This is a genomic window from Streptomyces olivaceus, assembly GCF_000721235.1.
Taxonomy (GTDB): Bacteria; Actinomycetota; Actinomycetes; order Streptomycetales; family Streptomycetaceae; genus Streptomyces; species Streptomyces olivaceus.
The window spans coordinates 56,177-113,080 of sequence record NZ_JOFH01000003.1 but is presented as its reverse complement, the minus strand read 5'-3'; the positions used below and the strand labels follow the sequence as shown (position 1 = coordinate 113,080).

The 56,904-nt window shown below is 72.5% G+C and carries 52 protein-coding genes and 1 riboswitch (2 of these 53 only partly in view); of the genes, 25 read left to right on the top strand and 27 right to left on the bottom strand.

The genetic code is table 11. From position 1 onward, the window contains the following. The 6 genes from IG94_RS0105020 to IG94_RS0104995 all read left to right on the top strand — a co-directional run. Positions 1-380, top strand: the 3' portion of a protein-coding gene (locus tag IG94_RS0105020; protein ID WP_031031620.1) for a BlaI/MecI/CopY family transcriptional regulator. Its footprint begins 7 nt before the window's first position; only the last 380 of its 387 coding nucleotides appear in the window; the start codon falls outside the window, past its left edge; its stop codon occupies positions 378-380. A gap of 6 nt (positions 381-386) precedes the next feature. Further along, complete coding sequence (locus IG94_RS0105015) at positions 387-1,319, top strand: M56 family metallopeptidase (RefSeq protein ID WP_031031619.1); 933 nt, start codon at positions 387-389, stop codon at positions 1,317-1,319. Between the two features lie 339 nt (positions 1,320-1,658). After that, positions 1,659-2,324: a fasciclin domain-containing protein gene (locus IG94_RS0105010; RefSeq protein ID WP_031031616.1), complete on the top strand. Its 666-nt coding sequence runs from the start codon at positions 1,659-1,661 to the stop codon at positions 2,322-2,324. Between the two features lie 72 nt (positions 2,325-2,396). Next, positions 2,397-2,581, top strand: a riboswitch (cobalamin riboswitch). Positions 2,582-2,704: 123 nt separating this feature from the next. Beyond that, complete coding sequence (locus IG94_RS0105005) at positions 2,705-3,742, top strand: ABC transporter substrate-binding protein (protein ID WP_031031614.1); 1,038 nt, start codon at positions 2,705-2,707, stop codon at positions 3,740-3,742. Then, a complete protein-coding gene (locus tag IG94_RS0105000) occupies positions 3,739-4,821 on the top strand; it encodes a FecCD family ABC transporter permease (protein ID WP_031031612.1) in 1,083 nt (360 codons plus the stop codon). The genes IG94_RS0105005 and IG94_RS0105000 overlap by 4 nt, the downstream gene beginning before the upstream one ends. Beyond that, the gene (locus tag IG94_RS0104995; RefSeq protein WP_031031609.1) at positions 4,818-5,591 is read left to right on the top strand and encodes an ABC transporter ATP-binding protein; all 774 of its coding nucleotides are present in this window, start codon (positions 4,818-4,820) and stop codon (positions 5,589-5,591) included. The genes IG94_RS0105000 and IG94_RS0104995 overlap by 4 nt, the downstream gene beginning before the upstream one ends. Before the next feature lie 32 nt (positions 5,592-5,623). Here IG94_RS0104995 and IG94_RS0104990 read toward each other — a convergent pair whose 3' ends face one another. The 3 genes from IG94_RS0104990 to IG94_RS0104980 form a co-directional block, all read right to left on the bottom strand. Further along, entirely contained in the window at positions 5,624-6,076 is a 453-nt protein-coding gene (locus IG94_RS0104990; protein WP_031031605.1) for a flavodoxin family protein, read from the bottom strand. A 160-nt stretch (positions 6,077-6,236) separates the two neighbouring features. Then, positions 6,237-7,871 carry an ABC-F family ATP-binding cassette domain-containing protein gene (locus IG94_RS0104985; protein WP_031031602.1) on the bottom strand — a complete coding sequence of 545 codons (1,635 nt, stop codon included), beginning with the start codon at positions 7,869-7,871 and terminating at the stop codon, positions 6,237-6,239. Between the two features lie 197 nt (positions 7,872-8,068). After that, entirely contained in the window at positions 8,069-8,830 is a 762-nt protein-coding gene (locus IG94_RS0104980) for an alpha/beta fold hydrolase (RefSeq protein WP_031031598.1), read from the bottom strand. 201 nt (positions 8,831-9,031) lie between these two features. Between IG94_RS0104980 and IG94_RS0104975 the strand changes: the two genes are divergently transcribed. From IG94_RS0104975 to IG94_RS0104955, 5 genes are read left to right on the top strand one after another with little or no spacing between them, the layout of a single operon-like run. Continuing rightward, on the top strand, positions 9,032-10,312 hold the full coding sequence (locus tag IG94_RS0104975; protein ID WP_031031596.1) for an NAD(P)/FAD-dependent oxidoreductase: 1,281 nt from the start codon (positions 9,032-9,034) through the stop codon (positions 10,310-10,312). After that, a complete protein-coding gene (locus tag IG94_RS0104970) occupies positions 10,309-11,052 on the top strand; it encodes a DUF1365 domain-containing protein (RefSeq protein ID WP_031031594.1) in 744 nt (247 codons plus the stop codon). Before IG94_RS0104975 ends, IG94_RS0104970 begins: the two co-directional genes overlap by 4 nt. Continuing rightward, positions 11,049-12,335, top strand: coding sequence for an SAM-dependent methyltransferase (locus tag IG94_RS0104965; RefSeq protein ID WP_031031590.1), 1,287 nt, complete (start codon positions 11,049-11,051; stop codon positions 12,333-12,335). Before IG94_RS0104970 ends, IG94_RS0104965 begins: the two co-directional genes overlap by 4 nt. Then, a complete protein-coding gene (locus tag IG94_RS0104960) occupies positions 12,332-13,642 on the top strand; it encodes an SAM-dependent methyltransferase (protein ID WP_031031587.1) in 1,311 nt (436 codons plus the stop codon). The genes IG94_RS0104965 and IG94_RS0104960 overlap by 4 nt, the downstream gene beginning before the upstream one ends. Further along, positions 13,639-14,454, top strand: coding sequence for a DUF1295 domain-containing protein (locus IG94_RS0104955; protein WP_031031584.1), 816 nt, complete (start codon positions 13,639-13,641; stop codon positions 14,452-14,454). Before IG94_RS0104960 ends, IG94_RS0104955 begins: the two co-directional genes overlap by 4 nt. 119 nt (positions 14,455-14,573) lie before the next feature. Here the strand turns inward: IG94_RS0104955 and IG94_RS0104950 are convergent, their stop codons facing one another. Both IG94_RS0104950 and IG94_RS0104945 read right to left on the bottom strand, forming a co-directional pair. Further along, positions 14,574-15,326 (bottom strand): anti-sigma factor, encoded by a 753-nt coding sequence (locus tag IG94_RS0104950; RefSeq protein WP_031031581.1) that lies wholly within the window; start codon positions 15,324-15,326, stop codon positions 14,574-14,576. Then, a complete protein-coding gene (locus IG94_RS0104945; protein WP_031031578.1) occupies positions 15,326-15,910 on the bottom strand; it encodes a sigma-70 family RNA polymerase sigma factor in 585 nt (194 codons plus the stop codon). The genes IG94_RS0104950 and IG94_RS0104945 overlap by 1 nt, the downstream gene beginning before the upstream one ends. Positions 15,911-16,214: 304 nt before the next feature. On the opposite strand from IG94_RS0104945, the gene IG94_RS0104940 reads away from it, so the two are divergent. The 7 genes from IG94_RS0104940 to IG94_RS0104910 all read left to right on the top strand — a co-directional run bounded on the left by IG94_RS0104940 (position 16,215) and on the right by IG94_RS0104910 (position 24,938). Next, the gene (locus tag IG94_RS0104940) at positions 16,215-16,727 is read left to right on the top strand and encodes a GNAT family N-acetyltransferase (RefSeq protein ID WP_031031575.1); all 513 of its coding nucleotides are present in this window, start codon (positions 16,215-16,217) and stop codon (positions 16,725-16,727) included. A gap of 209 nt (positions 16,728-16,936) precedes the next feature. After that, a complete protein-coding gene (locus tag IG94_RS0104935) occupies positions 16,937-18,043 on the top strand; it encodes a LacI family DNA-binding transcriptional regulator (RefSeq protein ID WP_031031573.1) in 1,107 nt (368 codons plus the stop codon). A gap of 91 nt (positions 18,044-18,134) precedes the next feature. Further along, the gene (locus tag IG94_RS0104930; RefSeq protein WP_031031570.1) at positions 18,135-19,733 is read left to right on the top strand and encodes an FAD-dependent oxidoreductase; all 1,599 of its coding nucleotides are present in this window, start codon (positions 18,135-18,137) and stop codon (positions 19,731-19,733) included. Positions 19,734-19,834: 101 nt separating this feature from the next. Beyond that, the gene (locus IG94_RS0104925; protein ID WP_031031567.1) at positions 19,835-21,964 is read left to right on the top strand and encodes a hydantoinase/oxoprolinase family protein; all 2,130 of its coding nucleotides are present in this window, start codon (positions 19,835-19,837) and stop codon (positions 21,962-21,964) included. Then, a complete protein-coding gene (locus tag IG94_RS0104920) occupies positions 21,961-22,581 on the top strand; it encodes a hypothetical protein (RefSeq protein ID WP_031031565.1) in 621 nt (206 codons plus the stop codon). Before IG94_RS0104925 ends, IG94_RS0104920 begins: the two co-directional genes overlap by 4 nt. A gap of 3 nt (positions 22,582-22,584) precedes the next feature. Further along, positions 22,585-23,865, top strand: a complete 1,281-nt coding sequence (locus IG94_RS0104915) for a TRAP transporter large permease subunit (RefSeq protein ID WP_031031563.1) — start codon at positions 22,585-22,587, stop codon at positions 23,863-23,865. A gap of 50 nt (positions 23,866-23,915) precedes the next feature. Continuing rightward, a complete protein-coding gene (locus tag IG94_RS0104910) occupies positions 23,916-24,938 on the top strand; it encodes a twin-arginine translocation signal domain-containing protein (RefSeq protein WP_031031560.1) in 1,023 nt (340 codons plus the stop codon). A gap of 90 nt (positions 24,939-25,028) precedes the next feature. Here the strand turns inward: IG94_RS0104910 and IG94_RS0104905 are convergent, their stop codons facing one another. Beyond that, entirely contained in the window at positions 25,029-26,600 is a 1,572-nt protein-coding gene (locus IG94_RS0104905) for an MDR family MFS transporter (RefSeq protein ID WP_211269655.1), read from the bottom strand. 93 nt (positions 26,601-26,693) lie between these two features. Further along, positions 26,694-27,368, bottom strand: coding sequence for a TetR/AcrR family transcriptional regulator (locus tag IG94_RS0104900; protein WP_031031556.1), 675 nt, complete (start codon positions 27,366-27,368; stop codon positions 26,694-26,696). A gap of 334 nt (positions 27,369-27,702) precedes the next feature. Here IG94_RS0104900 and IG94_RS0104895 point away from each other — a divergent pair, with 334 nt between their 5' ends. Together IG94_RS0104895 and IG94_RS0104890 are read left to right on the top strand one after the other, a co-directional pair. After that, entirely contained in the window at positions 27,703-30,093 is a 2,391-nt protein-coding gene (locus IG94_RS0104895) for a phosphoketolase family protein (RefSeq protein ID WP_031031554.1), read from the top strand. Beyond that, a complete protein-coding gene (locus tag IG94_RS0104890) occupies positions 30,090-32,501 on the top strand; it encodes a glycoside hydrolase family 65 protein (RefSeq protein WP_031031550.1) in 2,412 nt (803 codons plus the stop codon). The genes IG94_RS0104895 and IG94_RS0104890 overlap by 4 nt, the downstream gene beginning before the upstream one ends. On the opposite strand, the gene IG94_RS0104885 is transcribed toward IG94_RS0104890, so the two are convergent. From IG94_RS0104885 to IG94_RS0104850, 8 genes are all read right to left on the bottom strand, one after another. Beyond that, on the bottom strand, positions 32,483-32,941 hold the full coding sequence (locus IG94_RS0104885) for a hypothetical protein (protein ID WP_031031549.1): 459 nt from the start codon (positions 32,939-32,941) through the stop codon (positions 32,483-32,485). The genes IG94_RS0104890 and IG94_RS0104885 overlap by 19 nt on opposite strands. 136 nt (positions 32,942-33,077) lie before the next feature. Further along, a complete protein-coding gene (locus tag IG94_RS0104880; protein WP_031031546.1) occupies positions 33,078-33,842 on the bottom strand; it encodes a sulfite exporter TauE/SafE family protein in 765 nt (254 codons plus the stop codon). Positions 33,843-33,891: 49 nt separating this feature from the next. Further along, a complete protein-coding gene (locus IG94_RS0104875; protein WP_224326425.1) occupies positions 33,892-34,641 on the bottom strand; it encodes a GntR family transcriptional regulator in 750 nt (249 codons plus the stop codon). A gap of 182 nt (positions 34,642-34,823) precedes the next feature. After that, the gene (locus tag IG94_RS0104870) at positions 34,824-35,687 is read right to left on the bottom strand and encodes a DMT family transporter (RefSeq protein WP_031031540.1); all 864 of its coding nucleotides are present in this window, start codon (positions 35,685-35,687) and stop codon (positions 34,824-34,826) included. 64 nt (positions 35,688-35,751) lie between these two features. Further along, complete coding sequence (locus tag IG94_RS0104865; protein ID WP_031031537.1) at positions 35,752-36,645, bottom strand: hypothetical protein; 894 nt, start codon at positions 36,643-36,645, stop codon at positions 35,752-35,754. 258 nt (positions 36,646-36,903) lie between these two features. Further along, entirely contained in the window at positions 36,904-37,905 is a 1,002-nt protein-coding gene (locus tag IG94_RS0104860; protein ID WP_078892162.1) for a hypothetical protein, read from the bottom strand. Positions 37,906-37,987: 82 nt separating this feature from the next. After that, entirely contained in the window at positions 37,988-38,578 is a 591-nt protein-coding gene (locus IG94_RS0104855) for a DUF488 domain-containing protein (RefSeq protein ID WP_052410555.1), read from the bottom strand. A gap of 46 nt (positions 38,579-38,624) precedes the next feature. Continuing rightward, positions 38,625-39,563 (bottom strand): GlxA family transcriptional regulator, encoded by a 939-nt coding sequence (locus IG94_RS0104850; RefSeq protein WP_031031531.1) that lies wholly within the window; start codon positions 39,561-39,563, stop codon positions 38,625-38,627. 235 nt (positions 39,564-39,798) lie between these two features. On the opposite strand from IG94_RS0104850, the gene IG94_RS0104845 reads away from it, so the two are divergent. Continuing rightward, on the top strand, positions 39,799-41,013 hold the full coding sequence (locus tag IG94_RS0104845; protein ID WP_031031530.1) for a GDSL-type esterase/lipase family protein: 1,215 nt from the start codon (positions 39,799-39,801) through the stop codon (positions 41,011-41,013). 201 nt (positions 41,014-41,214) lie between these two features. On the opposite strand, the gene IG94_RS0104840 is transcribed toward IG94_RS0104845, so the two are convergent. From IG94_RS0104840 to IG94_RS0104815, 6 genes are all read right to left on the bottom strand, one after another. After that, positions 41,215-41,913, bottom strand: coding sequence for a type 1 glutamine amidotransferase (locus IG94_RS0104840; protein ID WP_031031528.1), 699 nt, complete (start codon positions 41,911-41,913; stop codon positions 41,215-41,217). A 16-nt stretch (positions 41,914-41,929) separates the two neighbouring features. Beyond that, the gene (locus IG94_RS0104835; RefSeq protein WP_031031526.1) at positions 41,930-43,060 is read right to left on the bottom strand and encodes a lipid II:glycine glycyltransferase FemX; all 1,131 of its coding nucleotides are present in this window, start codon (positions 43,058-43,060) and stop codon (positions 41,930-41,932) included. A 698-nt stretch (positions 43,061-43,758) separates the two neighbouring features. After that, positions 43,759-44,280 (bottom strand): cupin domain-containing protein, encoded by a 522-nt coding sequence (locus IG94_RS0104830; RefSeq protein WP_031031524.1) that lies wholly within the window; start codon positions 44,278-44,280, stop codon positions 43,759-43,761. A gap of 35 nt (positions 44,281-44,315) precedes the next feature. Next, entirely contained in the window at positions 44,316-45,365 is a 1,050-nt protein-coding gene (locus IG94_RS0104825; protein ID WP_031031522.1) for an NAD(P)-dependent alcohol dehydrogenase, read from the bottom strand. A 102-nt stretch (positions 45,366-45,467) separates the two neighbouring features. Continuing rightward, positions 45,468-46,565, bottom strand: coding sequence for an NAD(P)-dependent alcohol dehydrogenase (locus tag IG94_RS0104820; protein WP_031031520.1), 1,098 nt, complete (start codon positions 46,563-46,565; stop codon positions 45,468-45,470). 18 nt (positions 46,566-46,583) lie between these two features. After that, complete coding sequence (locus IG94_RS0104815; protein WP_308017091.1) at positions 46,584-47,324, bottom strand: SDR family NAD(P)-dependent oxidoreductase; 741 nt, start codon at positions 47,322-47,324, stop codon at positions 46,584-46,586. 209 nt (positions 47,325-47,533) lie between these two features. On the opposite strand from IG94_RS0104815, the gene IG94_RS0104810 reads away from it, so the two are divergent. Beyond that, complete coding sequence (locus IG94_RS0104810) at positions 47,534-48,163, top strand: TetR/AcrR family transcriptional regulator (RefSeq protein ID WP_043482944.1); 630 nt, start codon at positions 47,534-47,536, stop codon at positions 48,161-48,163. A gap of 195 nt (positions 48,164-48,358) precedes the next feature. Here IG94_RS0104810 and IG94_RS0104805 read toward each other — a convergent pair whose 3' ends face one another. The 3 genes from IG94_RS0104805 to IG94_RS43320 form a co-directional block, all read right to left on the bottom strand. Then, positions 48,359-48,928 carry a DUF6262 family protein gene (locus tag IG94_RS0104805; RefSeq protein ID WP_224221866.1) on the bottom strand — a complete coding sequence of 190 codons (570 nt, stop codon included), beginning with the start codon at positions 48,926-48,928 and terminating at the stop codon, positions 48,359-48,361. A gap of 1 nt (position 48,929) precedes the next feature. Further along, entirely contained in the window at positions 48,930-50,249 is a 1,320-nt protein-coding gene (locus IG94_RS43325) for a tyrosine-type recombinase/integrase (protein WP_224221865.1), read from the bottom strand. Between the two features lie 1,177 nt (positions 50,250-51,426). Then, positions 51,427-52,563: a tyrosine-type recombinase/integrase gene (locus tag IG94_RS43320; protein ID WP_157852213.1), complete on the bottom strand. Its 1,137-nt coding sequence runs from the start codon at positions 52,561-52,563 to the stop codon at positions 51,427-51,429. Positions 52,564-52,670: 107 nt separating this feature from the next. On the opposite strand from IG94_RS43320, the gene ku reads away from it, so the two are divergent. Further along, a complete protein-coding gene (ku, locus tag IG94_RS0104790; RefSeq protein ID WP_052410554.1) occupies positions 52,671-53,696 on the top strand; it encodes a non-homologous end joining protein Ku in 1,026 nt (341 codons plus the stop codon). A gap of 90 nt (positions 53,697-53,786) precedes the next feature. On the opposite strand, the gene IG94_RS0104785 is transcribed toward ku, so the two are convergent. Beyond that, positions 53,787-54,632 carry an RNA polymerase sigma factor SigF gene (locus IG94_RS0104785; RefSeq protein ID WP_031031502.1) on the bottom strand — a complete coding sequence of 282 codons (846 nt, stop codon included), beginning with the start codon at positions 54,630-54,632 and terminating at the stop codon, positions 53,787-53,789. Positions 54,633-54,869: 237 nt separating this feature from the next. Here IG94_RS0104785 and IG94_RS0104780 point away from each other — a divergent pair, with 237 nt between their 5' ends. Next, positions 54,870-55,226 carry a PRC-barrel domain-containing protein gene (locus IG94_RS0104780; protein WP_031031499.1) on the top strand — a complete coding sequence of 119 codons (357 nt, stop codon included), beginning with the start codon at positions 54,870-54,872 and terminating at the stop codon, positions 55,224-55,226. Positions 55,227-55,256: 30 nt separating this feature from the next. Here IG94_RS0104780 and IG94_RS0104775 read toward each other — a convergent pair whose 3' ends face one another. Both IG94_RS0104775 and IG94_RS0104770 read right to left on the bottom strand, forming a co-directional pair. Beyond that, the gene (locus IG94_RS0104775; protein WP_031031498.1) at positions 55,257-55,820 is read right to left on the bottom strand and encodes a Dps family protein; all 564 of its coding nucleotides are present in this window, start codon (positions 55,818-55,820) and stop codon (positions 55,257-55,259) included. Positions 55,821-55,955: 135 nt separating this feature from the next. Then, positions 55,956-56,561: a flavodoxin family protein gene (locus tag IG94_RS0104770; RefSeq protein WP_031031496.1), complete on the bottom strand. Its 606-nt coding sequence runs from the start codon at positions 56,559-56,561 to the stop codon at positions 55,956-55,958. 109 nt (positions 56,562-56,670) lie between these two features. On the opposite strand from IG94_RS0104770, the gene IG94_RS0104765 reads away from it, so the two are divergent. Continuing rightward, positions 56,671-56,904, top strand: partial view of a class I SAM-dependent methyltransferase gene (locus IG94_RS0104765; protein ID WP_031031493.1) — the 5' end (the start) only. 504 nt of this gene lie beyond the right edge of the window; the window shows 234 of its 738 coding nt (coding positions 1-234); it begins with the start codon at positions 56,671-56,673; its stop codon lies off the right edge, out of view.

The window sequence follows — 56,904 nt, the reverse complement described above, 5'->3', positions numbered from 1 at the left end:
ATCACCGGCGTCCGCGGCGGCGGGGTCAGGGTGAGCTGGAGGCCCTGGTGCTGTCGGCGTTGAGCGAGGCGGACGGCCCCGTGACGGCCGGCTGGGTGCAGGAGCACCTCGGCGGCGACCTCGCCTACACCACGGTGATCACGATCCTGACCCGGCTCCTGGAGAAGGGCGCGGTCGGCCGGAAGCGGGCGGGCCGGTCCTTCGCCTGGACCCCCGCCTCGGACCACGCGGGTCTCGCCGCGCGGAAGATGCGCAAGGTCCTGGACGCCGAGAGCGACCGCGAGGCGGTGCTGGCCAGCTTCGTCACCGGCCTCGACCCGGACGACGAGCGGCTGCTGCGCGCGCTCCTCGGGCACGCCCGCGCCGCGGAGGACGGCTGACGCCGCATGGGGGTCTTCGTCTTCCTGCCGCTGGTCCTGCCGCTCACGGCGTGGCCCATCGCCCGGCTGGCCGAGCAGCACCTGCACCCGCGGACGGCGACCCGACTGCTCACCGCCGTCGCCGCAGTGATGGCCGTGTGCAGCACGCTCTGCCTGGCCCTGCTCATGGTGGTCGGCACCGCGCAGCTCCCGGGCAACCCCCTGCCCGACGGCTGGTCGGACCCGGAGGTACGGGCGGCGGTGCCCTACGACGAGGTCGCCGGCAAGGCCGCCATCCCCGCCCTGTGCGCGGTGGTCGCGGCCTCGGCGCGGGCCCTGTGGCACCACGGCCGGGTACGCCGCCGGGCCCACCAGGCCCTGGCCGGGCTGCCGGGATCCGCGGTCGCCGTGCTGCCGGACGACGTGCCGTACGCGTACGCGCTGCCCGGCGGGCGCCGCGACCGGGTGGTGGTGACCACGGCGCTGCTCGACTGCCTGGAACCGGCCGAACGGCGCGCGCTGTTCGCCCATGAGCGTGCCCACCTCGCCGACCGGCACCACCGCTTCCTGCTGGCCGTCCGGCTCGCCGCGCTGGCCAATCCGTTCCTGCGCCCGCTGCGGACCGCCGTCGCCTACACGGCGGAGCGGTGGGCGGACGAGACGGCGGCGCGGGCGATCGGCGACCGGCGCACGGTGGCCACCGCGATCGGCAAGGCAGCCCTCGTCTCCCGGGGCACTCCGGTCGCCACCCTCGCCGGTCTGGCGGCCCCCGGCCCGGTGCCGCGGCGGGTGGCGGCCCTGCTCGGACCCGCTCCCGCGGTCCGCACCTGGCCGCCGGTCTTCACCTCGGTGGGCCTCGCCGCGTGGGGCGCGGCCGCCGGTACGGCCATGTCGGCGATGTCGTCCGCGAACGCCGCGGTCACGATGTTCCTCATCCTCCGGACCGCGACGCCCCTCTGAGTCCCCTTCCGGGCCTCCTCGACTCCGTTTCCCCTTCCGGTTTCCCTCGATCTCTCGGAAACCGCGTTGGAAAAGCGCAGGTCAAAGGGTTTCTGGAGAAATTTCATCACTGGATCGGGTGATCGGCCAATCCGGAACCCGGCCTGCTCCGGATTCCCGATGTGAGCAGAGAACCGAGACCGCGCCGCCGGCGAACGGGCGGCTGACCCCGATCCGGGTCGGCCGGCCGCCGCACCACGGCACCGCGTACTCGGCGGACCGCCGCACACCAGCCAAGCCTTGCACCACAACTCCGCACCCACGCAGCCTTCGTGCTGCCCGTTATCAGGGAGATTCTCCATGAACGCCCGCATTCGTCGTTCCGCCGTAGCCGTCGTCGCAGCCGCCGTCCTGCCCCTGTCGCTGGCCGCCTGTTCCGACGACGGCGACAGCGGCTCCTCGGACTCCGCCCAGGCCGAGACGTCGGCCCCCGCGGCCGGCGACGACCAGTCGGAGGACACCGCCGGCGGCATGTCCGGCAGCGACAGCGACGAGCCGTTCGGTCCGGCCTGCTCCACGGTGCCGAAGGAGGGCGCCGGTTCGTTCGACGGCATGGCCAAGGACCCGGTCGCCACCGCCGCCTCGAACAACCCGGCCCTGTCCACGCTGGTGTCCGCGGTGAAGAAGGCCGGCCTGGTCGACACGCTCAACAACGCCGAGAACATCACGGTGTTCGCGCCGACCAACGACGCCTTCGCGAAGATCCCGAAGGCCGACCTGGACAAGGTCCTGAACGACAAGGCGATGCTCACCGACATCCTGACCTACCACGTCGTGGGCCAGAAGCTCGCGCCCAAGGACCTGGAGAAGGGCTCCTTCGACACGCTGCAGAAGTCCAAGCTGACCACCTCGGGCTCGGCAGAGTCCTACAAGGTGAACGACTCGGCCAACGTCGTCTGCGGCAACGTCAAGACCGCCAACGCCAACGTCTACATCATCGACAGCGTCCTCATGCCGAAGAGCTGACGCGCGGGCGGGCGCGTCGGCGCCGGGGGACGGGCAGGGCGGTCGCCCGCCCCCGGCGGCCCGGGGCCCCTGTGGTAGCTTGCGGAAGCCAGTCGAACCCACCTGGTGGGTCAGGGAATCCGGTGCGAATCCGGAGCTGACGCGCAGCGGTGAGGGTGACGGGCGGAACACGGCCACTGGACGGCGCACGCCGTCCGGGAAGGCGTTCCGTCCGGTCGAACCCGAGTCCGAAGACCTGCTGGCACCCGTGCCGCGTGCGGCGCGGGCCGCATCGTACGAACGGGCTTCGCGCATGAGCCCTCGACGCCAGAGGACCGCTCTTGCCCGCAGCGCCCCCCGTCGGCCTCCGCCGGCCCCCGTCCTTCCGCCGTGCCTTCCCCCTGTCCCACCGTGTCCCGCGCGGTCCCGTGTTGCTCCTCGCCTGCGCCCTGCTGGCCGCCGGCTGCGGCTCGGGGCCGCCTGCCGACGACTCCGCCCCGGCGGGCGGGGCGGCCGGCTACCCGCGCACCGTCCGCGACTGCGGACGGGAGGTCGAGGTCACCGCCCCTCCCGAGCGGGCGGTCTCCCTCAACCAGGGGACCACCGAGATCCTGCTCTCGCTGGGCCTGGCCGACCGCATGGCGGGCACCGCCACCTGGACCGACCCGGTCATGAAGGGACTGGAGAAGGCCAACGCGGGTGTGCCCCGGCTCGCCGACGACATGCCGTCCTTCGAGGCGGTCCTGGACGCCGAACCCGACTTCGTCGCAGCCTCCTTCGCCTCCACGCTGGGCACCGGCGGCGTGGCCACCCCCGAGCGTTTCGCCGAACTCGGCGTACCGGCCTACCTGTCCCCGTCCGACTGCGCCGGCAAGGACAACAGCGGCGACGGCGACGGCGTCCGGGACAAGGCCCTCACCATGGACACCGTCTACCGCGAAGTCCGCGACCTGGCCCGCGTGTTCGACGTCGAGGAGCGCGGCGAGAAACTCGTCGCCGACCTGGAGTCCAGGGTGGAGGAGGCGACGGCCGGCATCGACGCCTCCGGCGTGAGCCTCATGTACTGGTTCGCCAACTCCACCTCGCCCTACCTGGCGGGCTGCTGCGGCGCCCCCGGCGTCATGACCCGCGCCGTCGGCGCGCGCAACGCCATGGACGACACCCATGAGGAATGGCCCCAGGTCGGCTGGGAGACCGTCGCCGACCGCGACCCCGACGTCCTGGTCCTCGGCGACCTCACCCGCAGGTCGCAGACGGCCGAGACGGCGGCCAAGAAGATCGAGTTCCTGGAGTCGGACCCCGTCACCAGGAACATGACCGCCGTCCGCGAGCACCGGTACGTGCTGCTCAGCGGCCAGGCCATGAACCCCACCATTCGTACCGTCGAGGGCATCGAGCAGGTGGCGTCCGCGCTGCGCGCGTCCGGGCTCACCAAGTGACCCCCGCCGGGGCGGCGAAGACGGCGGACCGGGCCCCCGCCGGCATACCCGCGGCCCGGCGCGCCCGCCCCCTGTGGCTCTGGGCGCCGGCCGGGACCGTCGCCCTGTGCGTCTCGGTGGCCGTCGCCGTCACCATCGGCCCGGCGGACATCGACGTCGCCGACGTGTGGTCCGTGATCGCCGCCCACCTCGGCGTCGGCACCACCGCCGGGGACGTCTCCCCGCTCCGCGACGGCATCGTCTGGGACCTGCGGCTGCCCCGCACCCTCCTCGCCGCGGCGTGCGGCGCGGGGCTCGCCGTGTGCGGTGCCGTCCTGCAGTCGCTGCTGCGCAATCCGCTCGCCGACCCCTTCGTCCTGGGCGTCTCCTCGGGCGCCTCGACCGGTGCGGTGCTGGTCGTCGTCCTCGGCGTGGGCGGCGGCGCGCTGTCCGTGTCCGGCGGCGCGTTCCTCGGGGCGGTCTGCTCCTTCGCGCTGGTGATGCTGCTCAGCCACAGCCTCGGCGGCACCACCGACCGGGTCGTGCTCGCGGGCGTGGCGGCGATGCAGCTGTTCTCCTCGCTCACCTCCTTCGTGGTGCTGACCGCGGCCGACGCCGAGACCACCCGCGGAGTGCTGTTCTGGCTGCTGGGCTCGCTCGGCGGCGCCGGCTGGCCCGACGTGTGGACCGGCGCGGCGGCCCTCGTCCTCGCCCTGGCCGTGTGCCTCGGACACGCCAGGACGCTGGACGCCTTCGCCTTCGGCCAGGACGCGGCGGCCACGCTGGGCGTCCACGTGGTCCGCACCCGGCTGGTACTGCTGTGCGTCACCGCCCTGCTCACCGCCGTACTGGTCGCCTCGGCCGGCGCGATCGGCTTCGTCGGCCTGGTGCTGCCGCACGCCGTACGGGCCCTCACCGGCCCAGGACACGCTCGCCTCCTGCCGGTCTGCGCTCTCGCCGGAGCCGTGTTCCTGGTGTGGGTCGACACGCTGGCCCGCACCGTCCTCGAACCCAAGGAGGTCCCGGTGGGCGTGGTGACCTCGTTGATCGGCGTGCCCGCCTTCGTCCTCGTGCTGTACCGCACCCGGAGGCCACGGTGACCCTGAACGCCGAGCGGGTCTCCCGCGCCGCCGGCGGACGCCTGATCCTGGACGGCGTCGACCTGAGCCCCGGACCCGGAGCCACGACCGGCCTGCTCGGCCCCAACGGCTCGGGCAAGTCGACTCTGCTGCGGCTGCTCGCCGGTGTGCTCGCCCCGGCCTCCGGCGTCGTCACCCTCGACGGCCGCCCGCTGGACCGGGTGGGCCGCCGCGACGTCGCCCGGCGCGTGGCCGTGGTCGAGCAGCAGGCGGACACGCAGGTGGAACTCACGGTCCGGGACGTCGTCCGGCTCGGCCGGATCCCGCACCGCCGCCCCTGGACACCGGCGTCGGCGGCCGACGAGGAGGCGGTCACGGACGCCCTGGGGCGCACCCGCCTCACCGCGCAGGCCGACCGGCTCTGGCACACCCTGTCCGGAGGCGAACGCCAGCGGGTCCAGATCGCCCGCGCCCTCGCCCAGCAGCCGCGCGAACTCCTGCTGGACGAGCCGACCAACCACCTCGACCTCAGGCACCAGCTGGACGTGCTGGCGCTCGTCGCCGCGCTCCCCGTCACCAGCGTCGTCGCCCTGCACGACCTCAACCTCGCGGCGATGTACTGCGACCACCTGGTGGTGCTCTCCGAAGGACGTGTCGTCGCCCGCGGTGAACCGGCCGAGGTCCTGACGGCGGGCCTGGTCGCGGAGGTCTACCGGGTCCACGCCGAGGTCACCCGCACCGGCCCCGCCGCCCGCCCGCACGTACGCTTCCTGGGCACCTTGCCGGACTGAGGCGCCCTCGGACGGTCGGCCCCCGGGAAGCGTCACTCCATCAGCCCGGCGGCGAGCGCGGCCCCCAGCTCCCAGCAGGCCTCCAGGTCGGCCTTGCCGGGTTCGCCGGCCACGCTCACCGCCGGTGCCGCCCGCTGCCAGCCGAGTCCCGTCGTGACCGACTCGACGGCGCGCACCGCACCGGTGGTGTCGCTGCCCCCGTGCACGTAGTACCCGAAGGGGCGGCCCCGCGTCTCGTCCAGGCACGGGTAGTAGACCTGGTCGAAGAAGTGCTTGAGGGCGCCCGACATGTAGCCCAGGTTGGCCGGGGTGCCCAGCAGGTACCCGTCGGCCTCCAGCACGTCGACGGCCGTGGCCGCCAGCGCCGCCCGCCGGACCACCCGCACCCCCTCGATCTCGGGCGCGGACGCTCCGGACACGACGGACTCCAGCATCGCCCGGCAGTTCGGCGACGGAGTGTGATGCACGATCAGCAAAGTGGCCACCCCCGAAGCCTGCAGCCCCTCACCCGCCGACCGCAAACGGACACCACGACGCCCGGCCGGACGCCATGGCGCCTGGTCGGACGCCACGACGCCCGGTCGGACACCACGATGCCCCGGTCGGACACCACGACGCCCGCCGACGACTGCCCCCCCCGGCGGATCACGCCTCGGGCGCCCCCGTCTCGGTCAGCTCTCCGTCGGCCAGCTCCAGCCACCGGCCGACGCCGATCCCCCGCAGGAACCGCAGGTCGTGGCTGACGACCACGAAGGCTCCCCGGTAGGAGTTCAGGGCGCTCTCCAACTGGCCCACGCCGACCAGGTCGAGGTTGTTCGTCGGCTCGTCCAGGAGCAGCAGGTGCGGGGCCGGACGCGCGCACAGGACGCAGGCCAGCGTGGCCCGCAGCCGCTCGCCGCCGGAGAGCAGCCTGACCGGCAGGTGGGCGCGGGCGCCCCGGAAGAGGAACCGGGCGAGGAGGTTCATCCGCTCCGCCTCCGGCCGGTCCGGAGCGTGGACGGCGAAGTTCTCGGCGACGGTGCGTGCGTCGTCGAGCAGGTCGAGCCGCTGGGAGAGGTGTGCGACGCGCCCGTCGGCGCGCCGCAGCTCGCCGCCCTCCGGCGCCAGGTCGCCGTTGACCAGACGCAGCAGCGTGCTCTTGCCCGTGCCGTTGGCGCCGGTCAGCGCGATCCGTTCGGGTCCCCGGACCGTCAGGTCGGCGCCCGCACCCGCGAACACGTCCCGGCCGCCGAGCCGGATCCGCAGCCGCTCACCGGCGAAGAGGGTGCGGCCGGCGGGAACGTCGGTCTCCGGCAGGTCCAGCGTGATGCGCTGCTCCTCGCGCAGCGACCGCTCCGCCTCGTCCAGGCGCGCCCTGGCCTCGCCGACCCGGTCGGCATGGGTCTGCCCCGCCCGGCCCGCGGACTCCTGCGCCCCGCGCTTCATGGTGCCCGCGAAGATGCGGGGGAGGCCGGCGCTCTTCAGGTTGCGGGCCGCGTTGCTCGCCCGGCGGTCGGCGCGCTCACGGGCCTGCTGCAGTTCCCGCTTCTCCCGCTTGAGCTCCTGTTCGGCGTTGCGGACGTTCTTCTCCGCGACCTCCTGCTCCGCGCGGACCGCGTTCTCGTACGCCGCGAAGTTGCCGCCGTAAAAACGCAGTTCGCCCTGGTCCAGTTCGGCGGTGCGCTCCATGCGGTCGAGCAGCTCCCGGTCGTGGCTGACCAGGAGCAGGCAGCCGTTGTACTCCGTGAGCACGTCGTGGAGTCTGCGCCGGGCCGCCACGTCGAGGTTGTTGGTGGGCTCGTCGAGCAGCAGTACGTCGGGACGCTTCAGCAGCTGGGCGGCGAGCCCGAGGGAGACGATCCGACCGCCGCTGAGCGTGCTCAGCCGCCGGTCGAGACCGAGACCGCCCAGGCCCAGGCGGTCGAGCTGGGCGCGAGTGCGCTCCTCGACGTCCCAGTCGTCGCCGATGACCGTGAAGTGCTCCTCGGCCACGTCGCCGGACTCGACGGCGTCGATGGCCCGGATCACGGCGTCGACGCCGAGGACCTCGGCCACGGTGAGATCGCCGGTCAGGGGGAGGGTCTGGGGCAGGTGGCCGAGGACACCCGGGACCGACACGGAACCCGCGGCGGGCCGCAGCTCGCCGGCGATCAGCTTGAGCAGGGTGGACTTCCCGGCACCGTTGGGGGCCACAAGACCCGTACGGCCCGTGCCCACGGTGAACGACAGATCCCGGAAGACAGGAGTGTCGTCGGGCCAGGAGAAGGACAGGTGGGAACAGCGAACGGCGGCGTCGGACATGAGGACGACCTCGTGGAGGCTGGGGGCAGGGAACACCACTGCCCGGGCAGACAGGGAAGCGGGAACGACGAGGAGGCCGCTGCGACGGCGCTCGAACGCGCCCGCTGCGGCCTACCGGCTCCGGGTCTCACCCGGAGATGTCGTCGTCACCCACCATGTCCGCGACTCCTCGCTGCACGATCAACGTCTCTCGCACATTAGCAGCCGGGCTCCCGCACCGGCCCCGGCGCCGATTCGGACGCGGTCCGCCGGGCCGGCCGGAGAACCGTCGGCCCGGCCGCCGCGAAGGCCTCGTCGAACAGTTCGGAAGGCGCCGCCAGCGGGTCGGTCAGGTGGGCGACCGCCGCCCTCGCGGTGCGGTGCCAGAGCGTGTGGCGGCGGAGCATGGCGTGGTCGCCGTCCTCGACCACCAGCATCCCCGCCCGGGCCCCGGCGCCGCGGGCGCGGGAGACGTACGCGGCCGACCCGGCGGGGTCGGTGATGCGGTCGCGGTCGCCGTGCAGAACGAGTACCCGCCGGTCCCGCAGCTGCGCGACGGGTTCGCCGGGAGGACACCAGGGCGCGAGGGCCACCACGCCGCGTACCCCGTCGGCGCCCGCCGCGCGCAGGGCGGCCCGGCCGCCCATCGAGTGGCCCAGCAGGACGACCGGCACGTCTCCGACCAGCCCGCGCAGCTCGGCGAGGGCGCGCCGGGTGTCCCGCAGCGGCTCCGCGGCAACGCCGTTCCAGCCGCGGCTGCGGTAGCGCACCTGGGCCAGGAACACGTCGTCGCGGCCGGTTGACGCCTCCAGATCCCGCAGGAAAGGACGCATCCGCAGGGCCGCCGGCTGCCACGGGCGCGCGGCGGCGCGGCTCTCCACCCGGCCTCCGTGCAGCACCAGCACGGCCGCCCGGGGCCGCGCCGGACGGCGCCGCACCCGCAGCGCGGACCCCGTCGACGGATCGTCCTCAACGCTCATGCCGCTCCCGTTCCCTTCAGCCACTGTCCTGCCCCGCCCGTCCCGTACTGTCCTGCCCCGCCCGTCCCAGGTGATCCGTCGCCGCGACGCTTCCGGACTGGTGGCCGGAGCAGCGGTTCGCGACCCGGTCCAATCCGCCGGGCCCCCGGCTCCGGATTACCCGTGCCAGCGTTGATCACAGTGGGGTGGAGGAGCAGCGAAATGCCGCGAGCGTCAGGGGAGGCCGCACGCCGTACCGCCGTCGTCGGCAGCGGAGTGGCGGGCCTGACCGCCGCACACATACTGGGCCGGGCGCACCACGTCACCCTCTACGAGGCGGACGACCGCCTCGGGGGCCACGCCCATACCCACGACCTCACCTCGTCCGACGGCCGGGTCCACCGGGTCGACTCGGGGTTCATCGTGCACAACCGCCGCACCTACCCGAACCTCCTGCGCCTCTTCGACGAACTCGGCGTCGCCACCCAGGAGTCGGAGATGAGCATGTCGGTGCGGTGCGAGGGCTGCGGGCTCGAGTACGCCGGCGCCCGCGGCCCGGCCGGACTGCTCGCCCGGCCGCGCAACGCCCTGCACGGCCCCTACCTGAGGATGCTCGCGCAGGTGCCCCGGTTCCACCGCGCCGCCCGCCGCCTGCTCGGCGAGGACGCCGACCATGCCATGACCCTGGGCGAGTTCCTGGACCGCGAGGGCTTCTCGCCGTACTTCCGCGCCCACTTCATGACGCCCGTGGTCTCCGCCGTGTGGTCCTGCGACGCCGCGACCGCCCTGCGCTACCCGGCCGCCTACCTGTTCCGCTTCCTGCACCACCACGGCATGCTCGCCGTCGGCGGCTCGCCGGTGTGGCGCACGGTCACGGGCGGCTCCCGCTCCTACGTCGACCGGGTCGCCGAGCGACTGCCCGACGTCCGCACCGCCACCCCCGTCCGGGCCGTGACCCGGCACGCGGACGGCGTGGACGTCACCGCGGGCGACGGCACCACCGACACCTACGACCATGTCGTCGTCGCCGTCCACCCGGACCAGGCACTGGAGCTGCTGGCCGACCCGACGCCGGACGAGAAGGAGGTCCTCGGCGCCTTCCGCTACTCCCGCAACGCCACCCTCCTGCACACCGACACCGCCCTGCTGCCGCGCGCCCGGGGAGCCAGGTCCTCCTGGAACTACCTCATGCCCGCCTGCGACGCGGGCGCCGACCGGGTCCGGGTCAGCTACGACATGAACCGGCTGCAGCGCCTCGACGCCGCCGACACCTACGTCGTCACGCTCGGCGGCGAGGACCGGGTCGCCCCCGGCCGGGTGCTGGCCCGCATGACCTACGAACACCCCGTCTACACGCCCGAGTCGGTGGCCGCCCAGCGACGCCTGCCTGCACTGCGTACCCCGGTCACCGCCTACGCCGGGGCCTACCACGGCTGGGGGTTCCACGAGGACGGCTGCCGTTCGGGGGTGGAGGCCGCCGCGGCCCTCGGAGTGGCCTGGTGACCCCCGCCCCGACGGCACGCCCCGGGCTCTACCCCTGCGAGATCGGCCACATACGCCTCGACCCGGTCCGGTACACCCTGCGCCACCGCACCTACATGTGGCTCGTCGACCTCGACCGCCTCCCGCGGCTGCCGCGCCCACTGCGCCCGTTGGCCGGCTTCCGGGCCCGCGACCACTTCACCGGCGACGCCCCCACGCTGCGCGCGGGCCTGGAGCGGTTCCTCGCCTCCCGCGGCGTCGACCTGGAGGGCGGCCGGGTCCTGATGCTCGCGCACGCCCGGGTCCTCGGGCACGTCTTCAACCCGCTCACCCTGTACTGGTGCCACGGCCCCGACGGCGCCCCGCGCTGCGTGGTCGCCGAGGTGCACAACACCTACGGCGAACGCCACGCCTACCTGCTGAACCCCGACGAGGCGGGCGTCGCGCGCGTCGACAAGGAGTTCTACGTCTCGCCGTTCCACCCGGTCGACGGCGCCTACCGGATGCGGCTGCCGCTGCCCGGCGACCGCCTCGACCTGACCGTACGCCTGGACCGGCCTGGCGCCCGGCCGTTCACCGCGACCGTACGGGGTACCCGGAGGGCGGCGACCCCCGCCGCCCTCCTGCGGCTCGCGCTGCGGCACCCCTTCTCGACCCTCGCCGTGTCGGCCGGCATCCGCCGGCACGGCATCCGTCTCTGCCTGCGCGGCCTCCCCGTCCAGCCGCGCCCGAGAAACCGCACCACGGAGAAAGCGACATGACTGCAACCCACCCCCGCCCCGCCGCCACGACCCCCGTCCCCACGGGCCGCGGCACGCCGGTCGACGCCGGCCGATGGCCCGACGTCGCCGCCCCGCCCCACGCCTCGTGGGCCCGCCGCGCCACCACCGCCGCCGTCGTGCGCCGTGCCCTGCACCGGCTGCCGCTGCGGGTCCGGTTCGCCGACGGCGACACCGTCGGCCTCGGCGGACCGCTGGTGGAGGTCCACGACCCCGACGCCTTCCACGGACGGATCGGCGCCCAGGGCCTCATCGGCTTCGGCGAGTCCTACATGGCCGGCGAGTGGGACGCGCCGGACCTGGTCGGCGCCCTCACGGTGCTCGCCGCCCACGCGGCCGACCTGGTCCCCTCCCCGCTCCAGCGGCTGCGCGGCCTGTGGCACCAGCGCCGGCCCGCGGACCGGCGCAACACCCCCGAGGGCGCGCGGGACAACATCAGCAGCCACTACGACTTGTCCAACGACCTGTTCGCCCTCTTCCTGGACGACACCCTCAGCTACTCCTCCGCCGTCTTCCCCGCCTTCCCCGCCCGCCGCGCCTCGTTCGCCGCCGCACAGCAGCGCAAGATCGACCGGCTGCTCGACCTCGCCGAGGTCGGCGACGGCACCCGGCTCCTCGAAATCGGCACCGGCTGGGGCGAACTCGCCCTGCGCGCCGCCGGACGCGGCGCCCACGTCACCTCCCTCACCCTCTCCCGCGAACAGCGCGACCGCGCCCTGGCACGCGCCCGCGAGGCGGGCCTCGCCGACCGGGTCCGGGTCGAACTGCGCGACTACCGCGAGGAACAGGGCACGTACGACGCTGTCGTCAGCGTCGAGATGATCGAGGCCGTCGGCGCCGAGTTCTGGCCGGTCTACTTCCGCACCCTCGACGAGCGCCTCGCCCCCGGCGGCCGGGTCGCCCTCCAGGCCATCACCATGCCGCACGATCGCATGCTCGCCGCCCGCGACACCTACACCTGGATCCAGAAGTACGTCTTCCCCGGCGGCCTGATCCCCTCCACCGACGCGATAGAGGCGACCGTCCGCGACCACACCGGCCTGCGCGTCGCCCACCGGTACGACTTCGGCGCGCACTACGCCGAGACGCTGCGGCTGTGGCGCGAGCGGTTCACCGAGCGCGCCGCCGAGGTCGACGCGCTCGGCTTCGACGAGACCTTCCGGCGCCTGTGGACCTTCTACCTCGCCTACTCCGAGGCTGGTTTCCGCGCCGCCTACCTAGACGTCCAGCAGTACCTGTTCACCAAGGAGGGCACCGCCCGATGAGCACCGTCCGCACCAGCAGGCCCGGCGCCGCCCACCGGCTCGCCGCGCTCGTCGAGGACGCGCTCGGCGGCCCCCTCCCCGTCCGGCTGCGCGCCTGGGACGGCTCCGAGACCGGCCCCGCCGAGGGCCCCGTGGTCGTCGTGCGCTCCCGGCGCGCTCTGCGCCGCCTGCTGTGGCAGCCCGGCGAACTGGGCCTGGCCCAGGCCTACGTCACCGGCGAGGTGGACGTCGACGGCGACCTCGCCGACGGCCTGCGCCGCATGTGGGCGGCCACCCGCGAGCGCCGGCTGCACCCGCCCCGGCTCTCGCTCGCCGACCGGGCCCGCGCGGCGGGCACCGCCGTCCGCCTCGGTGCCGTCGGCCCCCGCCCCCCGGTCCCCGCCTCCCAGGCCCGGCTCCGCGGCGGCCTGCACAGCAAGGCGCGCGACCGCGCCGCCATCAGCCACCACTACGACCTCTCCAACGACTTCTACCGCCTCCTCCTCGACGAGACGATGGCCTACTCGTGCGGGGTGTGGGCGGACACGTACGCCGAGGCCGACGCCGCCGACGCCCAGCGCGCCAAGCTGGAGCTGATCTGCCGCAAGCTGGGCCTCACCGGGGGCGCCCGCCTTCTCGACATCGGCTGCGGCTGGGGCTCGCTGACCCTGTACGCGGCCGAACAGCACAAGGCGAGGGTCACCGCGGTCACCCTCGCCGCGGAGCAGGCGGCACACGTGCGCGAACAGGTGCGGGAACGGGGCCTGGCGGACCGGGTGGAGGTGATCTGCCAGGACTACCGCGACATCACCGGCGGGGACTACGACGCCGTCTCCACCGTCGAGATGGGCGAGCACGTCGGGGACGCCGAGTACCCGGCCTTCACCGCGGCGCTGCACCGCATGGTCCGCCCCGGAGGACGCGTCCTGGTGCAGCAGATGTCCCGTGGCGCGGTCGCGCCCGGCGGCGGTGCCTTCATCGAGGCGTACATCGCCCCCGACATGCACATGCGGCCCCTCGGCGAGACGGTCCAGCTCCTGGAGGGCGCGGGTCTCGAAGTACGCCACGTCGAGTCGCTGCGCGAGCACTACGTCCGCACGGTCGCCGCGTGGGAGCACACCCTGGAAGCGCGCTGGGACGACTTCGTCGCGCTGGTCGGCGAGGAGACGGCCCGGGTGTGGCGGCTGTACCTGGTGGGCGGCGCGCTCGCCTTCGAGCAGCGGCGCATGGGCGTCGACCAGATCCTGAGCGTGCGGCCCACCGCCGAGGGCGTCAGCGGGATGCCCGCGACGCCGGGCGAGTGGTACGAACGGCTGGACCGCCCGTGAGCGGCTTCCCGTGGGGCGCGTTCGCCGTGGGCCTCGGCTGGGCGGCGGCGGCCGCGTTCGCCGTCATGCTGGCCACCTTCGCCGTCGCCGTGCGCAAGGGCGTCCACCGGGTCGTGGACGCCGCCTGGGGCCTCGGGTTCGCCGCCGTCGCCGTCGTGACCTGCTCGGTCGCGGCGGCGACGGGGGAGGGCGACACCGGACGCCAGGCGCTCGTCGGGGTCCTGACCGTCGTCTGGGGCGTACGGCTGGCCGTGCACATCGCCCGGCGCGGCCGGGGCCATGGCGAGGATCCGCGCTACGACGCGATGCTCGCCAAGGCCCCCGGCAACCGGAACCTCTACGCCCTGCGCATGGTCTACCTGCTGCAGGGCGCGCTGGTGTGGCTGGTTTCGCTGCCCGTGCAGGCCGCCGCGTACGGCGCCGGGGCTCCGTCGGTCCTGGCCTGGACCGGTGCCGTCGTGTGGGCGGTGGGGCTGGCCTTCGAGGCCGTGGGGGACGCCCAGCTGGCCCGGTTCAAGGCGGACCCGGCCAACCGGGGCCGCCTCATGGACCGCGGGCTGTGGAGCTGGACCCGGCACCCCAACTACTTCGGCGACTTCTGCGTCTGGTGGGGCCTGTTCCTGGTCGCCTGCGACGCGGGCCCGGCCGCCGCCGCGGTGTCCGCCGTCTCCCCGCTGGTGATGACGTACCTGCTGATCGGCGGCAGCGGGAAGCGGCTCCTGGAGCGGCACATGGCCGGCCGGCCCGGGTGGGAGGCGTACGCGGCACGCACCAGCGGCTTCTTCCCGCGTCCGCCGCGCGCGTCCGCGTAGGACCCGCTGCGGAACCGCCTCCGGTCCTGGACAAGGCTGCGGGACTGCCTCCGGTCCTGGACAAGAAGGGGTGGAAAAAAAGGGGTGAGGGCCGGGCCCTCACCCCTTTCGGACCGGCTTCAGGCCGGCATGCTCAGCAGCGCGATCGGGTCGGAGGTCGGCTGGTCCGACCCGCCGGCCGGTTCGACCGTGATGCCCACGCCCGCCGCACCGTCGACGGCCCCCTCCATCAGCACCGCCTGACTGGTGCTGCCGGGATCCATCAGGCCCGCCGAGCGCATCGTGCCGTGGTCGTCGAACCAGAGCTGATAGACCGAGCCCTGCGGCGGCTCGGCCATGCCCGAGGCCAGGAAGACCGCCCGGTCCCGGTCCGCGGAGACCACCAGCGTCCCGCTCGCCCCGTCGGACAGCCGTGCCGTACGGGACTCGGCGTCCGGCGCGGCCAGCACCCCCGCGAGGGTCTCGGCCCGCTGCTCGGCCTGCGTCGCCCGTTCCCCGGCGTCCTGGGCGCGTTCGTACTGCCACACCGCCGTGCCGCCGAGGCCCGCAGCGGCGGCCAGGCAGGCGGCCAGCGCCCACCGGGCCAGGCCGCGTCCGCGGGGCGCGGCGCGGCGGGCCTTCGCCGCCGTGCCGCCGTCCGGCGGGACCTGGCGCACGGTGGTGATGCGGTGCAGCACGCGGTCCTTGAGGACCGGCCCCGGCGACAGGGTCTCGGCCAGTCCCAGCCGGGCCGTCGCGGCGGCGAACTCCCGGGTCTCCTGATCGCAGGTGGCGCAGCCCGCCAGATGGCGTTCGAAGGCGTCCCGCTCGTCGTCGGGCAGCGCGTGCAGGGCGTAGGCGCCCGTCAGGCTGTGCAGGTCCTCGGTGCGCATCACGCGCTCACCCCCAGGCAGTCGCGGAGCCGGATGAGACCGTCACGCAGCCGCGTCTTGACCGTGCCGAGCGGCAGCGCGAGCGACTCTGCCACCTGCCGGTAGGTCAGGCCGCGGTAGTAGGCCAGGGTGACGGACTGGCGCTGGATGTCGGTCAGGGTGCGCAGACAGCGCCGCACCTGCTCCCGTTCGAGGCGGGTCTCGACCTGTTCGGTCACCTCGTCGTACTCGGGCGTGCGGTCGAGCAGGGCGGCCTTGTGGTCGCGGGCCGCGGCGGCCTCCACCGACCGCACCCGGTCCACGGCCCGCCGGTGGGCCAGCGTCAGGATCCAGTTGACCACGGTGCCGCGATCGGGCCGGTAGCGGGGCGCCGTGCGCCACACCTCGACCAGCACCTCCTGCGCCACCTCCTCCGACTGCGCCTGGTCGCGCAGCACCCCCCGGGCGACGCCGAGCACGGAGCCGGCCACGGCGTCGTAGACCGCGGCGAAGGAGTCCTGATCGCCCAGGGCCACCTCACGCATCAGCTGCTGCAAATCTGGCTGGGACGATGGATTTCTGCCGATGTGTACGGCTTCCTTCACGGTGGTTTCTCCAAGATGAGTGCGACGGGGCAGGGGTGTCCCCGCGTAATCCGGGGCCGCACGGTCCGCGGATTGGTCGCCGGACAGGCACGATACGCGGGGTGACCTCGCCGGACGCCCTTCTTCCCGGCGGAGCCGCCGGTACACTGGCCACCGTTCGCGTTCAGGGAATCGAAAAGGGAGGTGAGGTCGATGACCGTGCGCGCAGCCGCCCCTCGTGGCGCCCGGGTCTCCCTCGCGTCCCGAGCGGCCTCCTGACCCCGCTTCCCGCAGAACGCACCCCGGAAGGGATCCTCGTCCCGTCATGTCCCGCACCTGGAACACCCGCGCCGAGACCGGCGCCGACATCCCCGTCGTCCGCGACATCGTCACCGCGGCCTTTCCCACCCCCGAGGAGGCCGCCCTCGTCGACGCCCTGCGCGCCGACCCCGGGGCGTGGATCGAGGGGCTGTCCCTCGTCGCGGTGGACGACTCCGACCGCCCCGTGGGCCACGCCCTGCTGACCCGCTGCCACATCGGGGACCGCCCGGCGCTGTGCCTGGCCCCCGTCGCGGTACGTCCCGAGCGGCAGCGCGGCGGCGCCGGCACGGCCGCCGTACGGGCCGCGCTGGACGCGGCCGGGCGGCTCGGCGAGCGCCACGTCGTCGTCCTCGGCCACCCCGAGTACTACCCGCGCTTCGGCTTCACCCGGGCATCCGCCCACGGCATCGGGCTGACCGTCGACGTCCCGGACGAGGCGCTGATGGCCCTCACCCTGGACGCCGCCCACCCGCTGCCCGCGGGCACCGTCCGGTACGCGGCGCCGTTCGGCATCTGATCCGGCACGCACCGTGGCGGCGGGCGACCGTCCCGCCGCCACGGTGCGTCTTCTTCGGCGCAAACCCTTGACCCCGCGCCCGTAGTCCTTCACATTACTCGTTAATGCGCATGAGGTAATGCGCATTAACACGAGCGGTCGCGACCCGAGCGGTGCGACCGGGCGGCGCCCCGGAGCGGGCGCGAGGGACGCGGCAGAGAGGAGCAGCGGTGGCGAAGGAAGCCGCAGGGCGGGCGCGACCGGGCAGAGCGCCCGCGCCGGCCGACCGGCGGGGCCGGCCGAGGCAGGCGGAGGTCGCCAGGCTCGCGGGAGTCTCACAGGCGACGGTGTCCCTGGTGCTCTCCGGGCGCGACATCGCGACCGGGCGGCCGATCTCGGCACCGACCCGGGCCAAGGTCCTGGACGCCGCCCGCAGCCTCGGCTACGTCCCCGACCCGGCCGCCAGCCGGCTCGCCGCCGCCCGCAACAACCTGCTCGGCGTCTTCAGCTTCACCGCGACCTTCCCGACCGACGTCCGGCACTCGTACTACCCGTTCCTCGTCGGCGTGGAGCAGGAGGCCGCCGCCCAGGGGTACGACCTGGTGCTGTTCACCGGGTCGAGCACCGGGGGAGCGGGGGCCGGCGGCACCGGCGCGCTCAACCGCGTGCGCCTGGCCGACGGCTGCCTCTTCCTGGGCCGCCACGCCCCCTCGGACGAGCTGAGCCGACTGGTCGCCGACGGCTTCCCCGTCGTCCACGTCGGCCGGCACGACGAACCGGAGGGCCTCGCCTGGGTCGGTGCCGACTACGTCAGCGCCAGCCGCGAGGTCGTCACCGCGCTCGCCGGACTCGGCCACCGCCGGGTCCTGCTGGTCCGCGAGGACGACGACGCGCCCGCGTCCGCCGACCGTGAACGCGGCTTCCTGGACGGTCTCGCGGCGAGCGGCCTGCCCGGCGGCCCCGACGCCGTCTTCCGCAGCGGCGACCCGCGTCGCGACCTGACCGCCGACCGGGTCCGGGCCTGGCTCGCCGACGGCGTGAGTGCCTTCGTCGCCGAGGAGACCGACACCGGCGCCGCCTGGCGTGCCCTGCGCGCCGCCGTCGACGCGGCGGGCCTGGACTGCCCCGGCCAGGTGTCCCTCGCGCTGCTCGGCAGCCCGCCCGCCGACCTCGCGGACGGACCGGTGCCGATGGGCTTCGACATCCCGCGCCCCGCCCTGGGCGCCGAGGCCGTGCGGCTGCTCGCCGCCCGGATCGGCGGCGGCCCGGCCGCGGGCACGCTCGTCGCCTGCGCCTTCCGGCCGGGCACCACCGCGGGACCACCGGCCACCCCCTGAACACACCCCCGTACCGACCGCACCGACTCCAGGACCGCACACCCCGTACCGACCTCACCCCCGTACCAACCGCACCACCAGAAGGAGCAGCGTGATACCGGAACCCGACATCCTCGTCGTCGGTGGCGGCCTCGGCGGCGTCGCCGCCGCCCTCGCCGCCTGCCGGGCCGGCCGCAGCGTCGTCCTGACCGAGGAGACGGACTGGATCGGCGGCCAGCTCACCAGCCAGGCCGTGCCGCCCGACGAGCACCCGTGGGTCGAGCAGTTCGGCACCACCGCCACCTACCGGCGGCTGCGCGAGGGCATCCGCCAGTACTACCGCCAGTGGTACCCGCTGCGCGCCGAGGCCGCCGCGCTCACCCGCCTCAACCCCGGCGCGGGCCGGGTCAGCAAGCTCTGCCACGAGCCCCGCGTCGCCCTCGCCGTCCTGGAGGGCATGCTCGCCCCGCACCGGGCGGCCGGGCGGCTCACGGTCCTCACCGAGCACCGCCCGGTGGCCGCCGAGGCCGACAGCGACACCGTACGTGCCGTCACTCTGGAGAACCTCCGCGACGGGACCCGCCGCACCGTCCCCGCCCGGTACGTCCTGGACGCCACCGAGACCGGCGAACTGCTCCACCTCGCCGGTGTCGAGCACGTCAACGGCGCCGAGTCCCGCGCCGAGTTCGACGAACCCCACGCCCCCGAGCAGGCCCAGCCGGGCAACCAGCAGGGCATCACCGTCTGCTTCGCGCTCTCCCACCACGAGGGCGAGGACCACACCGTCGACCGCCCCGCCGACTACGACTTCTGGCGCGACTACAAGCCCGAGTTCTGGCCCGGCCCGCTGCTCGGCTTCGAGGCCCCCGACCCGCGCACCCTGGAACCGGTGCCGCGCACCTTCGAACCCAACCCCGACCTCGACCCGCTGGCCGTCAACGCCGACCAGAGCGCCGACGCGGGCGACAAGGAACTGTGGGGCTTCCGCCGCATCCTCGCCCGCAAGCTGCACAGCGACGGCGCCTTCGACTCCGACATCACCCTCGTCAACTGGCCCCTGAACGACTACTGGCTGAAGCCCTACATCGGCCAGGAGGCCGAAGCCCTGCGCGAGGCACGGCAGTTGTCCCTGTCGGTGCTGTACTGGCTGCAGACCGAGGCGCCCCGCACCGACGGCGGCACCGGGTTCCCGGGGCTGCGGCTGCGGCCCGACGTCACCGGCACCGAGGACGGCCTCGCCAAGGCGGCGTACGTGCGCGAGTCCCGGCGGATCAAGGCGGTCACCACCGTCACCGAGCACGACGTGGCCATCGACCTGATCGGCCCGTACGGCCGCACCCGCCACCGGGACTCCGTGGGCGTCGGCAACTACCGCATCGACCTGCACCCGTCCACCGGCGGCGACGGCTACGTCGACATCGGCTCCGTGCCCTTCGAGATACCGCTCGGCGCCCTCGTGCCCCGCCGGGTGCGCAACCTGCTGCCGGCCGGCAAGAACCTCGGCACCACGCACATCACCAACGGCTGCTACCGCCTGCACCCGGTGGAGTGGAACATCGGCGAGGTCGCCGGAGCCCTCGCCGCCCACTGCCTCGCCGAGAACGTGGAGCCGCACCAGGTGCAGGCCGAGGACAAGCGGTACGACGAGTTCGCCAAGGTCCTCGACCGCGCCGGCGTGGAACGTCACTGGCCCGACGTCAGGGGCTACTGAACGACCCCGCGCGCGAGGAGAGTTCGGGCGGGGCAGCACCACCTGCCCCGCCCGGTGACCGCCCGCGTGCGGACCGACCCAGCACAAGGAGGTGCCCGGACATGACCACCCACCGCATCCGCGTCGGCATCGACGTGGGCGGAACCTTCACCGACGCCGTGGCGGTCGACGCCACGACGCTCAGGCTCGTGGGCCAGGTGAAGGTACCCACGAGCCACCATCACGAGGACGGCGTCGCGCACGGCATCGTCGAGGCGCTCGACCGGCTGCTGAAGCAGACCGGACACGCACCCGCCGACGTCGCGTTCCTGGCGCACGGCACGACACAGGCTACCAACGCCCTGCTGGAGGGCGACGTCGCCACCGTCGGCCTGCTCGGCATCGGCACCGGCGGCGGAACGTACTTCACCCGCCGGCTCGCCACCCTGGCCAAGCTCGAACTCACCCCCGGCAAGCGGCTGCCGCTGCACTACGCGCACGTGGCCGACCCCGACGACGCCCCCGCCGTCCGGGCCGCCGTCGAACGGCTCACGGAGTCCGGCGCCCAGGCCCTGGTGGCCAGCGAGCCCTTCGGCGTCGACCGGCCCGAGGGCGAGGAGGCGGTCGCCGACGCGGCCCGCGCCACCGGCCTGCCGACCACCGCCGCGCACGAGATCACCTCCCTGTACGGGCTGCGCAAGCGCACCCGCACCGCCGTCGTCAACGCGGCGATCCTGCCCCGGATGCTGGCCACCGCCGACCTCGTCGACGCCTCCATCACCAAGGCCGGGGTCACCGCGCCGCTGATGGTGATGCGCTGCGACGGGGGAGTGATGTCGCTGGACGAGATGCGCCGCAGGCCCCTGCTCACGGTGCTGTCCGGGCCGGCCGCCGGGGTCGCCGGCGCGCTGATGCAGGAGCGCGTCAGCGAGGGCGTGTTCCTGGAGACCGGCGGCACCTCCACCGACATCAGCGTCGTCAGACGCGGCAAGGTCGCGGTACGGCACGCGGTCCTGCTCGGGCAGAGCTCCTACCTCAACGCCCTGGACGTCCGCACCGTCGGCGTGGGCGGCGGCTCCATGGTCCGCGTCTCGGGCGGCCGGGTCACCGGCACCGGACCGCGCAGCGCGCACATCGCCGGGCTGCCGTACGCCTGCTACGCCGAGCCGGCCGACCTGCGGGACGCGAGGCTGACCACGATCAGCCCGCTGCCCGGCGACCCCGCCGACTACGCCGTGCTCGACGCGGCCGGCGGCCGGTTCGCGCTCACCATGACCTGCGCCGCCAACGCCCTCGGCCTGGCCCCCGAGGGCGACTTCGCCCACGCCGACCCGGAGACCGCCCGCGCCGCGCTGGCCCCGCTCGCCGCCGCCCTGGGCACCGACGTGCCCACCGCCGCCGCCCGGCTCCTGGACGCCGGCACCGACCGGGTGAAGTCCGCCGTGGACGACCTCGTGCGCGAGTACCGCCTCGACACCGACACCGCCGTCCTGGTCGGCGGGGGCGGCGGCGCCGCGTCCGTCACCCCCCACCTGGCCGCCCGCACCGGCATGACCGGCCGCATCGCGCAGCACGCCGAGGTCATCAGCCCCATCGGTGTCGCCCTCGCCCTGGTCCGCGAGCAGGTCGAGCGGATCGTGCCCGGCGCCACCCAGGAGCAGATCCTCGCCGTGCGCGCCGAGGCCGAACGCGCCGTGGTCCAGCAGGGCGCCGCCGCCGACGGCGTCGAGGTCGAGGTCACCGTCGACCCGCAGACCAACGTCGTGCGCGCCGTCGCCACCGGCGCCACCGAACTGCGCACCCAGGACCGCTCCCACCGGGCCGACGACGCCGAGCGCCTGCGCCTGGCCGCCGCCAGCCTGAAGACCGACCCGGCGGACGTGCGGGTGGTCGCCGGCACCCCCGCGCACACCGTCTACGGCACCGAGGTCCGCCGCCGGTTCCGGCCCGTCCGGCACCCGGTGCGGGTCGTCGACGCGGACGGCGTCGTACGGCACCACGCCACCGACGCCCGGGTCGAGGCCACCACCGTCGCCGGCGCCCCCGAGGTGCTGGCGAAGCTGGTCGCCGAGCACACCTCCTACGGCGACGGAGGCGTCCGCGCCCCCGCCGTGCGGCTGCTGCTCGGCTCCCGCATCGCCGACCTCTCCGGCGTACTGGACCCGCAGCCGCTGCTCGCCCTGGCCCGCAGCGAACTGCGCTCCCGTGCCGCCGACGAGCCGGTGGTCGCCGTACTGGAGGTGCGCGAATGAGCGCGTCACAGGCCCCGGTGGCGGCCGACCTCGCCGCCACCGACGACCTCGGCTGGGCCGTGCGGCTGCTGGCCGCCACCCCGACCCACGAGCACCGCGACCCGGAACTGCTGCGCCGGTGGGCTCGGGCGGCCGACGCGTTCGGCGCCGCCCTCGCGCCCGTCGCGTGCACCGCCCGGGTCGTGGAGAGCGAGGGCGGGCTCGAACTCGGGCTGCTGGCCCGCTACGGCTCCAGACCTCCCACGGTCGAGCTGTTCACCGACACGATCGAACTCGCCGAACGGACCGTCGACGCCCGCGGCTGGCGCCACTGGTACCCGCCCGGTTCCGTGCGGGCCGCCGCCCTCGCCCACGAGGCGGTGCACGTCCACCTCCACCACGGCCCCGCGAAGGCCGCCCTGAAACACGCCCTCGGGCACAGCGCCCTGCGCCTGGGCCGGCTGCGCGTACCCGGCCACGTCGCCGGCGCGGAGGAGGTGGCCGCGCACGCCTACGCCCGTACCGTCTGCGGACTCGGCCGCAGCCCCCTGCTGCTGACCGCCGCCCTGGCCGCCGAGGCCGAGGCCGGGAGCGGAACCACCCCACCACCTGCACGTGACGCAAGAAGAGAGAACTGACCCATGGGTGTCGTCATCCTCCTCGTCATGGCGGCCGGCGTCGCCGCGATGCTCACCCGCAAGCTCCCCACCGCCTTCGCGCTGGTCCTGCTCGCCGTGGTCATCGCCTTCCTCTCCGGCGCACCCCTGACCGGCGAGAACAGCGTCCTGGACACGGTGCTCCAGGAGGGCGCCCCGGCGCTCGCGGCGACGATGGTCGCCATCATCCTCGGCTCCTGGCTGGGCAAGCTCCTCGACGAGACCGGCATCGCGGGCACCCTCGTCCGCAAGATCGTCGAGTTCGGCGGCGACCGGCCCACCGTCGTCGCCCTCGGGGTGCTCGCCGTCTCCGCGCTCGTCGGCACCGTCACCGGCTCGGCGCCCGCCGCGATGCTGGCCGGCATCATCGGCATCCCCGCCATGGTCGCCGTCGGCGTGCCGAAGGTGACGGCCGCGGGCACCGTGCTGATGGGCATCGCGGTCGGCGTCCCCTTCGAACTGCCCGTCTGGCAGTTCTTCTCCACCGCCCTCGACCTGCCGGTCGACACCGTGCGCGGCTTCATGGTGAAGCTGTTCCCGTTCGCCCTGGTCGCCGCGGTCGCCTACGTCGTCATCGAGAACCGGCGGCGCGGCACCGAGCACGCCTGGTCGCTCAAGTCCGTCTCCGCGCGTCCGGCCCCGCGCCGCGAACGCCTCGGCGACGCGCCCTGGTACGCGCTGCTCGCCCCCGTGGTCCCGCTGGTCCTGGCCCTCGGCCTGGACGTGGCCATCATCCCCTCGATGCTGGCCGGCGTGCTCTACGCGCTGGTCACCACCACCCGGCCCGGCGAGATGAACAAGCGGCTGCTGCGCACCCTGTACGGCGGCTTCGAGGTGGCCGCGCCGCCGCTCGCCCTGTTCGTGGCGATCGGCATCCTGCTGGCGGCCGTCAAGCTGCCCGGCGCGGTGGACGCCCTGGAGCCGCTGATGAAGGCGGTCAGCCCGCAGAACCCGGTGCTGTTCGTCATCGTCTTCACCCTGCTGGTGCCGCTGTGCCTCTACCGCGGTCCGCTGAACGTGTTCGGCCTCGGCGCGGGCATCGCGGGCGTCCTCATCGCCACCGGCATCTACCCGGCCGTCGCCGTCCTGGGCATGGCCACCTCCTACAACCAGGTCTTCGGCGTCGCCGACCCGACCAGCACCCAGACCGTGTGGGCCGCGCAGTACGCGGGCGTCAGCCCGCAGCAGGTCATGCTCCGCACCCTGCCCTACGTCTGGCTGGTCGCCCTGGGCGGCATGTGCGTCACCGCCGCCCTGTACGTGTGACCTTCCCCCTCCATCTCTCCAGATCTCTCCAGACCTCTCCAGGAGTCGACATGCACGAGCCGCACCTCGACCGCCGACTGTTCCTGAAGGGCACGGCCGCCACCGGCGCCGCTCTCACGCTGGGCGCCACCGCCGTACCCACCGCCACCGCCGTACCCACCGCCTCCGCCGCGCCCGGCGGGTTCCCCGACTACACCTACGTCCGCACCCTGCTGACCCCGTCCCAGCTCGCCTACAACCCCACCGGCGAGATCATCTTCCCGACCGTACGGGGCGTCTACGACCGGCTGCCCGCGAGCGGCCGGCTCGGCCGCTACTACCTCTACTACGCCCCGCACGACGCCCCCGGCGGCATCTGCCTGGCCTACGGCGACTCGCTGGAGGGCCCCTTCACGGAGTACCCGCACAACCCGATCGTCTCCAACAAGTGGTCGCCGCACTACTCGGTCAGCCACGTCTCCTCGCCGCACGTGATGTGGCACGCGGGGCGCAAGGAGATGTGGCTGTACTTCCACGGCGAGAACACCACGACCAGGCTGGCCCGTTCCGCCAACGGCGTCGACTTCACGTACGACAAGGTCGTGCTGAGCACCTCGATGCTGCCGTCCGGCACCACCGAGACCTCGTACGCGCGGGTCTTCCCGCACGAACTGCCCTCGCGCGGCGCCCACTACGTCATGGTGTTCATGATGAACAACAAGTCCGACCACCGGGACATCGGCTGGGGCTGGTCCGCGGACGGCCGCGACTGGACCTTCTCCCAGGAGCCGCTGGTGCGCCACGGCGATGTCGGCGCCGTCAACGTGGGCGGCCCGCACCTGCTGCACCGGAACAACAGCACGTACGTCGTCTACAACAAGGACAAGGAGAGCGGCGGCGACCTGATGATCACCGAGGTCGGCAACGACTTCTCCCGCCGCGAGCACCTCGGAGTGTTCTACAACTCCCGGAGTTCCGCACCGGAGAACGGCCGTTCCGCCTCGCCGTCCTTCGGCACGGACCGCGGCGTCCCCTACATGATCTACGAGGCGGGGGAGCGCCTGGCCGGTTCGATCGCGATGGCCCGGGGCTGACCCGACCGGCGGCCCGGTCCGCCGCCGGGCACGACAGCGGGGGCCCGCCCGTCCCTACGGACGGACGGGCCCCCGCTGTTGCCGGGTGCCTCAGGCGACGGGCGCCGGGTCCTTGTCGGCCTGTCCGGCGAGGTCCTCGCCGGACTCCTCGGCCAGGCGCTCCATGCCGCTGGTGGTCTTCAGCGGCTTCTCCTTGATGAAGACGACGGCGACCAGCGCGAGCACCGCGAACGGCGTCGCGATCAGGAACAGGTCGGCTGTGGCGACACCGTAGGCGTGCTCGACGATCGAGCGCATCGGGGCGGGCAGCGTGGCCATGTCCGGGACGCTGCTCTCGCCCGAGCCACCGCCGCCCGGCACGGTGATGCCGGCGTCGCTGAGGCCCTTGGTCATCTCGTCGGCGACCCGGTTGGCGAGGATCGCGCCCAGGACGCTGACGCCGATGGTGCCGCCCATGCTGCGGAAGAAGGACAGCACGGAGGTCGCGGCGCCCAGGTCGGCGGCGGGCACGTCGTTCTGGGCGGCCAGCACCAGGTTCTGCATCAGCATGCCGACGCCGACACCCAGGACGGCCATGTAGAGGCTGAGCAGGCCGAAGTCGGTCCTCGCGTCGATCGTGGCCAGCAGCGCGAGGCCGACCGCCATGATCACCGCGCCCGCCACCAGGTACCGCTTCCACTTGCCGGTGCGGCTGATGACCTGCCCGGCGACGGTGGAGGACACCAGCAGACCGAGGATCATCGGCAGGCTCATCAGACCCGCGACGGTCGGCGACTTGCCCAGCGAGACCTGGAAGTACTGCGAGAGGAAGACGGTCCCGCCGAACATGGCGACACCGACCAGGAGGCTGGCGACGGTGGTCAGCGTGACCGTGCGGTTCCTGAAGATGTCGAGCGGGACGACCGGCTCGGAGGTACGGGCCTCGACGAAGACCGCGGCGACCAGCAGCAGCACGCCGCCGCCCGCGAGCGCGGCCGTCTGCCAGGACGCCCAGTCGAACTCGTTGCCCGCCAGGGACACCCAGATCAGCAGGGCGCAGACACCGGCGACGATCAGGAAGGCGCCGAGCCAGTCGATGCGCACCTCGCGCCGGGTGGTCGGCATGCGCAGCGTGCGCTGCAGCAGGGCGATGGCGAGCAGCGCGAACGGCACGCCGATGAAGAAGCACCAGCGCCAGCCCAGCCACGAGGTGTCCACCATGACGCCGCCGACCAGCGGCCCGGCCACGGTGCCCACGGCGAAGACGGCACCGAAGATGCCGGCGTACCTGCCCAGCTGGCGGGGCGGGATGACGGAGGCCATCACGACCTGCGCGAGGGCGGTCAGACCACCCGCGCCGATGCCCTGCACGACCCGGCTGAAGATCAGCAGTCCGACCCCGTGCGAGAAGCCGGCCAGCAGCGACCCGACCACGAACATGCCCAGCGACAGCTGGAGCAGCAGCTTCTTGTTGAAGAGGTCGGACAGCTTGCCCCACAGGGGCACCGTCGCGGTCATCGCCAGCAGCTCGGAGGTGACGACCCAGGTGTAGGACGACTGGCTGGCGCCCAGGTCGGCGATGATCGTCGGCAGCGCGTTGGCCACGACGGTACCGGCGAGGATCGCGACGAACATGCCGGCCATCAGGCCCGACATGGCCTGGAGTATCTGCCGGTGGGTCATGGAGGTGGGAGGCGCGTCGGCGGGCGCCTGTGCAGCGGTCACGGCATCTCTTTCGTGTGAGTGGTCCGGTGGGTCGCGAGCCCGGCGCGGAGGCTACGCGGAGGGTGCCGGGAGACCGGCGGCGAGGAGGGTGAAGACCTCGCGGAAGACGTCCAGAAAGTCGGCTTCCTCCTGGTGGGCGGACCAGTGGTCCACACTGGTGCGCACCGCGGCGCCCGCCACCGCGGCCAGCAGCCGCGGGTAGAGCCCGGCCCTGGGACCGGCGCCGTCCGCACCGCCCGGGCCGTCCGCACCGCCCGCGCGGTCCGCTCCGCGCAGGCGTTCGGCGATGGCCGCGGCCAGGTCCGCCTCGGCCGCCATGTGGGCCCCGAGACCGCGGGCCAGCAGGTGCGGTGAGGCGTGCAGGACCTCGGCGTGCAGCCGCCACAGTTCGTGCTGCTGCTCCACCTCGGCCAGTTCCGCCGCCATGGCCTCGCGCAGGACTTCCAGCGGGGAGAGTTCGGCCGGCGCGTCGAGCACGGCGCGCCGCATGCGTGCGCCCGCGTCCTCGTCGATGACCACGAAGGCGTCGTCGCGGCTGTCGAAGTAGTTGAAGAAGGTACGCACGGAGACTCCGGCGGCGGCGCTGATCGCCTCGACGGTGACCTTCTCCGCCCCGTGCTCGGCGGCGAGGTGCACCGCGGCCTCGGCGAGGGCGGCACGCGTGGCCCGCTTCTTCTGCTCTCGCAGCCCGCCTCCCGCGGCACCTTTCTCCAACATAAGTTGCATGGTATGCAAAGATGCACGGCATGCAAAATTGACCGGGAGTGATCAAGCGGGGCGTTTCGTCCGCCACCCGGGACCGAAGTCGAGACAACCGATCAATTCCTGTGTACGACGGCGAAGTTGGGGTACCCGCCGCGCCGGCACGGTCGGCACCGGGGTCGGCGCCGGTGGCGGCCGTGCCTTGTCGCCACGTCCGCAGGGGGCCGTCCGGGCCCCGACGTGACCCGAACGGCCCTCTCGGGTACCCGGCCGGTCCCCGCAGGGTTGGGATGTGCACGGGCCCCGCGCGTCCCGCGCCCCTGCCGCCCGACCGCTGTCCCGACCGGAAGGACCCCCGATGTCCGCCGACCCGCAGCAGCCGTCCACCGGGCTCACCGACGAGGAGCTCGCCGGACTGGACGCCCACTGGCGCGCCGCGAACTACCTCTCCGTCGGTCAGATCTACCTGATGGACAACCCCCTGCTCGCCGAGCCGCTGCGCCCCGAACACGTCAAGCCGCGTCTGCTAGGCCACTGGGGCACCTCACCGGGTCTCAACCTGGTCCACACCCACCTCAACCGGGTGATCAAGGCACGCGGCCTCGACGCCCTCTGCGTCTGGGGCCCCGGACACGGCGGCCCCGCCGTCCTGGCCAACGCCTGGCTGGAGGGGTCGTACAGCGAGACCTACCCGGACGTCACCAGGGACGCCGCGGGCATGGCCCGGCTGTTCAGGCAGTTCTCCTTCCCCGGCGGCGTGCCGAGCCACGTCGCGCCCGAGACGCCGGGCTCCATCCACGAGGGCGGCGAACTCGGCTACGCGCTGTCGCACGCCTACGGGGCCGCCTTCGACCACCCCGGCCTCGTGGTCGCCTGTGTGATCGGCGACGGCGAGGCGGAGACCGGCCCGCTGGCCACGTCCTGGCACTCCAACAAGTTCCTCGACCCCGTCCACGACGGCGCCGTCCTGCCGATCCTGCACCTCAACGGCTACAAGATCGCCAACCCGACCGTCCTGGCCCGCCTCCCCGAGGCCGAACTCGACGCGCTCCTGCGCGGCTACGGCCACGACCCGCTCCACGTCACCGGCGACGACCCGGCCGCCGTCCACCGGGACATGGCCCGCGCCACGGACACCGCCCTGGACCGCATCGCCGCCCTCCAGCGGGCCGCCCGCGAGGACGGGGCCACCGACCGGGGCCGCTGGCCGGTGATCGTCCTGCGCACCCCGAAGGGCTGGACCGGCCCCGCCGAGGTCGACGGCGTGCCCGTGGAGAACACCTGGCGTGCCCACCAGGTCCCGCTGCCCGCCGTACGGACCGACCGGGACCACCTCGCGCAACTGGAGCAGTGGCTGCGCTCCTACCGGCCCGAGGAGCTGTTCGACGACGCCGGAGCGCCGCGCCCCGCCGTCCTCGCCGCCGTCCCCGAGGGCGCGCGCCGCCTGGGCGCCACCCCCTACGCCAACGGCGGCCTCCTCCTGCGCGAGCTGCCCCTGCCCGACCCGGACGAGTACGCCGTGCCGGTCGACAGCCCCGGCGCGAGCACGCACGAGCCCACCCGGGTCCTCGGCGACCTGCTCCGGGACGTCATGGACGCCACCGCCGGCCGGCGCGACTTCCGGCTCGTCGGCCCCGACGAAACCGCCTCCAACCGCCTCCAGGCCGTCTACGCCGCCAGCGGCAAGGCCTGGCAGGAACGGACGCTGCCCGTCGACGAGGACCTCGACCGGCACGGCCGCGTGATGGAGATCCTCTCCGAACACACCTGTCAGGGCTGGCTGGAGGGCTACCTCCTGACCGGCCGCCACGGACTGTTCTCCTGCTACGAGGCCTTCGTCCACATCGTCGACTCGATGGTCAACCAGCACGTCAAATGGCTGCGCGTCACCCGCCGGCTGCCCTGGCGGGCGCCCATCGCCTCCCTCAACTACCTGCTCACCTCCCACGTGTGGCGCCAGGACCACAACGGCTTCTCCCACCAGGACCCCGGCTTCGTCGACCACATCCTGAACAAGAGCCCCGAGGCCGTACGGGTCTACCTGCCGCCGGACGCCAACACGCTGCTCTCCGTCGCCGACCACGCCCTGCGCAGCCGCGACTACGTCAACGTGATCGTCGCCGGCAAGCAGCCCTGCTTCGACTGGCTGTCCATGGACGAGGCGAAGGCCCACTGCGCGCGCGGCGCCGGCATCTGGGACTGGGCCGGGACAGAGGACGGCAGCCGCGAACCCGACGTGGTGCTCGCCTGCGCGGGCGACGTACCGACCCAGGAGGTGCTGGCCGCGGCCCAGTTGGTCCGCCACCACCTGCCCGGGCTCGCCCTGCGCGTGGTCAACGTGGTGGACATCGCCCGCCTGCTGCCCAGCGGCGAACACCCGCACGGCATGACCGACTTCGAGTACGACGGCCTGTTCACCCCCGACAAGCCGGTCGTCTTCGCCTACCACGGTTACCCCTGGCTGATCCACCGGCTCGCCTACCGCCGCACCGGCCACGCGCACCTGCACGTGCGCGGCTACAAGGAGATCGGGACCACCACCACCCCGTTCGACATGGTGCTCGGCAACGACATGGACCGCTACCGCCTCGTCATGGACGTGATCGACCGGGTGCCCGGCCTCGCCGTGCGCGCCGCCGCCGTACGGCAGCGGATGGAGGACGCCCGGCTCCGGCACCACGACTGGATCCGCGAACACGGCGTGGACATGCCCGAGATCGCCGACTGGAGCTGGGACGGCTCGCGGTGACCGCGACCCCGACGACCTGGGACTACGACGACTACGACCCCGCCGAGGAGCGGCTGAGGGAGTCGCTGTGCACCCTCGGCAACGGCTACTTCGCCACCCGCGGCGCCCTGCCCGAGTGCGCCGCGGACGACACGCACTATCCGGGCACCTACGCGGCAGGCTGCTACAACCGGCTCACCTCCGCCGTCGCCGGGCGCGAGGTGCGGCACGTCGAGAACGAGGACATGGTCAACCTCCCCAACTGGCTGCCGGTGCGCTTCCGGGCCGCCGGAGGGGACTGGCTGACGCCGGACACCTCCGAGGTGCTCGACCACCGGCAGACCGTGCACCTGGACTCGGGGCTGCTGGAGCGCCGCACCGGCTTCCGGCTCGACGCGGGACGCGTGCTGTCCGTCCGCCAGCTGCGCCTGGTGCACATGGCCGATCCCCACCTCGCCGCCCTGCGCACGGAGTTCACCGTCGAGGGCGGACCGGCCGATCTGGAGGTGGAGGCGTCCCTCGACGGCGGGGTCACCAACTCAGGGGTGGCGCGCTACCGGGACCTCGACGGCCGCCACCTCACCCACGTGCACACCGGCGACGCCGGCGACGGCACGGTGTGGCTGCGCTGCCGCACCCGCACCTCGGACATCCGTGTCGGCATGGCGGCCCGCACCACCGCCGGCGCGCCGGTCACCGCGGCGCGCGAGCACCTGTGCGTCACCCAGCGCACGGCCCTGCGCGCCGAGCCCGGCCGCACCCTCACCGTCGACAAGACCGTCGCCCTGCACACCTCGCGCGACCCGGCGATCAGCGACCCGCTGCAGGCCGCCGTCGACCGGGTGACCGGCGCCGCCGCCTTCGACGACCTGCTGGAGCGGCACCGCAGCGCCTGGGGGCAGTTGTGGCGCCGTGCCGAGCTGGAGGTCCCCGGCGAGGCGGGCGGCATCCTGCGCCTGCACCTCTTCCACGTCCTGCAGACCCTCTCCCCGCACACCGCCGACCTCGACGTGGGCGTACCGGCGCGCGGCCTGCACGGGGAGGCGTACCGCGGGCACGTCTTCTGGGACGAACTGTTCGTCCTGCCCTACCTGAACCTGCACTTCCCCGAGGTCTCCCGGGCCCTGCTCCACTACCGGCACCGCCGTCTGGAGAGAGCGGGCTCGGCGGCCCGCGCGATCGGCAGGCGCGGCGCGCTGTACCCCTGGCAGAGCGGCAGCGACGGGCGCGAGGAGACCCAGCGACTGCACCTCAATCCGCGCTCGGGCCGCTGGCTCCCCGACCACTCGCGCCTCCAGCACCACGTGGGGTCGGCGATCGCGTACAACGTGTGGCAGTACTGCGAGACCAGCGGCGACACCGAGTTCCTGCACACCAAGGGCGCCGAGATGCTGCTGCAGATCGCCCGCTTCTGGGCCGACTCCGCCACCTGGGACGAGCAGTCGGGGCGGCACCGCATCCGGGGCGTCGTCGGCCCCGACGAGTACCACGACGCCTACCCCGGCGCCGACCGGCCGGGCCTGGACGACAACGCCTACACCAACGTCACCGCCGCCTGGGTCCTGGCCCGCGCCCTCGACGTCCTCGGCCGGCTGCCCGAACCCCGCCGCCGCGAACTCGTCGAGCGCACCGCCCTGGGCGAGGCGGAGCTGGAGCAGTGGGACAGTGTCTCCCGCACCCTTCACGTCCCCTTCCACGACGGTGTCGTCAGCCAGTTCGAGGGCTACGGCGAACTCGCCGAACTCGACTGGCAGGGCTACCGCGAGCGGTACGGCGACATCCGGCGCCTGGACCGCCTCCTGGAGGCCGAGAACGACAGCGTCAACAACTACCGGGCATCCAAACAGGCCGACGTCCTGATGCTGGGCCACCTGTTCTCCCCGGCCGAACTGCGCTCCCTCTTCGACCGGTTGGGGTACCGCCTGGACGAGCCGACCTGGCAGCGCACGGTCGACCACTACCTCGCCCGCACCAGTCACGGGTCCACCCTCAGCGGACTCGTCCACGGCTGGATCCTGGCCCGCGCCCGGCGCGCGGAGGCCTGGTCGTACGTCCAGGAGGCGCTCAAGGGCGACGTCGCCGACCTCCAGGGCGGCACCACCGGCGAGGGCATCCACCTCGGCGCCATGGCGGGCACCCTCGACCTCGTCCAGCGTGGCCTGACCGGCCTGGAGACCCGCGGGGGCGCCCTGTGCCTCGACCCGGTGCCGCTGCCGGAGCTGTCGTCGTACGGGTTCTCCGTCCGTTACCAGGGCCACTGGGGCGTGCGGTTCCGGCTGGAGCACGGCCGGCTGGAGATCGCCGTGCCCGCGGCCGGCCCGCTGCCGATCGACATCAGGCTGCCGGACCGCGAGGTGCGCCTCCAGCCGGGCGACACGTGCCGGCTCGTGCTGCCGGACCGACCGGCCCGTCAGCCGGGCAGGGGGTAGGTCACCGTGCGGGGCGACCCCTCCGGCGCGCCGTCGGTGTAGGTGAGCGTCAGCCGCGTGAAGTGCCGCTGGCCCGCGCCCTGTTCCCCGGCGGTCGGCATGTCGAGCCGCACCCGCACCGGGTAGGAGTGGAAGGCACCGGCGGCGCAGTACGGGTCGCAGTCGTTGACGGCGTTGGTGCCCCGGCCCACCGCGGCGGTGGCGTCCCAGCGGTACCACTGCAGGGAGACCAGGCGGCTGTTGCCGTCCCCGCAGGCGAGCACATACGCCCCGGGGCCGATCTGCGACTGCCCGGCGCAGTCGACGACGACCGGGTCCTGCGTCTGCTGGGTCCGCGCCGCGGACGACGCCGACGGTGCGGCGAAGGCCGTGCCCAGGGGTGCTGCGAGCGCGGCGGCGGCACAGAGTGTGACCGCTGCCCTCATCGGGTTCCTGACCATGTCTGCTCCCGGCCGTCTCGGGGTCGCTTGTCTCCGCTTCCCGTCTCCCCGTACCGACCGTACGGCCGCGTCCCCGAACGCACCACTCGTACGGAGCAGCGCCCCGCACACCGGGGTGCGTGGGGCCGCGACGGGGTCAGCCGTGCAGGGCGAGGTATGGGGCCAGCGCGAACAACGTCGTGACCAGGGCGTACTTCAGATGGCGCGCGGGCAGCGACCGCGCGATCCGCCAGCCGAGGAGCACCCCGGCCAGCTCGGGGACGCCGACCAGCGCGGCCAGCGGCCAGTCGACCGCACCCTGGGCCACGTACCCCAGCGTCCCCACCCCGGCGACGACGACGGACTGCGCCTGCGCCGCCGCGAGCGACTCCAGCACGGGTACGCCCAGCGCGACCAGCAGCGGGACGGTGAGCATCGGTCCGCCGATGCCGACGATCCCCGCGGCGACGGCCACCGAGAACCCCAGCGCGGCCAGCGTCGGCGTGGACGGATGCGCCCTCGGCACAGCCGCGGCGCGGCGCTCACGGAGCAGCACGAGACCCGCCGCGCCCGCCACGAGCACCCCGAGCGCGACCCCGAACACCCGCTTCGACACGTAGGAGTTGATCAGGACGCCGAGCGGCGTGCCGGCCAGCGCGGCCAGTGACAGCACCACCGCCGTGCGCCGTGTCGCGGGCTCGCGCAGTTGCCCCGACCGGGTGTAGGCGGCGGTGGCCAGGGCCCCGGTGGCGACATGGGTGACGACGGCCGTCCCGGCCACCTGCGCGGGGCTCAGGGAGGTGAGGGCGAACAGGCCGATCGTGGGCAGCACACCGCCCGGCCCGACGGCCGTGATGCCGATTCCGCCGACCAGCCCCAGCAGACCGAGGGAGATCAGCACGGTCGCACTCGAACCGGCCATCGCCGGCCTCCTCTCACCCGCGTCGCGGGCGTACGGGCGGGGGACGGGGTCAGGCGGTGGCCCGCGGTCCGTCCCGGTACAGGGTGGCGCGCAGCGTCATGCGGTCCGCGCGGACGCGGACCGACTCCACGTCCACCGGCCGCCCGTCCGCCAGCCGGGTCAGCCGCTCCAGGGCGAAGACCGCCGCCCCGGCGCCGATTCCCAGCAGTCCCGCCGTGTCCGGATCGGCGCCGACCGCGTGCACGGTCACCTCGGCCCGCCCGAGCCGGACGCCTGCGGCCTCCTCGATCAGGCCGAACACGTCCCGGGCCGCCAGGTCGCCGGTGAGCACCGTGCGACCGATGTCCGCGGTCAGGTAACTGGTGTCCAGCGACAGCGGCAGCCCGTCCAGCCGGCGCAGCCGTTCCACGCGGACGCCGCCCGCCCCGGCCGGCACTTCGAGGCGGGCGGCGATGGCGGCGGGCAGGACGGGCACCTCCTCGGCGACCCGGACCTCGTTGGTCACGGTGCCGCGGCCGGTCAGTTCCTCGGCCAGCCCGGTCAGCCGGTCCAGGCCGTGACCGTACTTCGGCAGCACCACGCTCGTGCCCACCCCGCGCCGCCGGGTGATCAGACCCTCCTGGCGCAGCAAGGCCAGGGCCTGACGCACGGCGTTGCGCGACGCGGCGAAGCGAGCGCCGAGCACCCGCTCGTCCGGCAGCGCGCCACCCGGGAAACCGCCGTCCGTGATCTGCTGCCGCAGCACGTCGGCCAGTTGCCGGGCCCGCTCGGCGCGCGGCCGTCCCCCGTGGTGGTCCATGCCACCCACGGTAGCCCGAACCATGTTTCGCCGACGTTACGCCACCCTGCCTGACCTGCGTAAACGTCTGACCTGCGGATTCACTCGGAGCACCGGCCGGTGCGCCACCCGGTCACCGGTCCGCCGCCCGCCGGGGGCACGGGACGCCTCACTGCGCGGTGCGCCTCACTGCGCGGGAGGCCTCACTGCGCGGTGCGCAGATCCACGCCGCGCCGGGCCAGATGCAGGACGCCCACGACGATCAGCGCCACGCCCAGCAACTGCGGCACGACCCACCAGTGGCCCCGCACGTCCTCGCGGTACAGGACCACACCGAGCAGGAGGCTCACCGTCGCGTCGCCCAGGGTGAGGGCGGGCTGGGACGCGACGAGCGGGCCGCCCTGCATGGCGTGCTCCAGCAGGAGCACGGCACACACGCCGGCCACCGCGAAACCGTACGTCTGCCACGCGGTCAGGAAGCCGACGACGCCGTCGGAGTCCAGGACCTGCATGGAGTCCTTCATCAGACCGGCCGTCAGCGCGTAGCACACCGCGGTGGCCGCGCCGAGGCAACCGGCGCGGGCCTTGCCGACGGGCCGCCGCAGACCGGCCCCCGCCAGCAGTACCGTGACTCCGCCGCAGGCCGCGAGCGCGGGCACCCAGCGGTCCAGCGGCACGTTTGCCGCGCCGCCGTCCGGCGCCGCCGAGGCCAGCGCGACGCCGAGCCCGACCACCACCCCGCCGACGGCGAGCCACATCGCCTCCGGCAGCCGGTTGCCGGTCAGCAGCGAGGCCAGCAGCAGGGCCAGCGGGAGTTCCAGCACGAACAGGGGCTGCACGAGTGACAACGGCCCCGTCGCCAGCGCCACCGCCTGCCCCACGCCGGCCACCACCACGGCCAGCATGCCGCCGAGCCACACCGGCCGCCGCAACAGGTCGAGGACGAGCCCCGGGCGGAACCCCTGGGACTGCGGCACACTCAGCGCGGCACGGCGCTGGAGCACGGTGGCCAGTGCGTTGCTGAACGCGGCGAGGAGTGCGAAGAGCACCGGCAGCAGATAGACCATCCACCGATACTCACCCCGATCGCCCCCGGCCGCGCGCCGCACCGCGTCCGGGGAGCAGGTGCGCTCAGTTGTCGCTCTGCCCGGCCGGTCCGCCGGCCGGGGCCTGCTGCTTCTGGTTCGCATCGGGGGCGTCGGCGGCGGTGTAGTAGACCGAGGTGCCCTGCTTCGAACGCTGGGCCTGGTTCCGGGCGACGAGCCCCTCGAGAGTGGTGCGCACGACCGTGGTCTTGACGGTGCGTTCGGGGTGGGTCCCGCCCAGGGCCGTGGTGACCTCGGCCGCGGAGCGCGGCTCGCTCTGTCCGGCGAGGTGGTGGCGCACCAGCTCGACCAGGGTCGGCCTGTCCGCGGCCTGCGCCGTCCTGGCGGCGGGCTTCGCCGCGGTCCTGGCGGCCTTGGGCGCCTTGGTGTTCTTGACGGCCGGCTTCGCGGGCTTCCCGGTGGTCTTGGCGGACGTCCGCGCATCGGACTTGGCGGCCGGCCCGGCAGTCTTGGCGGTCGCCTTGGCCGTCGTCGTCGCGGCCGGCTTCGACGCCTTTGCGGCAGCCGGCTTTCCGACAGCCGGCTTTGTGGTGGCCGACTTCCCGGCGGAGGGCTTTCCGGCGGAGGGCTTGGGAGTGGTGGTGCGCTTGGCCGAGGAGGCGGCCTTCCTGGAGCGCGAGCGCTTGCCCGCGGCCGTTCCGGTGGGCGCGCCGTCACGCGGCGCGGGCACGGTGGCCGCCTCGTCCGGAGAGTCGGGCGCGGTGACCGACTGGGCCGGCGGGGCAGTGATGCCCAGCGCCTGCTGCATGTTCACGAGAAGGGCGTGGTCGTGCTGCAGTGCGGCCAACTGCCGCTGCAAGTCCGTGATTTCGGTGCTCACACGTTCCTGCTCCTTGACGTTGCGCTCCAGGTCGTCGGTCACCCGGGTGCTGTACTGCGAGGCGAGTTCGGTGGCGGACTGGGTCGTGCTCTCGGACATGTGTGGCTCCTCGATTCGCGGCCGTGAAGGCAGACGGACAGTGCTTCATGTGCGACTCTTCGCTGCCGAGCCGGTATACCACGTATGGCCGCTCTCGGGGTATGTGCCGCCGCAACCCCCGAGCGTGTGTTCGGGACTTGGGGGTCGGTGGTCACCCGCACCGGGGTGGCCCCGCGCCCCCGCCCTCGCTCCATGGGTATGCGAACTCGGAGACGTACGCGCGCAGTTGGCCGCCTCCAACGTTCCGGCGGTGGTGTACTACCCGACGCGGGAGGCCAGTCGGTCCACTCGGCGCGACGCCGTACGTGACTCCTGCTCGGCCGCGGTCACCTCCTCGGCGGCCCTGCGGCCCTGTTCCGCCGTCTCCTGGTGCTCCCGCTCCACCCGGCCCAGTTCCTCGTGTGCCGTGCGCAGCCGCTCCTCGGCGGAGTTCACCGTCTCGCGGGCCCGGTCCCGTCGCTGCTCCGCCCGGCGCAGCGACACTTCCGCCTCCGCCTTCGCGGCCTGCCCGTCCCGCAGTCGCCGCTCGGCCCGTTCCGCCTGCTGCCGGGCCCGCGCGAGCTCCTCCCGCCGTCTGCCGCGCCGTTCGGCCAGTTCGTCGCCGGCGGCAGAGGCGCGCCGGGAGGACTTCGGCCGGGGCGCCGGCCCGCGGGGCTCGGCGGCGGCCGGGGTGGCGCCGAGGGCGGAGTCCGCCGGGAACTCGGAGGGCGGGACCAGGGACACGGCCAGGCGCCCCGCGGCCCATTCGTCGGCGGCGCCGGAATCGGCGAGCACCGCGCGCAGGGTCGACTCGACCTCCCGCTGCGCCGCCGGTGACAACCGGTGCCCGGCCTCACTGGCCAGTTCGGCGGCCTGCCGGGACAGGGCGGCGACGATGCGCCGGCGCTGCCCGGAGAGTTCCCTGAGTCCCGCGGCGTCCAGGGTGCGGTGTGCCTCGCGCAGTGCCTGCCCCAGCTCCAGGAACCGCCGGGCCTCTTCCCGCCGGGAGCGGGCCAGCAGGTTCGCCGCCCAGGCCGCGAGCGTGGGCCTGCGGGCGGCGTGGATCCGGCGGGCGTCCTCCTTGCGGCCCGCCGTCCTGGCCGCGGCGGCGCGCTCCTCGCGGCGGGGGACGAACTCGCCGGGCGGCGCCGAGTAGAGCTCACTCAGGACTGCCTCGACCGACTCTGCCGTCTCCGCCGTCTGCGCCGTCTCGACCGGCTCGGCCTTCTCGGTGTCGTGGCCGCCGGTGTCCCGGCCGTGCCCGCTCCTCCTGCGCTCCATGCTCCTCCGCCTGCCCTCCGTGGCCCGCTGCCTCCGCTGTCGCTCCTGCCCGGCCGCCACCCACGCCACCCGGCCGTCTTCGTCACCGTGCTGCACGCTGCGACCGCCTCGACGCCGAGGACGCGGCCGCCTCGGCCGCCGCCCGCTCGTCGTCGTAGACGAGCAGGCCGTCCGGGCGCAGCCGTGCTCCCGGCGTGGGGGAGTGGGGCGTCAGGCGGCCGTCGTGCATGAGGTGGTCCACGGGGGTGTCACGGGCCAGCACGGCGAAGTCGGCGATCAGGCGCCGGTGGCACCGCCACCACACGGCCTCGCCGCACATGACCGCCGAGCGTTCCCGTGCCGCCTGCGCGAGCAGTTCGTCCATGGCGGCGACGAACTCCGGGGTGCGGGTGTGCGCGGCGTAGCCGCGGAAGGACGCGTTGCGCCAGACCACGTCCGGCGAGTCCGGGGCCGGCTTGCGGAAGCCGCCCAGACGGCGCTCCCACCGGTAGCCGAGCCGTTCCTCGGGCAGCCACCGTGCCAGCCGCTCCCGCAGCAGGTCGGGGTCGCGGCGGCTGCCGGGGGCGGTCCGCACGTCGGCCACGGCGGCGACGCCGGCGTCTCGCAGCAATGCGGCCAGCTCCGAGCGGCCCGCCGTGCCGTGCCCGAAGGTGACCAGGTGCGGCTGGGACATGGGGGTCAGGTCCCCCCGCTGCCCGCGCTCATGCCTCCTGTCTGCCTCAGGCGAACGTGCGCCGGTAGGTCTGCGGGCTGACTCCGGTGGTGCGCTTGAAACGCTCGCGGAAGGCGGTGGGCGAGCCGAACCCGACCTGGCCGGCGATGCGCTCCACCGAGTGCTGGGTCGTCTCCAGCAGGTGCTGCGCCTGGCGTACCCGGGCCCGGTGCAGCCACTGCAGCGGCGTGCTGCCGGTCTGCTCCCGGAAGCGACGGATCAGCGTCCGGGTGCTCATCCCGGCGTGGGCGGCGATGTCGGCGAGGGCGAGGTCGCGGGCCAGGTTGTCGCGCAGCCAGGTGAGCAGGGGCTCCAGGGCCGAGCCCTGGGGCGCGGGCGGGTAGTCGTGGACGATGAACTGGGCCTGGCCGCCCTCGCGTTCCAGCGGCATGACCGACAGCCGGGCGGCGTGGGCGGCGACCGCCGAACCGTAGTCCCGCCGGATCATGTGCAGGCACAGGTCCAGTCCCGCGGCGGCGCCGGCCGAGGTGAGGAGTTGCCCGTTGTCGACGTAGAGCACGTCCGGGTCCACCTCGACGTCCGGGTGGGCGCCGGCGAGCGCCTCGGCGGCGAGCCAGTGGGTGGTGGCCCGCAACCCGTCGAGCAGTCCGGTGGCGGCCAGCGGGAAGGTGCCCGCGCAGATGGACGCGATACGCGTGCCGTCGGCGGCTGCCGTGCGCAGCGCGTCGCGGACGGCGGGGGAGAGCGGGTCGGCGGGGGTGGCCGTACCGGGCACGACGATCGTGTCCGCGTCCCGCAGCCCCTCCAGTCCCCAGGGCGCGCGCAGGGTGAACGCGCCCGCGTCGACCTCGGACCGCTCGGCGCACACGCGGATCTGGTAGCCGGGCCGGCCGTCGGGGAGCCGGGTGCGGCTGAAGACCTCGATCGGGGTGGACAGGTCGAACGGGATCACCCGGTCCAGGGCGAGTACGGCGACGGTGTGCATGGCCGGAAGGTACCTCCTCGCGGGGGACGGCGGCCGTGGGTCCGGACACCTGGCGTCCCATTGAACCGCAGGTCGCGAGAGTGATCGTCGCCATGGCGTTTTCCCGTTGGAACATGGCACTCCTGCCATGCGTCTTCCGCCTCGCGCGATCACGTTTGCCTAATTCGATTAGGTAAGCTCATAATCGGTGAAGGAATCGCGGTCCCAGCGGAGCGCACCCCACCCCGGAGGCGACATGCACACCACGGACGACTGGATCACCACGCCCCTGACCCGGGACCTCCTGCGCGGAGCCCTCGACCTGGAGCGCACCGAGCACGGTGTGCTGCCGCACCGGCTGCCGGCCGGGGCCCGCGCCCAGAACACCGACGGGCAGCTCGCCATGGCCGAGTCCCAGCCCTCCGGCGTACGCCTGGCCCTGCGCACCCGGGCCACCGTCGTCGAACTGGACACCCTGCCCACCAAGCGCGTCTACACCGGTGCCCCGCCCCGCCCGGACGGCGTCTACGACCTCCTCGTCGACGGCCGCCCGGCGGGACAGGGCAGTGTCGCGGGCGGGCGCGTCCTCACCGTCGACATGGCCGCCGGCACCGCGGACCTGGCGGAGGGACCGGTCGGCACCGTCCGCTTCGCCGGCCTGCCGGAGGGCAGCAAGGACATCGAGATCTGGCTGCCGCACAACGAGACCACCGAACTCGTCGCCCTGCGCACCGACGCCCCTGTCGGTCCCACGCCGGACCCCGGCCGCAGGATCTGGCTGCACCACGGCAGCTCCATCAGCCACGGCTCCGACGCCGCGAGCCCCACCACCACCTGGCCCGCCCTCGCCGCCTCCCTCGGCGGCGTCGAACTCGTCAACCTGGGCCTGGGCGGCAGCGCCCTGCTCGACCCGTTCACCGCCCGGGCCATGCGCGACACACCGGCCGACCTGATCAGCGTCAAGATCGGCATCAACGTGGTCAACGCCGACCTCATGCGCCTGCGTGCCTTCGGCCCCGCCGTGCACGGCTTCCTCGACACTCTCCGCGACGGCCACCCCACGGCCCCGCTGCTGGTCGTCGCGCCGATCCTGTGCCCCGTCCACGAGGACACCCCGGGACCGCTGATGCCCGACTTCAGCGGTGCCGCCGAGGGGCGGATGCGGTTCGTGGCCACGGGCGACCCGGCGGAGACGGCGGCCGGGAAGCTCACCCTCAACGTCATCCGGAACGAGCTGGCCCGGATCGTGGCGCAGCGGGCGGCCGACGACCCGAACCTCCACTACCTCGACGGCCGCGAGCTGTACGGGGAGAGCGACGCCGTCGAACTGCCGCTGCCCGACGACATCCACCCGGACGCGGCCACCCACCGCCGTATCGGCGAACGCTTCGCCGCACGGGCCTTCACGGACGGCGGCGCGTTCGCGGACCGAGCCGCAACCGGTGACGACGACGGCGCGTCCGCGCCTTGAGCGTCGGCTGCTGACGGCGGCGGGGTGTCCGCGGGCTTGAGCGTCGGCTGCTGACGGCGGCGGGGTGTCCGCGGGCTTGAGCGTCGGCCGCTGACGGCGGCGGGGCGTCCGCGGGTTGAGCGTCGGCCGCTGACGACGGCGGGGTGTCCGCGGGCTTGAGCGTCAGCCGCTCACGACGGCGGGGTGTTCGCAGGCCGGGTGTCAGCCGCTGACGACGGCGGCGAAGCGCCGGGCTACCCGTCGCCAGACCGCCTCGGCCGCCGGCTCGTCGCGTGCCGCCCGGTCGGCCAGTTCCACCGGGTCCAGCCCTCTGGCCCGGAGCCGCTCCGCGTCCCAGGACCGCAACCGGTCCGCGCCCGCCTCGGGATGGAACTGCACACCCCACGCCCGCTCGCCCACCCGGAACGCCTGGTATGGACAGCGTTCGCTCGTCATCAGCCAGGCCGCGCCGGGCGGCAGGGCGGTGACGGCGTCCACGTGGTGCTCGACGGCCGTCACCCGCTCCGGCAGGTCCCGGAACAGCGGATCGTCCCCGGCCTCGGGACGCAGGCTCAGCGGCGTACTGCCGAACTCCGGCGCACCGTGCTCGCCCCGGACCGTGCCGCCCGCGACCCGGGCGAGGAGCTGCCCGCCGAGGCAGATTCCGAACACCGGCGTGCCCCGTTCCACCGCGCCGGCGACCAGCGCGCGGGTCGGGGCCAGCCAGGGAGCGCGCGCGTCGTCGTCGGGCAGGTAGCCGCCGCCGAGCACCAGCACACCGTCGTACGCGGTGCGTCTGGGGAACGGCGCACCGGCGTACGCGTGCAGGACGTCCAGCGACACCCCCTCCGAGGCCAGCCACGCACCGAACCGCCCCGGACCGCCGCCCGCGTGGTTCTGCACCACCAGCACCCGCGACACCCAGCCACCCCTTGCCTCATGTCCGTCGGCGCCGCGCCAGACAGAACCGCAGCGCCCTGTGCAGCACCCTGTTCAGCGCATAATCCCACTCCCCGAGGTACTCGACGGCCTCGCCCCCCGCGCCGGTCTTGAACCGGAGCAGCCCCAGCAGCCGGTTGTCCTCGTCGAGGGTGTCGGTGATGCCCCGGAAGTCGTAGACGGCCGCGCCCCGTTCGTGGGCGTCGCACATCATCCGCCACTGCAGGGCGTTGCCCGGCTGGACCTCGCGCCGCCGGGCGGTCGAGGCGCCGTAGGAGTACCAGACGTGGTCGCCCACGGTCAGCATCGTGGCCGCGGCGAGCACCTCCCCGTCGTGATGGGCGAGGTAGAGACGCATCCGGTCCGGGTCCTCGGCCGTCAGCGCGGTCCACATGCGCCGGAAGTAGGCGAGGGGCCGCGGGACGAACCGGTCCCGTTCGGCGGTCTCCACGTACAGCCCGTAGAACGTGCCGAGATCCTCGGGGCCGCCGCGGACGACCTTGACGCCCGCCTTCTCGGCCTTCTTGATGTTGCGACGCCACTGCTGGTTGAAGCCGCCCCGGACCTCCTCCAGTGACCGGCCGGCGAGCGGCACCTGGCACACGTGGCGCGGCTGGCCCGCGGCGAAGCCGTCCTCGCCGCCCGGCTCGGTGCGCCGCCAGCCCATCCGGCGCAGCCGCTCGGCGACGTCGTCCGCCCCGGCCTCCCGGGCGGTGGCCGGCACGTCGCCGAGCCGGTGCGCCCCCGGGTCGGCGACGGCCGCTTTGACGGCCTCCGCGCTCCAGCGCCGTGCCACCACCGGCGGGCCCATCCGCACCGAGAACGCGCCCCGCCGCTTCAGATGTGCCAGCAGGGGCCGCAGCCGGTCCTCCAGGTCCTCCGCGCCCCAGTCGATGACCGGGCCCTCGGGAAGATAGGCCAGGTACCGCTTCAGCCCCGGCAGCGGCCGCAGCAGCACGAGGCCGGCCCCCACCAGGTCACCGTCCTCGTCGAACCAGCCCAGGCTCTCCGCCCGCCACTCGGGTTTCACGTCGCCCCACGCGGGGGTCTGCAGATGACTCACGGAGGACCGGGCCGCGACGAAGCGCAGGTGCTCCTCGCGGCTGATCGGCTTCAGATGACAGCTCATGGGCGGTGCCCCTCTGTGGTTCGGTGCCGTTCGCTTCACAGGGAACAACGAGCGAGGCCGGAGCGCGCGCCGCCGCCCGACGGCCCACCCGGGTGCCGCGCCCGGCGGGCGCGGCCGGGGAACGGGTGGCAGCGTGGCAGGCCGGGACGGTGCGGGCAGGACGGACGGAGCGGACGGCCATGGCACGGGCGATCTGGACAGGTGTGATCACCTTCGGGCTGGTCTCGGTGCTTATCTAGATCTCGCGCCTATCTTCCCAGGTCAGACGAGCATGACTGGGTAAGGGACGTAAGGTCAGTCCCGTCAACGCAGGTCGTCAACCGAGCACCGGGAGCGTAGGAGCAGGCTCCCAAGTAGCAGCCGACCACTGAGTAGTACTGCGCAGGCTGCGACGGTCAGCAGCCCGCTGGCGAGGAAGGTGCCTCGCACCCCGGCGAGCGGCAGGACCAGTGCCGACCAGTGCCCCGAGTGCGGCGCCAGCCGCAATGCCGGCGCTGTAGGCGCCGGAGTTGGCCGCGAGGGCGGTATCAGTGCGGCCCGGCTCGCCCCGCAGCGTGAGGACATCTGCTGGGGCCGCTCTCTACCTCCATTGGTGGATCTGGCGTGGGAGACGCACGTGAGCCCGGGGCAAGCCGGTCCATCGGCCCCCGATCGGGGTCGTCACGACCGGTCGCATCCCGGGCTCGGTGCCTGAGGCCCTATGTCCAGTCGTTGTCGCTGGGCAGAAGTACTATGTTGTGTGCGGCCATCTGGTCTACCACACCGTCGTAGAACTCTCGCGTCAGAGGGATTGCAGCGCCTTCCTCCTGCCCGTTCTGCAGGAAGAAGGACTCGGGTCCTGCTGGGGTGTAGAAGACGAGCAGACGTGCGGGCTCCGCGCCCGAGTTGCGGAAGCCGTGGCGAGTTCCTTTGGGTATGTAGATGAAGTCGCCGGGGCCTGCGACGAATTTCTGATCGACGTTGATGAACTCGAACTCGCCAGACAGTACGTAGAAGGCCTCGTTCTCTTTTGTGTGCACGTGCGGGGAGTTGCCGTGGCTGGGCTCGACGGTGCCGTCCATGAAGGCGAACGCGCCGTCAGTGCGGTCGCCTGTCGCCTTGACGGTGATGCGTTCGTGCCCCAGACGCTTGACCACGCCCTCGTCGGCGCGTATGACGAATCCGTTCGCTGCCGTCCAGACGGGATCGTTCTTGTCAGGAAGTGATTCTGCAACGGTCATTGACGTGTTCCTCTGCGAGCGAGCGGTACTGGATCTCAGGCCTGGAACTTCGTCATGTCGATCACGAAGCGGTAGCGGACCTGGGACCGGTCCAGCCGCTCGAAGGCGTCGTTGATGTCTTGCATTTCGATGGTTTCGATCTGGGCCTTGATCTGGTGCTCGGCGCAGAAGTCGAGCATCTGCTGCGTCTCCGGCATCCCGCCTGTCGAGGAGGCGGCGTAGGAACGCCGTGCGGGGATGAGGGCCCAGTTGTTCATCGTGATGTCGTTGTCGGGCGCGCCGACGTTGATGAGGGTGCCGTCCAGCTTGAGGAGGTTGAGGTACTGGTCGAAGTGGAGGGCGCCGGAGATCGTGCACAGGATGAGGTCGAACGTGCCGGCCAGCTGCGCGAAGGTTTCGGGGTCCTCGGTGGCGTAGTAGTGGTCGGCGCCCAGCGTCAGGCCGTCCTCCTTCTTGCTGAGGGTGCGGGAGAGGACGGTGACTTCGGCGCCCATGGCGTGGGCGAGCTGGATGGCGATGTGGCCCAATCCGCCCATGCCGAGGATCGCGACCTTCTTGCCGGGTCCCGCGTTCCAGTGCGCGAGGGGGGAGTAGGTGGTGATGCCCGCGCAGAGCAGGGGTGCGGATGCGTCGAGGGGCAGGCTGTCGGGGATGCGGAGCACGTAACGTTCGTCGACGACGATTTCCTTGGAGTAGCCGCCTTGGGTGGTCTCACCGTCCTTGTCCTTGGCGTTGTAGGTGGGCGTGCAGCCCTTCTCGCAGTACACCTCGAGACCGGCTCGGCAGGGCGCGCACTGGCCGCAGGAGTCGATGTAGGTGCCGACGCCGACGCGGTCGCCGACGGCGAACTTCGTCACTTGCGGGCCGACCTCGGTGACCACGCCGGTGATCTCGTGCCCGGGGACCATGGGGTACAGGCCGGGGCCCCACCCGTCGGAGGTCTGCAGGAGGTCGGTGTGGCAGACACCGGTGTACTTGATGTCGATGCTTACATCGGCGCCACGGACGTCACGACGGGAGATGGTGAAGGGTTCCAGCTTGGCGCCGGTGGAAGGGGCGGCATAGGCCGCAGTGGTGGTGGGCATGGCGAATTCCTCCTGGGTGCTTCAGTGAAGGTGAGAGGGAGAGGCAGGGGCGCTTCGCCGGGGCTGGGCGCGGGGTGCCGGCGGGGCGGTCGGGCTGCCGTTTCAGGGGTGCAGCACGGCCTTGACAGCGGTGCCGTTGTCGACGTCGACGATGGCCTGGTGGATGTCTTTAAGGGCGTAGTGCGTCATGAGCCGGTCGGCGGGGAAGGCGCCTTGCCGGTAGAGGTCGACCAGGCGGGGCAGGATCACTGACGGTGCGACATCGCCGAGTGTCGTGCCGTGCACGGTGCGGCCGCGGATCACCTTCCACGCATCGAGAGGGAAGGACTCGTTCGCGGCGACGCCGGTGATCGCGGCGTGTCCCGTTTCGGCCAGGACCTCCACTGCTGTGGTCATGACGTCGGTCTTCCCGGCGGCCTCCACCGTGTACTGCACGCCGCCGTCGGTCACCTCGCGGACGAGGTCGGCAACGTCGCCGTCCCGTGCGCTGAAGGCGTGCGTAGCCCCCAGCTTCAGGGCGAGGTCGAGTTTGGGCTGCCGGTTGCCGATGGCGATGATGGTGGTGGCGCCGGAGACCTTGGCCGCCATGATGGCCGCCTGGCCGACCGCGCCGAGCCCGAAGACGGCGACGGTGCTGCCCGGTTCGACGGCCAGGGTGTTCCACACGGCCCCGGCTCCGGTCTGGATTCCGCAGCCGAAGGGCCCCAGCACGGTGCGATCGACATCCGAGGGCACCTTGACCGTGTTACTGGTGTGTGCCAGCGCCAAGCCGGCCCACGAGGACTGGCGCATGAAATGCCCGTGCATGATCTCGCCGCTGCGGCCGCGGAGTCCCGTGCCGCCGTCCAGGCGCGTCCCGGTGAAGTTCATCGCCACGTGGTTGTCGCAGTAGGGATATGCGCCCGTACGGCAGTGCGGGCAGGTGCCGCATGCTGCCGCGCCCAGCGCGACCGTGTCCCCGGGCTCGACGGTCGTGACGTCGGATCCGACCGCCACCACCGTGCCGGCCCCTTCGTGACCGGCCACGAATGGCACCGGGAACTTCAGCGTGCCCTCAAGGATTTCCAGATCGGTGCGGCAGATGCCGGAGGACTCCACGCGGACGAGGACCTCGTCCGGCCTGGGGTCCTCGATGAGGATGTCCTCCAGCTCGATGACGCCCGCGCCCCGGATCACGGCGGCTTGCGTCTGCACTGACATGGCGCATCTCCTCGCGGGTCAGAAGCCCTGGTCGGTAGGGCGGATCACGATCTCGTTGATGGCCCGTCGGCGCGGGCTGGTGGCGATGTAGGCGACAGCGTCGGCGATGTCCTCGGGGTGAAGCTTCTCGACGCCGTCGAAGCGCTGGTTCTCCGCCTCCTGCGCGTGTCCCTGCTGGTGGCCGAACAGCTCGGTGTCCACCGCGCCCGGTTCGATGACTGAGAAGCGCAGGTTGTGGGCCGCGTACTCCTGGCGCCAGGCCTCGGTGGCCGCAGTGACGCCGAACTTGGTGGCGTTGTAGATCGCGACCGTCGGCGCCGCGGCGCGTCCGGCCACGGAGCTGATGTTGATCACGTCGGCGACCTCGCGGTCCGCGCTCTTCGCCGCCTCCAGAAGATGCGGCAGAGCTGCCTTCACGACGTACATCACGCCCTTGACGTTCACGTCGACCATCTGGTCCCACTCTTCAATGCGGGCCCGCAGAGAGTCACCGTTGAGCATGACGCCCGCGGCGTTCACGAGGATGTCGAGGCGGCCGAGGCCATCAACGACCTCGCGCACCGCAGCAGCGGCGGCGTCCGCGTCGGTGACGTCGGCCGAGATCACCAGCGCCTTGCCGCCCTGCTCGGCGACGAGACTGGCCAGCTCCTCCACCCGGTCCTTGCGGCGGGCGACGAGCGCGACGGTTGCGCCTTCCTCCGCAAGCCTCAGTGCTGTCGCCCGGCCGATACCGCTGCTGGCACCGGTGACGAGCGCCACAGTGGACTCCAATTTGCTGGTCATAGGTCTGCCCTCCTGAAGGCATAGTCGCTGCTCACACCCAATGTGTGAGGGCTCTTACTTTCTTCAATGTAAGAGGGCTCTAGCAGTAAGTCAAACGATCCGACCGGTGGATGATGGGGGCGTTCGGGATCGCTGCTGCGCCATGTAAGATCTTTCTTACATTGAGTGAAGGAGGGAGGGAAAACATGCCGAAGCGCAGCACCTACCACCACGGCGACCTGAAGGCCGTGCTGGTCTCGACCGCGCTGGAGCTGATCGCCGAGCAGGGCATCGCTGCACTGTCAGTGGCAGAGGTCGCCCGTCGGGCGGGTGTGAGCACGGCGGCGCCCTACCGCCACTTCGCCAGCAAGCAGGCCCTGCTGATCGCCTGCGCCGTCTCCGCGGCTGGTTCCCTCACCGCGCAGATGCTGCACGCCCAGGAGGAGTTGCCGCGCAACGAGGGCGGGACGGTCGATCCGGTCGAGGCCGCAGCGGTGTCCGCGGCTGCCTACACGCGCTTCGCCGCCAAGAACGGCTCAGGACTGGACCTCATCTTCGCCCCCGAACTGCAGAACGCCGGCGACGAAGAACTGCTGCAAGCCGGACGCGGCGTCATGGACGCCCTGCTCCCCTCGGCCCTGGCAGTCACCCGCGGCGACGCGCGCAACGCACTGGAACTGCTGGAGCGTCAGATCGCAGCGGCCCACGGCTACGCCACGCTCCTGCGCAGTGGCTTCCTCAGTCGACGCCACCCGACGATCGACGACGTGGCCTCCCACGCGGCAGCCATCGCCAGGACTCTGGCGCGCGACGCACAACGGGCCCCCGAAGTCTGAGCGTTTCAGGTCAGCAGCGTGAGGGACTCAACGTAGACCGGTGCTGCGCCCTTCGAGGCTCTGCAGCATCCGAGCCGCCAGAGCACCGATCCTTCCACCAACAGATCGGCGTCAGCCCCGCCCTCGGTAGCCTCAGGCCCGGACGAACCCGAGCCCGCTCCGGTACCGTTCGGGACGCACCACCCGTGAGTTCCGCTACGAGCCCTCTCCGGAAAACTCGGACGCACGGCCTTTGATCATCTGTCGCAGGCTCGTGCGGGTCGCTGCCAGGTCTCGCTCAAGCTCCTGGACGTGATCGGTGAGTGGCCGGAGTTCGGCCAACTCGTGTTCGAGCTTCCTGTTGGCCTCTGTGAGTTCGGCGATCCGTTCGGTCAGTTTCCTGTTGCTGATCTGGTCGAGCTGATGTCCGAGCTGCTGCCGTATGGCGCCCCGAAGCTGATCGCGTTCCGCACGAAGTTCTTTGATCTCCTCGCGGGCCATGGCCAGGTCGGCGTGCAGGCTGGCGGTTCCTGCTCTTCGACCTTGGGCGGCTGCGGTGACGGGAGTGTGTTCCTGCCGCTGAATGGCTGCCTGGACGTGCTCGCGGACGCCCTCTGCATAGACGAGCCAGGTCGACACGTTCGCGGCGCGAGCGACGGCGGCGAAGGAGATCGGTTCACCGTCGTCCAACATGAGGCGAATGGTATCCAGCACCCGTTGGCGTTTGAGGATGCTGGTGTTCCGCCGGGACTCGGCGAGGACTTCGGCGGGGGTTCGGGCAGCCATCTCACCGTCCTGCCTTGGAGACCACGGTCAGGGGGAGGAGCTTGTGCTCGCCGCCGGCTCGGACGCGGCGAAGCACCGCGGCGGCGTCCTCCAACTCGGCCCGCTCGTTCTCGGGCAAGGCCGCCATCCGTTCACGCATCTTCGTCGCAACATCTTCGTAGGAGGTGATCTGGGCGGTGAGGTTGTCGATGACGAAGCAGGCTGCGTCCATCGCCCGAGCCTTCTCGCGGTCGGCCCGCAGGCTGTTGGCGTGGTCCTCGATCGCGGGCAGGTAGGAAGGGTCTGGGCGGTAGAACCCGCAGCCTGAACATTGGAATCGGATCGGGCATGCGTGTCCGCCGGCTTTGACGTTGGTCGGTTCGGTGCAGCCTCCGAACGGCACCGCGACCGACCGTTGTTCGTAGGCGGTCGAGGAGCAGGGGGTCGCTGTCCCGCTGCGGTCGGTGACCATCAGGCTGAGTGTTTTAACCGCCTTGCGCTTGCGTTCCAGTGAGACCCGGTAGTAGCCCATGGTTGTTTTTGGATCGTCGTGGTCCATGAGGTCTCTGAGCACGTCGATCGGGGTGCCGGCGTCGGCATGCCGCTGGGCAAAGGAGTGTCGGAACGCGTACGGATAGATCAGGGACCGGTCGAAGGGAATCACATTGCCCTCGGCATCCATGGCGTCACTGTTCACCGTTTCCAGGTTGTCCACCCAAGCCCTCATGCCAGCACTGAAGTTGTTGCTCATCAGGTGGTCCGACCCGCCGACGGAGGTGATCGCCGGGAACAGGTACGGCTCGCTGACGCTCGGGGTGTCGGGCAGGGTGTCGCGAAGGGCCTGCCATTTCGCGATGGCAGCGACCGTGGATGAGGTGATGGGCAGACGCCGCCGCATGCGGCGGCCTTTGTGGTTGTTCCAGATCAAGGACACTTCGTCACGTTCGCGTTCGAGGCAGTTGCGGGGCAGGGAGACAACTTCCAAGGGGCGGCGGCCGGAGTCTCGCAGCACGACGTAGGCGGTCTGGAACATGGCTCGGACGTGTGCGGGGTCCATGATCCCGTAGGTGACGCCGGTTCCCAGCGACACGAGTTGGGTGTCAAGTTGGCGGATGACGTGTTCCGGAACCGCTTTGCCGAGCTCGTCCTCGTTGGTGTCTTCATCTGGGATGCGCTGGGAGGGGCGACGCATGAATGAGCCGGGGGCGTCGAGCAGGTCGGCCAGGCGCCCGAAGTCGACCGTCTGACAGAACGCGGTCCAAAGATCACCGCGATATCCGGCGCCGTAGAGACGTCCATCCTGATCGACCGATGCGGCGATCTCGTCGAACGCAGCCTGCATGTGTGCAAAGTCCAAGGTGGCGGTGTCGAGACCCCGCCAGGAAGTCTGTTCATGCCGTGACCTGCGATGACGCAGGCCCTGAGCCATCTTCTGAATGCCGGGCCGGTGGGCTTTTCCGCCTCGGCCCGTCGCTTCAGGACCTGGCGCAACCACGGCTGGGGGATGACCGTCAGATCGACGCTGCCGAACTGTCTGCGCCGACCCGAGCGGGTGGCGCCCTTCAGTCCTGCCGCCCGTGGGTCGAAGTGGTCCTCGCCTCGCGGATCGTGGCCGCTGAAGGTGACATGTCCCTGGTGCACCGACCAGGTCAGCTGACGCAGGACCGACTTCTCGTTGGTGGTCCGCATCCTGTTCGTCAGGGCGTCGGAGTTCAGCAGCAGGCTCGTTGTCCCTGTAGCCAATGCGGCATTGACGATCGCCCGCATCGCGAACGGCTGCATGGTAGAGCCCAGTTCGTCTCGCTGCTGGATCCCGTGGGCGAGTTCCTGCCGAAGCGGTGGCGGAAGCTGGACGAGGGAGAACTGGGCCGCGTTCAGCAATGGAGGCTGTTCCGCTGCCCAACAGCGAAGTTGTGGTGTATTGGCGGTTCCCTTATGACCGGCCTCAAGCCACCGCCGCTGGTGATAGTTGCAGATGGGGCTCTTTTCGCTGATGCGGCGGTTCGGGCATCCGCCGACTGAGCACTCAGGAGGCTGGGGAAACGGCTCAATGCCGAATGCGTCGACCCACTCAGCGATCGGGAGCCGTCGGCCGTGGCGGCGGCAATGGCGCTTCCACTTGTTGTAGTGACCCTTGCAGAGCCTCGCGCCGACCCCCACCCTGCCGCATCTCACCGAGTCACGGACAACCTCGCAAAGAGCCGGGTCGCTGCCGCGTGGCCGAGCCGACGGAACGAACTGTGCTTCGAACTCCTCCCAGGTCAGGCCGCTCCTTTCCTGGGCGCGGGTGCAGGTGTGGCAGCGGCCCCGAGAAGAGAGGATGGCCCGGCAACGGGGGGTTCTGCATCCCACGGCCGCTGTGCGGGGACTGGTCAGGTCTCCCGTGAACAGCCAGAACTCCTGATTCCACTCGCCCGGCCGCCAGGCCGGATCGATGTGCTCGCCAAGCCAGTTCTGCCAGCCGACCCAGTCGACGCCCATCGGCGTGACCGTCCGCTCGGCCGGGACGAGAGTGGCCGTCATCGGACACCTGCCGCGACCCGCTCGACGGCCTTGCGCCGTTCCCGGTCGGTAGTGTGCAAATAGGGCTTGAGCGACCCGGGCCACTCGTGTCCGAGCAATTCCTGGACCACATCCCGGGGAACCCCAGCCCTGATCCACTCAGTCGCCGCGGTGTGACGGAACATGTGGGGCCGAGCCACGATCTGGGCCCACTTTGCCAGGCGGTCGAAGAGCTGCTTGGCGTTTGGGTAGCTCATCGCCCGTCCCAGCGGCGCACGGAACAGATTCACGAACACCATGTCGCTGTCGGCTGCCTCCGGTACCGTCTCACGTTCCCACTGATAGTCCCGGTAGTAGCCGACGACATCTGCGGTCACCGGGATCGTTCGGGATTTCCGGGACTTCGCCAGCGCGTTGTTGGCGTTGTCCCGCCGCCGGTGAACATGAACGTGAGGGCCATCGACGTGGCAGCCCAGCTGGCGCGAGTCCGCCAGGAAGTGAACATCGGCCCGCCGCATGCCCAGCGTCTCGCCGATCCGCATGCCGCTGGCCCGCATCAGCACGATCAGGAAGCAGTCACGGGCATTCCGAGCCATCCGGATCATCAACTCGACTTGCTCCGGTGTGAAGTACTCGATCCCCGGGTCGGTCGTGGCGAACTTCAAGGTCCGCTCCGCGACAACCCTGGCGCCACCGCCCTCGCCTGCGGCCCCATCCGGCAAGAACCGCAGGAACTTCGGCTTCGCCAAGGACATGGCGACCTGCTCGGAGACCCAACCCGGCCCGACACCGAACAGCAGGAACTGCGTCATCGTGCCCAGAACCGCATTGGCACTGCCATCCTGCCGGAAGCGGATCACCGACCGGTCCCTGCGGCCTCGCGGCGGTAGGGGGACGCTCACCAGCCACTCCCGAAACCTCAGCAAGTTCTCGAAGCCCGGCGCCGACCACCGCAGCCCACGCTCATCACACCAGGTCAGATACAGAGCCACCCGGCTCGCGTAGTTCCGCTCAGTGTTCACCGACCGGCCCAGACCCCGTACCTGCTCCAGGAACGCGGTCGCCTCGCGATGAAGCCGGAAGTCCCCGTCGACGACCACCCAGGCCACCCGTGAGGAGCCTGGCAATTCAGCCTTCTCAGCTCGATAGATCACGTACGGACTAACGCGCTAAACACCACGGCGACCTATCAGATACCCATCAGCCACACAGACGAATGAGACCAGACCTCACGTGCCTTACACCCGGGAACCAGATCTAGATAACGGTGCCCGTCGGTCTGTTCACCGCGACCGAGGACCACACGGTCCACTTCCACCAGTTGCAGCGCGGCACCTCGGACCGCATCCGCAACCGGCGCGTCAACGAACGCACCGGCAAGGAGGTCGAAGCAGCCGACATCGTCAAGGGCTACGAGACCGGTGAGGGCGAGTACGTCGTCGTGGAGCCCGACGAACTCGACGAGATCGCGCCGGGCCGCTCGCGCACCCTGGACATCACCGACTTCGTCGACCTGGACCGGATCGAGCCGGTCTACTTCGGACGCACCTACTACCTCGCCCCGCGCGGCGAGGAGTACCTCAAGGTCTACGAGCTGCTGCGCACCGCCCTCGCCGAGACCGGCAAGGCGGGCGTCGCCACCTTCGTCATGCGCAACCGGCAGTACCTGACCGCCCTGCGTGCCGAGGAGAAGGTCCTGCTGCTGCAGACGCTGCACTGGGCGGACGAGGTGCGCGACCCGGTGAGGGAGCTGCCCGAACTGTCGTCCGGCCGGGCGGGGCGCGGCAAGGAACTGGACATGGCGCTGCGCCTGGTCGACGCGCTCAGCGGCGACTGGGACCCCGCCCGCTACCGCGACACCTACCAGGAGAAGGTCCGCGAGCTGGTCCGGGCCAAGGCCGAGGGCTCGGAGGTGGCCGTCGCCGAGGAGGCGCCGCGCGCCACGAACGTCGTCGACCTCATGGACGTCCTGCGCGGCAGCCTGGAGCAGGCCCGGGGGACCGGCGGCGGCGAGCGGGCCCAGAAGCCGCGGAAGAAGGCGAGCGCGGGGCGCGGCAGCGCCGACGCGTCGCGGAAGAAGGGAACGGCTCCCTCCCGCGGGGCGTCTTCCCGCGGCGGGGAGCCCGGTCGGAGTCGGAGCGAGTTGCGGGAGCTGAGCAAGTCCGAGCTCTACGAGCGGGCCACCGAGCGGGAGATCCCCGGCCGCTCGAGGATGAGTCGCGCACAACTCGTCGACGCGCTCAGCGGCGGCACCCGCGGCACCCGGAAGAAGACGACCGCCGCCTGACACGCCTGAGAGGCCCCAGGCGGCTTGCCCGGCCATCCTGCGCGGGCAGTCCGCCTGAGGCCTCTCAGTCCCAGTATCAGTCCCATCAGCTCAGGCAGTGCTGAGCATGCCCTCCCGCAGGCGCTTCAGCAGGCGCGAGATCAGCCGCGACACATGCATCTGCGAGACGCCGAGGCGCTCGCCGATGTCCTTCTGCGTCAGCTCCTCGACGAACCTCCAGTGGATGATCTGCCGGTCGCGCTCGTCCAGTTCGGCGATCATCGGGGCCAGGGCGTGGAAGTCGTCCACGAGCTCCAGGGCGGCGTCGTCGACACCGATGAAGTCCGCCAGCGCCGACTCGCCTTCCTCGCTGCCGCCCACGGCGGCGTCCAGGGAGGCGGAGTTGTAGCCGTTGGCCGCGAGCCGGGCCTCGACGACCTCGTCCTCCGGGAGGCTCATCAGCTCCGAAAGCTCCTGGGTGGTGGGGTTGCGGCCCAGCCGGCTGCGCAGCTCCTCGGTGGCCCGGGCGAGCTGGACGCGGGCCTCCTGGAGGCGCCGGGGGACGTGCACGGCCCACGAGGTGTCCCGGAAGAACCGCTTGATCTCACCGACGATGTAGGGCACGGCGAAGGAGGTGAACTCAACCTCGCGGGTCAGCTCGAACCGGTCGATGGCCTTGATCAGGCCGATCATGCCGACCTGGACGATGTCCTCCATCTCCTCCGGGCCGCGGCTGCGGAACCGGCCGGCCGCGAAGCGGACCAGGGACATGTTCATCTCGATCAGCGTGTTGCGGGCGTACTGGTACTCGGGAGTGCCCTCCTCCACCACCGTCAGCTGCTCGAAGAACAGCCGTGACAACTCCCGCGCGTCCTTGGGCGCCACCTTGGACGGGTCCGCGATCTGCGGCATGTCCGTGGTGGTGCGTGCGGTCGCCTCTGCGGTCGTCGTCATGATGTGCCCTCCCAATCGTTCGGCCCCCGTCATCGTCACCCTGTCGGCCGACGACTGGCGCCTACCCGCAGTCAGGCTCCGCACACCTTCCGGATCGGTGCGGATCGTGAAGAGGCCGTCACGGGTGCGGAAAGCGGTACGCCGGTGAGGGGACAAACGGGGGACAGCCGGGCGGAACGGGGGAACAGGACGGGAACGGGGAACAAGGCAGGGAGGCGTCCTCGGAAGGGAAGACTGGCCATGTTCGAAGCCGAAAACATCCGTGACTGGCGCGGCCACGACGTCGTCGACCACGACGGCCGCAAGATCGGAACCCTGGAGTCCATCTATTTCGACACGCTCACCGACCGACCCGCCTTCGCGACGGTCACCACCGGCCTGCCGACCCGTCGGCGCCTCGTGTTCGTTCCGGTGGACAAGGCCACCGTCGCCCCGGGGCACCTGAAGGTCACGTACGACAAGTCCCTGGTCAGGGACGCGCCCGGGATCGACCCGGACGGGGAACTCGCGGCCGAGGACGAGGGCGCGGTCTTCGCCCACTACCACCTGCCCTACGAGCCGGGCAGCCGCGGGGAACGCCGGCTCGGCCGGCGCTGAACGGCCCCCGGAAGACCCGGGCCGACCGGGCTACGAGATGACGGCGCCGCGGGCCGCCGCCTCCGTCTCGGACGTGGCGTCGCCCGTCGCCAGGGTGCCCCCGGCGCTCTCCAGATGAGCCCGCACGAACCACTGGAACTGCTCCAGATCCCTGAGCTGGCCGATCAGGAGGTCCTCCGTGGCGGTGTCGATCTTGCCGGCCTCTTCGACCGCCGCGCGCATGCCCTCGACCACGCCGGTGTACACGACGTCGAGCGCACCGAGGTGGGCGATGGCGTCGGCCCGGCCGATGGAGTAGTCGTCCCACTTCCGCTCGGCCACCAGCGCCCCCGGCGTGCCCTGGGCCACCCCGCCGAGCGCGGCGATGCGCTCCGCGACGTCGTCGGCCATGTCGCGCACCTGGTCGACCTGCGGGTCGATCATCTCGTGGACCGCGATGAAGTGCGGGCCCACGACGTTCCAGTGCACGTGCTTGAGGGTCAGGTGCAGATCGTTGAGAGCGTGCAGGCGCAGCCGCAGCACACCGATCAGCCGCCCGGCGGCCTCACGCTCGATGCCGGGGACCGTGTACTTCGGGGTCAGGTCGTGCGTCATGGCGGACTCCAGCTCCTCATTGCTCTTGGTACTCCGTTGCCTCGTGCACGAATGCCCCGTATCGGCGTCGTCAGACATGCCCGGTCGCTGCCGGGGCCGCCGCGGCGGCCCCTCGGCCGCCGGCCGCCGCCGAGGTCAGGACGGGGGCGCGGGCAACGGCATCGCGTCGAGGGCACGGGCGGCGTGCACCAGGTTGGACGCCATGGCGCGGCCGGTGGAGAGGGCCCAGTCGTGACCGCGTTCGTCGTCGAGGAAGTCGGGACCGGGCCCGGGGCCGAGGTGCCAGTAGGTCCAGGCCTGGCCGGGGATGGTGTAGCCGATGTCGGCGAGTCCGCCGCTGATCTCGCTGATGACGTGGTGGGCACCGTCCTCGTTGCCGGTGACCAGCACGCCCGCGACGCGGTTGTAGGCGACCGGGCGGTCCTCGTCGTCGGTCTCGCTCAGCATGGCGTCCATGCGTTCCAGGACCCGCTGGGCGACGGAGGAGGGACGGCCGAGCCAGGTGGGCGAGGCGATGACGAGGATCTGGGAGGCCAGCAGCTTCTCGTGCACGGCCGGCCAGTCGTCGCCGTCGCCCATGTCGGTCTCGACCCCGGGCCTCAGGTTCAGGTCGACGGCCCGTACGACGTCCACCTCGGCGCCGTGGCCCTTGAGGGCCGCGATGACCGTGGAGGCGAGGGCCTCGGTGTTGGAGGGCTCGGGGGAGGGTTTGAGGGTGCAGTTGATGACGAGTGCGCGCATGCCCCGCCGTGTTCCCCGGCCGCCGCACTTGGACCGGGAACGGGCCGAAGCGCGGGCAGGTTCACCCGGACGGTCCTGTGGCGGCCGCGGCGCCGCTATCGTCTGCCGCATGGCCGACGAGTGCTTCCGCGAGCCGCGGCTCGCCCGGATCTACGACGCGCTGGACACCGACCGCGGCGATCTCGCCCCGTACCTCGGCACGGCCGAGGAACTCGGCGCCCGCCGGATCCTGGACATCGGCTGCGGAACCGGGGTCTTCGCCCTGCTCCTCGCCGGGCGCGGCGCGGAGGTCGTCGGCGTCGATCCCGCGGCGGCCAGTCTCGACGTGGCCCGGGGCAAGCCG

Coding starts and splice junctions, on each gene's coding strand:
- IG94_RS0104875 (WP_224326425.1), bottom strand. CDS start 34,641: ATGGACCACCACGGGGGACGGCCGCGCGCCGAGCGGGCCCGGCAACTG.
- IG94_RS0104975 (WP_031031596.1), top strand. CDS start 9,032: ATGCCGCGAGCGTCAGGGGAGGCCGCACGCCGTACCGCCGTCGTCGGC.
- IG94_RS0104960 (WP_031031587.1), top strand. CDS start 12,332: ATGAGCACCGTCCGCACCAGCAGGCCCGGCGCCGCCCACCGGCTCGCC.
- IG94_RS0104905 (WP_211269655.1), bottom strand. CDS start 26,600: ATGACCCACCGGCAGATACTCCAGGCCATGTCGGGCCTGATGGCCGGC.
- IG94_RS0104980 (WP_031031598.1), bottom strand. CDS start 8,830: ATGAGCGTTGAGGACGATCCGTCGACGGGGTCCGCGCTGCGGGTGCGG.
- IG94_RS0104920 (WP_031031565.1), top strand. CDS start 21,961: ATGAGCGCGTCACAGGCCCCGGTGGCGGCCGACCTCGCCGCCACCGAC.
- IG94_RS0104850 (WP_031031531.1), bottom strand. CDS start 39,563: ATGCACACCGTCGCCGTACTCGCCCTGGACCGGGTGATCCCGTTCGAC.
- IG94_RS0104915 (WP_031031563.1), top strand. CDS start 22,585: ATGGGTGTCGTCATCCTCCTCGTCATGGCGGCCGGCGTCGCCGCGATG.
- IG94_RS0104940 (WP_031031575.1), top strand. CDS start 16,215: ATGTCCCGCACCTGGAACACCCGCGCCGAGACCGGCGCCGACATCCCC.
- IG94_RS0105015 (WP_031031619.1), top strand. CDS start 387: ATGGGGGTCTTCGTCTTCCTGCCGCTGGTCCTGCCGCTCACGGCGTGG.
- IG94_RS0104895 (WP_031031554.1), top strand. CDS start 27,703: ATGTCCGCCGACCCGCAGCAGCCGTCCACCGGGCTCACCGACGAGGAG.
- IG94_RS0104985 (WP_031031602.1), bottom strand. CDS start 7,871: ATGTCCGACGCCGCCGTTCGCTGTTCCCACCTGTCCTTCTCCTGGCCC.
- IG94_RS0104835 (WP_031031526.1), bottom strand. CDS start 43,060: ATGAGCTGTCATCTGAAGCCGATCAGCCGCGAGGAGCACCTGCGCTTC.
- IG94_RS0104830 (WP_031031524.1), bottom strand. CDS start 44,280: ATGACCGTTGCAGAATCACTTCCTGACAAGAACGATCCCGTCTGGACG.
- IG94_RS0104965 (WP_031031590.1), top strand. CDS start 11,049: ATGACTGCAACCCACCCCCGCCCCGCCGCCACGACCCCCGTCCCCACG.
- IG94_RS0104780 (WP_031031499.1), top strand. CDS start 54,870: ATGTTCGAAGCCGAAAACATCCGTGACTGGCGCGGCCACGACGTCGTC.
- IG94_RS0104855 (WP_052410555.1), bottom strand. CDS start 38,578: ATGTCCCAGCCGCACCTGGTCACCTTCGGGCACGGCACGGCGGGCCGC.
- IG94_RS43325 (WP_224221865.1), bottom strand. CDS start 50,249: ATGCAGGCTGCGTTCGACGAGATCGCCGCATCGGTCGATCAGGATGGA.
- IG94_RS0104810 (WP_043482944.1), top strand. CDS start 47,534: ATGCCGAAGCGCAGCACCTACCACCACGGCGACCTGAAGGCCGTGCTG.
- IG94_RS0104925 (WP_031031567.1), top strand. CDS start 19,835: ATGACCACCCACCGCATCCGCGTCGGCATCGACGTGGGCGGAACCTTC.
- IG94_RS0104870 (WP_031031540.1), bottom strand. CDS start 35,687: ATGGTCTATCTGCTGCCGGTGCTCTTCGCACTCCTCGCCGCGTTCAGC.
- IG94_RS0104900 (WP_031031556.1), bottom strand. CDS start 27,368: ATGCAACTTATGTTGGAGAAAGGTGCCGCGGGAGGCGGGCTGCGAGAG.
- IG94_RS0104805 (WP_224221866.1), bottom strand. CDS start 48,928: ATGGCTGCCCGAACCCCCGCCGAAGTCCTCGCCGAGTCCCGGCGGAAC.
- IG94_RS0104860 (WP_078892162.1), bottom strand. CDS start 37,905: ATGGAGCGCAGGAGGAGCGGGCACGGCCGGGACACCGGCGGCCACGAC.
- IG94_RS0104950 (WP_031031581.1), bottom strand. CDS start 15,326: ATGCGCACCGAGGACCTGCACAGCCTGACGGGCGCCTACGCCCTGCAC.
- IG94_RS0105010 (WP_031031616.1), top strand. CDS start 1,659: ATGAACGCCCGCATTCGTCGTTCCGCCGTAGCCGTCGTCGCAGCCGCC.
- IG94_RS0104825 (WP_031031522.1), bottom strand. CDS start 45,365: ATGCCCACCACCACTGCGGCCTATGCCGCCCCTTCCACCGGCGCCAAG.
- IG94_RS0104770 (WP_031031496.1), bottom strand. CDS start 56,561: ATGCGCGCACTCGTCATCAACTGCACCCTCAAACCCTCCCCCGAGCCC.
- IG94_RS0104880 (WP_031031546.1), bottom strand. CDS start 33,842: ATGGCCGGTTCGAGTGCGACCGTGCTGATCTCCCTCGGTCTGCTGGGG.
- IG94_RS0104865 (WP_031031537.1), bottom strand. CDS start 36,645: ATGTCCGAGAGCACGACCCAGTCCGCCACCGAACTCGCCTCGCAGTAC.
- IG94_RS0104820 (WP_031031520.1), bottom strand. CDS start 46,565: ATGTCAGTGCAGACGCAAGCCGCCGTGATCCGGGGCGCGGGCGTCATC.
- IG94_RS0104910 (WP_031031560.1), top strand. CDS start 23,916: ATGCACGAGCCGCACCTCGACCGCCGACTGTTCCTGAAGGGCACGGCC.
- IG94_RS0104775 (WP_031031498.1), bottom strand. CDS start 55,820: ATGACGCACGACCTGACCCCGAAGTACACGGTCCCCGGCATCGAGCGT.
- IG94_RS0104885 (WP_031031549.1), bottom strand. CDS start 32,941: ATGGTCAGGAACCCGATGAGGGCAGCGGTCACACTCTGTGCCGCCGCC.
- IG94_RS0104845 (WP_031031530.1), top strand. CDS start 39,799: ATGCACACCACGGACGACTGGATCACCACGCCCCTGACCCGGGACCTC.